Annotated in this window: 51 protein-coding genes and 1 tRNA gene (1 of these 52 running past the window's edge); 31 read left to right on the top strand and 21 right to left on the bottom strand. The window is 71.6% G+C overall.

Annotation, left to right across the window (positions count from 1 at the left end; all coding sequences use genetic code 11):
- Positions 1–348 precede the first annotated feature (348 nt).
- The 8 genes from ABGB05_RS09545 (at position 349) to ABGB05_RS09510 (ending at position 13,702) form a co-directional block, all read left to right on the top strand.
- Positions 349–705 (top strand): STAS domain-containing protein, encoded by a 357-nt coding sequence (locus tag ABGB05_RS09545; protein ID WP_347652842.1) that lies wholly within the window; start codon positions 349–351, stop codon positions 703–705.
- Positions 706–721: 16 nt separating this feature from the next.
- Positions 722–1,159: an ATP-binding protein gene (locus ABGB05_RS09540; protein WP_347652841.1), complete on the top strand. Its 438-nt coding sequence runs from the start codon at positions 722–724 to the stop codon at positions 1,157–1,159.
- 467 nt (positions 1,160–1,626) lie between these two features.
- Positions 1,627–4,011, top strand: a complete 2,385-nt coding sequence (locus ABGB05_RS09535) for a sodium-translocating pyrophosphatase (protein WP_347652840.1) — start codon at positions 1,627–1,629, stop codon at positions 4,009–4,011.
- Positions 4,012–4,254: 243 nt separating this feature from the next.
- Positions 4,255–4,797, top strand: a complete 543-nt coding sequence (locus tag ABGB05_RS09530; protein ID WP_347652839.1) for a hypothetical protein — start codon at positions 4,255–4,257, stop codon at positions 4,795–4,797.
- 113 nt (positions 4,798–4,910) lie between these two features.
- The gene (locus ABGB05_RS09525) at positions 4,911–5,477 is read left to right on the top strand and encodes a hypothetical protein (protein ID WP_347652871.1); all 567 of its coding nucleotides are present in this window, start codon (positions 4,911–4,913) and stop codon (positions 5,475–5,477) included.
- 470 nt (positions 5,478–5,947) lie between these two features.
- Positions 5,948–8,809: a type I DNA topoisomerase gene (topA, locus tag ABGB05_RS09520; protein WP_347652838.1), complete on the top strand. Its 2,862-nt coding sequence runs from the start codon at positions 5,948–5,950 to the stop codon at positions 8,807–8,809.
- A gap of 509 nt (positions 8,810–9,318) precedes the next feature.
- Positions 9,319–10,227 (top strand): NlpC/P60 family protein, encoded by a 909-nt coding sequence (locus ABGB05_RS09515; RefSeq protein WP_347652837.1) that lies wholly within the window; start codon positions 9,319–9,321, stop codon positions 10,225–10,227.
- The gene (locus ABGB05_RS09510) at positions 10,202–13,702 is read left to right on the top strand and encodes a BTAD domain-containing putative transcriptional regulator (RefSeq protein ID WP_347652836.1); all 3,501 of its coding nucleotides are present in this window, start codon (positions 10,202–10,204) and stop codon (positions 13,700–13,702) included. Before ABGB05_RS09515 ends, ABGB05_RS09510 begins: the two co-directional genes overlap by 26 nt.
- 35 nt (positions 13,703–13,737) lie before the next feature.
- Here ABGB05_RS09510 and ABGB05_RS09505 read toward each other — a convergent pair whose 3' ends face one another.
- Together ABGB05_RS09505 and ABGB05_RS09500 are read right to left on the bottom strand one after the other, a co-directional pair.
- The gene (locus ABGB05_RS09505) at positions 13,738–14,373 is read right to left on the bottom strand and encodes a GNAT family N-acetyltransferase (RefSeq protein ID WP_347652835.1); all 636 of its coding nucleotides are present in this window, start codon (positions 14,371–14,373) and stop codon (positions 13,738–13,740) included.
- Between the two features lie 122 nt (positions 14,374–14,495).
- A complete protein-coding gene (locus ABGB05_RS09500; RefSeq protein WP_347652834.1) occupies positions 14,496–15,821 on the bottom strand; it encodes a D-arabinono-1,4-lactone oxidase in 1,326 nt (441 codons plus the stop codon).
- 197 nt (positions 15,822–16,018) lie between these two features.
- Between ABGB05_RS09500 and ABGB05_RS09495 the strand changes: the two genes are divergently transcribed.
- Positions 16,019–16,663 (top strand): TetR family transcriptional regulator, encoded by a 645-nt coding sequence (locus ABGB05_RS09495; RefSeq protein ID WP_347652833.1) that lies wholly within the window; start codon positions 16,019–16,021, stop codon positions 16,661–16,663.
- Between the two features lie 38 nt (positions 16,664–16,701).
- Here ABGB05_RS09495 and ABGB05_RS09490 read toward each other — a convergent pair whose 3' ends face one another.
- A complete protein-coding gene (locus tag ABGB05_RS09490) occupies positions 16,702–17,922 on the bottom strand; it encodes an amino acid deaminase/aldolase (RefSeq protein ID WP_347652832.1) in 1,221 nt (406 codons plus the stop codon).
- Positions 17,923–18,288: 366 nt separating this feature from the next.
- Between ABGB05_RS09490 and tmk the strand changes: the two genes are divergently transcribed.
- The 6 genes from tmk (at position 18,289) to ricT (ending at position 24,572) form a co-directional block, all read left to right on the top strand.
- Positions 18,289–20,616 (top strand): dTMP kinase, encoded by a 2,328-nt coding sequence (tmk, locus tag ABGB05_RS09485; RefSeq protein WP_347652870.1) that lies wholly within the window; start codon positions 18,289–18,291, stop codon positions 20,614–20,616.
- On the top strand, positions 20,616–21,875 hold the full coding sequence (locus ABGB05_RS09480; protein WP_347652831.1) for a DNA polymerase III subunit delta': 1,260 nt from the start codon (positions 20,616–20,618) through the stop codon (positions 21,873–21,875). The genes tmk and ABGB05_RS09480 overlap by 1 nt, the downstream gene beginning before the upstream one ends.
- A 333-nt stretch (positions 21,876–22,208) precedes the next feature.
- A complete protein-coding gene (locus ABGB05_RS09475; protein ID WP_347652830.1) occupies positions 22,209–22,535 on the top strand; it encodes a YbaB/EbfC family DNA-binding protein in 327 nt (108 codons plus the stop codon).
- Positions 22,536–22,973, top strand: a complete 438-nt coding sequence (locus ABGB05_RS09470) for a hypothetical protein (RefSeq protein WP_347652829.1) — start codon at positions 22,536–22,538, stop codon at positions 22,971–22,973.
- Positions 22,973–23,662: a hypothetical protein gene (locus ABGB05_RS09465; protein WP_347652828.1), complete on the top strand. Its 690-nt coding sequence runs from the start codon at positions 22,973–22,975 to the stop codon at positions 23,660–23,662. The genes ABGB05_RS09470 and ABGB05_RS09465 overlap by 1 nt, the downstream gene beginning before the upstream one ends.
- A gap of 76 nt (positions 23,663–23,738) precedes the next feature.
- The gene (gene ricT, locus ABGB05_RS09460) at positions 23,739–24,572 is read left to right on the top strand and encodes a regulatory iron-sulfur-containing complex subunit RicT (RefSeq protein ID WP_347652827.1); all 834 of its coding nucleotides are present in this window, start codon (positions 23,739–23,741) and stop codon (positions 24,570–24,572) included.
- Between the two features lie 4 nt (positions 24,573–24,576).
- On the opposite strand, the gene ABGB05_RS09455 is transcribed toward ricT, so the two are convergent.
- Both ABGB05_RS09455 and ABGB05_RS09450 read right to left on the bottom strand, forming a co-directional pair.
- Complete coding sequence (locus ABGB05_RS09455; protein WP_347652826.1) at positions 24,577–24,963, bottom strand: hypothetical protein; 387 nt, start codon at positions 24,961–24,963, stop codon at positions 24,577–24,579.
- Positions 24,963–25,250: a hypothetical protein gene (locus tag ABGB05_RS09450; RefSeq protein WP_347652825.1), complete on the bottom strand. Its 288-nt coding sequence runs from the start codon at positions 25,248–25,250 to the stop codon at positions 24,963–24,965. Before ABGB05_RS09450 ends, ABGB05_RS09455 begins: the two co-directional genes overlap by 1 nt.
- A 152-nt stretch (positions 25,251–25,402) precedes the next feature.
- Here ABGB05_RS09450 and ABGB05_RS09445 point away from each other — a divergent pair, with 152 nt between their 5' ends.
- The 3 genes from ABGB05_RS09445 (at position 25,403) to ABGB05_RS09435 (ending at position 26,666) form a co-directional block, all read left to right on the top strand.
- Positions 25,403–26,143, top strand: a complete 741-nt coding sequence (locus ABGB05_RS09445; RefSeq protein WP_347652824.1) for a helix-turn-helix transcriptional regulator — start codon at positions 25,403–25,405, stop codon at positions 26,141–26,143.
- Positions 26,140–26,328, top strand: coding sequence for a DUF397 domain-containing protein (locus tag ABGB05_RS09440; RefSeq protein WP_347652823.1), 189 nt, complete (start codon positions 26,140–26,142; stop codon positions 26,326–26,328). Before ABGB05_RS09445 ends, ABGB05_RS09440 begins: the two co-directional genes overlap by 4 nt.
- A 146-nt stretch (positions 26,329–26,474) precedes the next feature.
- Positions 26,475–26,666: a DUF397 domain-containing protein gene (locus tag ABGB05_RS09435; RefSeq protein ID WP_347652822.1), complete on the top strand. Its 192-nt coding sequence runs from the start codon at positions 26,475–26,477 to the stop codon at positions 26,664–26,666.
- A gap of 78 nt (positions 26,667–26,744) precedes the next feature.
- Here ABGB05_RS09435 and ABGB05_RS09430 read toward each other — a convergent pair whose 3' ends face one another.
- Together ABGB05_RS09430 and ABGB05_RS09425 are read right to left on the bottom strand one after the other, a co-directional pair.
- Complete coding sequence (locus ABGB05_RS09430) at positions 26,745–27,566, bottom strand: hypothetical protein (protein ID WP_347652821.1); 822 nt, start codon at positions 27,564–27,566, stop codon at positions 26,745–26,747.
- 79 nt (positions 27,567–27,645) lie between these two features.
- Positions 27,646–29,379: a metallophosphoesterase gene (locus ABGB05_RS09425; RefSeq protein ID WP_347652820.1), complete on the bottom strand. Its 1,734-nt coding sequence runs from the start codon at positions 29,377–29,379 to the stop codon at positions 27,646–27,648.
- Between the two features lie 139 nt (positions 29,380–29,518).
- Between ABGB05_RS09425 and ABGB05_RS09420 the strand changes: the two genes are divergently transcribed.
- The 4 genes from ABGB05_RS09420 to ABGB05_RS09405 all read left to right on the top strand — a co-directional run bounded on the left by ABGB05_RS09420 (position 29,519) and on the right by ABGB05_RS09405 (position 33,955).
- Positions 29,519–29,592: transfer RNA gene (locus ABGB05_RS09420), tRNA-Thr, on the top strand.
- A 579-nt stretch (positions 29,593–30,171) separates the two neighbouring features.
- Positions 30,172–30,636, top strand: coding sequence for a hypothetical protein (locus ABGB05_RS09415; RefSeq protein ID WP_347652819.1), 465 nt, complete (start codon positions 30,172–30,174; stop codon positions 30,634–30,636).
- 388 nt (positions 30,637–31,024) lie between these two features.
- A complete protein-coding gene (locus ABGB05_RS09410; RefSeq protein WP_347652818.1) occupies positions 31,025–31,150 on the top strand; it encodes a hypothetical protein in 126 nt (41 codons plus the stop codon).
- Positions 31,151–31,732: 582 nt separating this feature from the next.
- Entirely contained in the window at positions 31,733–33,955 is a 2,223-nt protein-coding gene (locus tag ABGB05_RS09405) for a BTAD domain-containing putative transcriptional regulator (protein WP_347652817.1), read from the top strand.
- On the opposite strand, the gene ABGB05_RS09400 is transcribed toward ABGB05_RS09405, so the two are convergent.
- From ABGB05_RS09400 to ABGB05_RS09365, 8 genes are all read right to left on the bottom strand, one after another.
- A complete protein-coding gene (locus tag ABGB05_RS09400; protein ID WP_347652816.1) occupies positions 33,877–34,914 on the bottom strand; it encodes a glycosyltransferase in 1,038 nt (345 codons plus the stop codon). The genes ABGB05_RS09405 and ABGB05_RS09400 overlap by 79 nt on opposite strands.
- Positions 34,911–36,173, bottom strand: coding sequence for an FAD-binding protein (locus tag ABGB05_RS09395; RefSeq protein ID WP_347652815.1), 1,263 nt, complete (start codon positions 36,171–36,173; stop codon positions 34,911–34,913). Before ABGB05_RS09395 ends, ABGB05_RS09400 begins: the two co-directional genes overlap by 4 nt.
- Positions 36,170–37,009, bottom strand: a complete 840-nt coding sequence (locus ABGB05_RS09390; protein WP_347652814.1) for a hypothetical protein — start codon at positions 37,007–37,009, stop codon at positions 36,170–36,172. The genes ABGB05_RS09395 and ABGB05_RS09390 overlap by 4 nt, the downstream gene beginning before the upstream one ends.
- Positions 37,002–39,089, bottom strand: a complete 2,088-nt coding sequence (locus ABGB05_RS09385) for an ATP-binding cassette domain-containing protein (RefSeq protein WP_347652813.1) — start codon at positions 39,087–39,089, stop codon at positions 37,002–37,004. Before ABGB05_RS09385 ends, ABGB05_RS09390 begins: the two co-directional genes overlap by 8 nt.
- The gene (locus tag ABGB05_RS09380; protein WP_347652812.1) at positions 39,086–40,153 is read right to left on the bottom strand and encodes a hypothetical protein; all 1,068 of its coding nucleotides are present in this window, start codon (positions 40,151–40,153) and stop codon (positions 39,086–39,088) included. Before ABGB05_RS09380 ends, ABGB05_RS09385 begins: the two co-directional genes overlap by 4 nt.
- A complete protein-coding gene (locus ABGB05_RS09375) occupies positions 40,146–42,875 on the bottom strand; it encodes a thiopeptide-type bacteriocin biosynthesis protein (protein ID WP_347652811.1) in 2,730 nt (909 codons plus the stop codon). The genes ABGB05_RS09380 and ABGB05_RS09375 overlap by 8 nt, the downstream gene beginning before the upstream one ends.
- Positions 42,872–43,714 carry a hypothetical protein gene (locus ABGB05_RS09370; RefSeq protein ID WP_347652810.1) on the bottom strand — a complete coding sequence of 281 codons (843 nt, stop codon included), beginning with the start codon at positions 43,712–43,714 and terminating at the stop codon, positions 42,872–42,874. Before ABGB05_RS09370 ends, ABGB05_RS09375 begins: the two co-directional genes overlap by 4 nt.
- A 174-nt stretch (positions 43,715–43,888) precedes the next feature.
- Entirely contained in the window at positions 43,889–44,107 is a 219-nt protein-coding gene (locus tag ABGB05_RS09365; RefSeq protein WP_347652809.1) for a hypothetical protein, read from the bottom strand.
- Positions 44,108–44,452: 345 nt separating this feature from the next.
- On the opposite strand from ABGB05_RS09365, the gene ABGB05_RS09360 reads away from it, so the two are divergent.
- Positions 44,453–44,890: a hypothetical protein gene (locus ABGB05_RS09360; RefSeq protein WP_347652808.1), complete on the top strand. Its 438-nt coding sequence runs from the start codon at positions 44,453–44,455 to the stop codon at positions 44,888–44,890.
- 637 nt (positions 44,891–45,527) lie between these two features.
- Here the strand turns inward: ABGB05_RS09360 and ABGB05_RS09355 are convergent.
- Together ABGB05_RS09355 and ABGB05_RS09350 are read right to left on the bottom strand one after the other, a co-directional pair.
- Complete coding sequence (locus ABGB05_RS09355) at positions 45,528–46,136, bottom strand: hypothetical protein (protein WP_347652807.1); 609 nt, start codon at positions 46,134–46,136, stop codon at positions 45,528–45,530.
- A 1-nt stretch (position 46,137) separates the two neighbouring features.
- Positions 46,138–46,629 (bottom strand): SMI1/KNR4 family protein, encoded by a 492-nt coding sequence (locus ABGB05_RS09350; RefSeq protein ID WP_347652806.1) that lies wholly within the window; start codon positions 46,627–46,629, stop codon positions 46,138–46,140.
- Between the two features lie 184 nt (positions 46,630–46,813).
- Here ABGB05_RS09350 and ABGB05_RS09345 point away from each other — a divergent pair, with 184 nt between their 5' ends.
- The 4 genes from ABGB05_RS09345 (at position 46,814) to ABGB05_RS09330 (ending at position 50,234) form a co-directional block, all read left to right on the top strand.
- Positions 46,814–47,359, top strand: coding sequence for a GNAT family N-acetyltransferase (locus tag ABGB05_RS09345; protein WP_347652805.1), 546 nt, complete (start codon positions 46,814–46,816; stop codon positions 47,357–47,359).
- Between the two features lie 104 nt (positions 47,360–47,463).
- Complete coding sequence (locus ABGB05_RS09340; protein WP_347652804.1) at positions 47,464–48,531, top strand: suppressor of fused domain protein; 1,068 nt, start codon at positions 47,464–47,466, stop codon at positions 48,529–48,531.
- Between the two features lie 69 nt (positions 48,532–48,600).
- Positions 48,601–49,104, top strand: coding sequence for a sigma-70 family RNA polymerase sigma factor (locus ABGB05_RS09335; protein ID WP_347652803.1), 504 nt, complete (start codon positions 48,601–48,603; stop codon positions 49,102–49,104).
- On the top strand, positions 49,104–50,234 hold the full coding sequence (locus ABGB05_RS09330; protein ID WP_347652802.1) for a sialidase family protein: 1,131 nt from the start codon (positions 49,104–49,106) through the stop codon (positions 50,232–50,234). The genes ABGB05_RS09335 and ABGB05_RS09330 overlap by 1 nt, the downstream gene beginning before the upstream one ends.
- Before the next feature lie 25 nt (positions 50,235–50,259).
- Here ABGB05_RS09330 and ABGB05_RS09325 read toward each other — a convergent pair whose 3' ends face one another.
- The gene (locus ABGB05_RS09325; RefSeq protein WP_347652801.1) at positions 50,260–50,616 is read right to left on the bottom strand and encodes a hypothetical protein; all 357 of its coding nucleotides are present in this window, start codon (positions 50,614–50,616) and stop codon (positions 50,260–50,262) included.
- 183 nt (positions 50,617–50,799) lie between these two features.
- Here ABGB05_RS09325 and ABGB05_RS09320 point away from each other — a divergent pair, with 183 nt between their 5' ends.
- The 3 genes from ABGB05_RS09320 to ABGB05_RS09310 are packed head-to-tail and all read left to right on the top strand — an operon-like array spanning position 50,800 to position 53,108.
- Positions 50,800–51,306, top strand: coding sequence for a DUF2231 domain-containing protein (locus ABGB05_RS09320; protein WP_347652869.1), 507 nt, complete (start codon positions 50,800–50,802; stop codon positions 51,304–51,306).
- A gap of 58 nt (positions 51,307–51,364) precedes the next feature.
- Positions 51,365–51,949 carry an Hsp20/alpha crystallin family protein gene (locus ABGB05_RS09315; protein ID WP_347652800.1) on the top strand — a complete coding sequence of 195 codons (585 nt, stop codon included), beginning with the start codon at positions 51,365–51,367 and terminating at the stop codon, positions 51,947–51,949.
- Positions 51,950–51,971: 22 nt separating this feature from the next.
- Positions 51,972–53,108 carry a glycosyltransferase family 9 protein gene (locus ABGB05_RS09310; RefSeq protein WP_347652799.1) on the top strand — a complete coding sequence of 379 codons (1,137 nt, stop codon included), beginning with the start codon at positions 51,972–51,974 and terminating at the stop codon, positions 53,106–53,108.
- Here ABGB05_RS09310 and eccD read toward each other — a convergent pair.
- From eccD to ABGB05_RS09295, 3 genes are read right to left on the bottom strand one after another with little or no spacing between them, the layout of a single operon-like run.
- Entirely contained in the window at positions 53,078–54,481 is a 1,404-nt protein-coding gene (eccD, locus tag ABGB05_RS09305; RefSeq protein WP_347652798.1) for a type VII secretion integral membrane protein EccD, read from the bottom strand. The genes ABGB05_RS09310 and eccD overlap by 31 nt on opposite strands.
- Positions 54,478–54,822: a YbaB/EbfC family nucleoid-associated protein gene (locus ABGB05_RS09300; protein WP_347652797.1), complete on the bottom strand. Its 345-nt coding sequence runs from the start codon at positions 54,820–54,822 to the stop codon at positions 54,478–54,480. The genes eccD and ABGB05_RS09300 overlap by 4 nt, the downstream gene beginning before the upstream one ends.
- 16 nt (positions 54,823–54,838) lie before the next feature.
- On the bottom strand, positions 54,839–55,432 hold the full coding sequence (locus ABGB05_RS09295; protein WP_347652796.1) for a hypothetical protein: 594 nt from the start codon (positions 55,430–55,432) through the stop codon (positions 54,839–54,841).
- A 103-nt stretch (positions 55,433–55,535) separates the two neighbouring features.
- On the opposite strand from ABGB05_RS09295, the gene eccCa reads away from it, so the two are divergent.
- Positions 55,536–56,536: the 5' end (the start) of a type VII secretion protein EccCa gene (eccCa, locus tag ABGB05_RS09290; RefSeq protein WP_347652795.1), read on the top strand. Its footprint extends 3,007 nt past the window's final position; the window shows 1,001 of its 4,008 coding nt (coding positions 1–1,001); it begins with the start codon at positions 55,536–55,538; its stop codon lies off the right edge, out of view.

The following is a 56,536-nucleotide window of genomic DNA, read 5'->3' as shown; positions in this document are numbered from 1 at the left end:
CGCTGCCGGCCGGGCGGGGGCGGTCGCCACCCGGGCCTGCCGATACGCTTGCGGGGATCGTCACGTCCTGCACTCTCGCACTGTCGGCGGGGAACCGGAAAGCCGGGTGACGCGCGGCACGGCGGATCGACGAGTTCCGGTGACCTGGGGCACGGCTGGGGTGCGTACCCGGTTCAGCTGTCGGCGGAGGTGGCCGGCGGCGGTCGACGGTGTGGCGGTGCCGACCACGGTGTCGGGTCTGGGACAGCCCGGGGCTGGGTACCGGACGGTCGGGTCCGCCGCCGGTGCGCGACCCGCCCGTCGATGGTTAGATGCCCAGGAGCGTTCCTGGTGGTCAGAGGAGGACTGATGGAACTGTCGCTGACGACCCGCACCATGGGTGAGCACACGGTGCTGGATGTCGGCGGCGAGGTGGACGTCTACACCGCCCCCCGCCTGAGGGAACGGCTCGTCGAGCTGATCGACGGCGGGGCCCGCCGGGTCGTGGTGGACCTGGGGCGGGTGGACTTCCTCGACTCGACCGGCCTCGGCGTGCTGGTCGGCGCGCTCAAGCGACTGCGTACCGTCAGCGGCAGCTTCGGTCTGGTCTGCGACAAGGAGCCGCTACTCAAGATCTTCCGGATCACCGCGCTCGACCAGGTGTTCCCGATCCACCCCACGGTCGACGCCGCGATCGCCGCGGACGCCCCGGGCGCCGGTGCGTGATGGTGACGGTCGCCGCGTGATGTCGAAGGTCAAACTGTCGTTCACCCCGGCGCCGGTGCACGTGCGTACCGCCCGGCTGGTGGGGGTCGCGGTAGCCCGGCGGGCCGGGGTCGCGGAGGAACTTCTCGACGAGGTACGACTGGCCATCGGTGAGGCGTGCGCCCGGGCGGTCGCCCTGCACCGCCAGTACGGGCTGGACGACCTGGTGAAGGTCGAGATGTCGGACGGTCCGGCGTACACGGTCCGGGTGATCGACCGTGCGCCGATCGAGGCCGGCCTGGGCCTCGCGGCGCTGCCGCCGGACGAACTGGCCGACGAGTCGCTCACCGACGAGGCGTTGACCGTCGGGGTGGGCTTCGCCCTGCTCGCCGGCTTTGTCGAGGACCTGCAGGTGCGCCCGGTGGACGAGGGGATCGGCACCGAGGTCCGGATGGCCTGGCCCGTCGGCCGCTGACCCGGCCTGACCTGCGTCGACCTGGCCCGTCGGCCGCTGCCGTGACTCGCCCTGATGAGCCGCTGACCTGGTCACGGCCCGGCTGGTCGGCGGCTGTGTGGCCGGCCGGCCGACAGTTGTGGCCGTGTTGTTTCCCGGCCGATTCGTCGCCGGTCGGCGGCCGGACTCTGTTGCGGTACAACAGATCGAGGGTGCCCTGTGCCCCTCTAGCAGATTTCGTCCGCTAACACAGCGATGAAGATCATCATAACCGGGTGGGTCCTCTGTGTGACCTCCAACACGGCGGGCGACTAAAGTACCCGGGGTTATCAGCATGTGCGCTGGTCCCGCCCGTGCGGGGAGGTGGCCACCACCCGGCTCCGACCGTCCAGGGCCGACGGCGTACCTGCGAAGTCGCTCCACGCGTGGAGACGTCGGGCCGGTTCGTCCCCCGGCCCGGCGCGAGTGTTCGGTACAGGAGGACATAGATGTCCGTACTCTGGGCCGCCGACAACGGCGGGCTGTCCCTCGAAGGCGAGAACCTGTCGTACGTCGTCGTCGCCGCGGTCATCGCGTTGGTGGCGCTCGGCTTCGCCGGCGCCCTGACCAAGGCCGTGCTGTCGACCGGCAGGGGCACCACCAAAATGCAGCAGATCGCCGGTGCCGTCCAGGAGGGCGCCTCGGCCTATCTGCTCCGCCAGTTCAGAACCCTCGGCATATTTGTCGTACTCGCCGTGGTGCTGCTCTTCCTGCTGCCGGTGCACGACACCGACGGCAACGAGACGCTGGTGAAGATCGGCCGTTCCGCCTTCTTCGTGGTCGGTGCCGCGTTCAGCGCGTTCATCGGCGGCGCCGGCATGGCGCTGGCCACCCGGGCGAACCTGCGGGTCGCGGCGGCGGCCCGCGAGCATCAGGGAGGCCGGGAGGCGGCGATGCAGATCGCCTTCCGCACCGGTGGCGTCGTCGGCTTCCTCACCGTGGGCCTGGGCCTGGTCGGTGCGGCGGCGGTCGTGCTCATCTACCGGGGCGACGCGCCGACCGTGCTGGAGGGCTTCGGTTTCGGTGCCGCGCTGCTCGCCATGTTCATGCGGGTCGGCGGTGGCATCTTCACCAAGGCCGCGGACGTCGGAGCGGACCTGGTCGGCAAGGTCGAGCAGGGTATCCCCGAGGACGACCCGCGCAACGCGGCGACCATCGCCGACAACGTGGGCGACAACGTCGGTGACTGCGCCGGCATGGCGGCCGACCTCTTCGAGTCGTACGCCGTGACCCTGGTCGCCGCGCTGATCCTCGGCCGGGCCGCCTTCGGCGAACAGGGCCTGGTCTTCCCGCTGATCGTCTCGACGATCGGCGTGCTGATCGCCATCCTCGGGGTCTTCATCACCCGGCTGCGGGCCAACGACCGGTCCGGGATGAGCGCGATCAACCGGGCGTTCTACGCCTCGGCGGTGGTCTCGGCGATCCTGGTCGCGGTGATGTCCTACCTCTACCTGCCGGCGTCCTGGGCCGACCTGCTCGGCGCCGACTGGCGGGAGCGGCTCGGCCTGGCGGCCGGCGCGGCCGAGCCACTCGGCCCGCAGGTCGTCGCGATCGGCGCGGTCGTGATCGGCATCGTGCTGGCCGCCGCCATCCAGGCGCTGACCGGCTACTTCACCGAGACCAACCGGCGGCCGGTGCAGGACATCGGCAAGTCGTCGCTGACCGGCCCGGCCACCGTGGTCCTCGCCGGGATCAGCGTCGGCCTGGAGTCGGCGGTCTACTCCGCACTGCTGATCGGGGCCGGGGTCTTCGGCGCGTTCCTGCTCGGCGGCAGCTCGATCACCCTGTCGCTGTTCGCGGTCGCGCTCGCCGGCACGGGTCTGCTCACCACGGTCGGCGTGATCGTCGCGATGGACACCTTCGGGCCGATCTCCGACAACGCGCAGGGCATCGCCGAGATGTCCGGCGACATCGACGAGCAGGGCGCGCGGACCCTCACCGAACTGGACGCGGTCGGTAACACCACCAAGGCGATCACCAAGGGCATCGCGATCGCCACGGCGGTGCTCGCCGCGACCGCGCTCTTCGGGTCGTACACCGACACGCTCGGCACGGCGCTGGCCGACGCGGGTTCCACCCTCTCCATCGACGGGCTGCTCAACGTCGCCAACCCGCGTAACCTGGTCGGCCTGATCGTCGGCGCGGCGGTGGTGTTCCTCTTCTCCGGTCTGGCCATCAACGCGGTCTCCCGCTCGGCCGGTGCCGTGGTGATGGAGGTACGCCGGCAGTTCCGTGAGCTGCCCGGGATCATGGACGGCAGCCAGCGGCCGGAGTACGGCAAGGTCGTCGACATCTGCACCCGGGACGCGCAGCGGGAGCTGATGACCCCTGGTCTGCTCGCCATCATGGCGCCGATCGCGGTCGGGTTCGGACTCGGCCCGGGCGCGCTGGCCGCGTACCTGGCCGGGGCGATCGGTGCCGGCACCCTGATGGCGGTCTTCCTGGCCAACTCCGGTGGTGCCTGGGACAACGCCAAGAAGCTCGTCGAGGACGGCGCGTTCGGCGGCAAGGGCTCGGACGCGCACGCGGCCACGGTGATCGGTGACACCGTCGGTGACCCGTTCAAGGACACCGCCGGTCCGGCGATCAACCCGCTGATCAAGGTGATGAACCTGGTCTCGCTGCTCATCGCGCCGGCCGTCGTCGCGTGGAGCGTGGGCGACAGCCAGAACGACCCGCTGCGGATCGCGGTCGCCGTGGTGGCGGCCCTGGTCATCGTCGTGGCGGTGCTGTTCAGCAAGCGCAAGCCGGTGGCCATGTCGGAGTCCGGATCGGACCCGGACGGGACCGCCGGTGGCAGCGCCACCAAGGAGCCGCAGACGGTCGAGGCCTGAGCGGCAACCCTGCCCGGTAACCACGGACCTGGTCCGGCACCTGTGGAGGTGCCGGACCAGGTCCGTTTCCGGTGCGTCCCGGGTGTGGGGCGTGGAGGAGCCCGGCGGGGGGTCGGTTCCATGCTGGTTTGGCCGGCTCTGTGGTTGATCGGGAGCACGGTCGGCGGACCAGAAGTACGGCGGCCGGACGGCCCGGCGAGCTGCCTCCGCACGAAGGCCGGCGGAAGCCGTACGCTGCAACGCATGCGTACGCCCCGCGCGGCAGCCGCCGGACGCTTCACGGTGGTCCTGTGCACGATCGCCCTACTCGTCGGGGCCTGCGCCGGGGGACCGACCCCACAGGTCTGGGCGGCGGCGGTCTGCAAGGCGTTGGCCCCGTGGCGTGCCGAGATCGACAGCCTGACCCGGAGCACCCAGCAGCAGATGACCGCACAGACCAGCCCGGCGCAGGCGAAGGAGAACCTGGTCCGACTGTTGCGTGGTGCGGAGAAGGCGAGCGAGACCGCCCGGAAGAGGGTGGAGGATGCCGGCGTACCGGACACCGACAAGGGTGCGGCGGTCTCCCAGGGTTTCCTCGCGTCGCTGACCGCGGTCCGCGACGCCTACGGCAAGGCGAGCATCTCGATCGAGAAGCTCGACACCGCGCGGGCCAGCGAGTTCTACCAGGGCGTCCGGGCCGCCGTCGACACCCTCAACAAGGAGTACGACGCCAGCTCGCTGGACACCACCGAACTGGACTCGGTGGAGCTGCAGCAGGCCTTCGACGAGGTTCCGGAGTGTCGCTGACCCCGCCGCACGAGCCGGACCGGCGGGTGGCGGATGGACAGTCCGCCGCCGAGCCGCCGGACCAGGGGACAGCCGGCGGTCAGCCGGACCAGTGGCCCGCCCGACAGCTTTCCCTGTTCGGCGTCGAGGCCACCGAGCCGTCGCCCGGCGATCTCGCCGGTCTGCTCGCCGGTCCGGGTGAGGTGGTCCGGATGGGCGGTACCGCTCGGGTGTCGATCGTGGTGGACGCGGCCTGGCGGGTGCACGTACTGGTCGCGGAGCTGGCCCGGCGTGGCCTGAAGGCCAGCTGGATCGGACGGGTGGAGGAGCAGCACGGGGTGCGGACCTCGTACACCAACCGGCTCGCCCCGCTGGCCACGAGCTGGTTGCGGGGCACGCTGAAACGTCCACCGCCGGGTTTTTTCCTGACCGGCCCTCGGCTACGGCTCTGGGCGGCGGCGGCCGGCCAGCCGGAGCAGGTCGGGTTCCTGCTCCGACTCGGTGCCGCCGACGAGGGTTGCTGGGAGCCGGTCGGGGCGGCCCTGGCGGCGATCGGGCTGCCGGCGGTACTGCTCGACCCGGGGGCGGGCGGTCCGGCGTACCGGATCACCGGACGGCGCCGGCTGGCCCGGCTGGCCGAACTGGTCGGCGACCGCCCGCCGGCCGCCCCACCCGACCGGTGGCCGGGCGCGCCGGGTTGACCTCACCGGCCCGGCGGCCGACCGGCGGGCCCGGCCGCAGGGGTGGCCGGTCGACGGCGTCGGCGGGACCGTTCGGCGGGCGAGGCGGTGCCGGCGGTCGATACCCGGTCGACCGGTTGGCGGAGCCGACGTACGCTGGGATCGACGGCTGTCGTATCCCGGACAACGGATGTCAGATTTGTTCGCTTCCGCCTGTTGTGAGCGTGCTGTCGCAGGCGGGATCCATCCGGTTGGCCACGCGGGAATCAACCGTGGGTGTACGGTGTCGCCGTCCGGCATGACCGTGCGCCCGGCGTTGTCGCGTCCGAGGTCACCGCAGCGTAGCGGGGCGATTCGGCGCCCGCGCAACCCTGGGGTCGGGGAGCGCGTTACGTTGGACGTCCGGCCACCGACGGGTGGATCCGGCGCCGGGGCGAGTGCGGACAGGGCGGTCTGTGGCGCGGAGATCGTGAGTGAGGGCAGGGGACGAAGTGCCGAGTAACGCCAGGAGTACCCGTCTGGTCATCGTCGAGTCACCGGCGAAGGCCAAGACGATCTCGGGCTATCTCGGCCCGGGATACGTCGTGGAGGCGAGCCTGGGTCACGTCCGTGACCTGCCGCGCAACGCCGACGACGTGCCGGCGAAGTACAAGGGCGAGTCGTGGGCGCGGCTGGGTGTCGACGTCGACAACGGCTTCGCCGCCCTCTACGTCGTCTCACCCGACCGCAGGCAGCAGATCAGCAAGCTGACCAAGCTGGCCAAGGAGGTCGACGAGGTCTTCCTCGCCACCGACGAGGACCGGGAGGGCGAGGCGATCGCCTGGCACCTGGTCGAGACGCTGAAGCCCCGGGTTCCGGTCAAGCGGATGGTCTTCCACGAGATCACCCGGCAGGCGATCCAGGCGGCGGTGGCGAATCCCCGGGAGATCGACCGCGACCTGGTCGACGCCCAGGAGGCCCGGCGGATCCTGGACCGGCTCTACGGCTACGAGGTCTCCCCGGTGCTGTGGCGCAAGGTCCGGTCCGGCCTCTCCGCCGGCCGGGTCCAGTCGGTGGCGACCCGGATCGTCGTCGAGCGTGAGCGGCAGCGGATGGCGTTCCGCACCGCCGAGTACTGGGACATCCTGGCCACCCTGTCGGTGCGTAACGGCGGCGACGGACCGCGTACCTTCGGCGCCACCCTGATCGCGCTGAACGGCGACCGGATCGCCACCGGTCGCGACTTCGAGCCCACCACCGGCCGGGTGCGGCCCGAAGCCGGGGTCATGCACCTCGACGCGGACGGCGCGCGAGGACTGGCCGCCCGGCTCGACGGGCGGCCCTTCACCGTCACCCGGGTCGACGAGAAGCCGTACCGGCGTCGGCCGTACGCGCCGTTCATCACCTCGACGCTGCAGCAGGAGGCGGCCCGCAAGCTCCGCTTCTCGTCCCAGCAGACGATGCGTACCGCGCAGCGGCTGTACGAGAACGGCTACATCACCTATATGCGTACCGACTCGGTGAACCTCTCCGAGACGGCGATCGCCGCCGCCCGCCGCCAGATCGCCGAACTGTACGGCGAGCGCAACGTGCCGCCGGAGCCCCGCCGCTACACCGGCAAGGTCAAGAACGCCCAGGAGGCGCACGAGGCGATCCGACCGGCCGGCGACAACTTCCGCACCCCGGGCGAGGTGGCGAACGAGCTCTCCGCCGAGGAGTTCAAGCTCTACGAACTGATCTGGCGCCGGACCATCGCCTCCCAGATGACCGACGCGGTCGGCTCCAGCGTTTCGGTCCGGATCCGGGCGGTCTCCAGCGCCGGCGAGGAGGCCGACTTCGGCGCCACCGGCAAGACCATCACCGAGCCGGGCTTCCTGCGGGCGTACGTCGAGTCCTCCGACGACGAGAACGCCGAGGCCGAGGACGCCGAGCGGCGACTGCCGAACCTGGTCAAGGACCAGCCGCTGACCGCCGACGACCTCGCCGCCCAGGAGCACCACACCCAGCCGCCGTCCCGCTACACGGAGGCGTCACTGGTCAAGGCGCTGGAGGAACTCGGCATCGGCCGGCCGTCGACGTACGCGTCGATCATGCAGACCATCCAGGAACGGGGGTACGTCTCCAAGCGCGGCCAGGCGCTGGTCCCGTCCTTCCTCGCCTTCGCCGTGGTCGGGCTGCTGGAGCGGCACTACCCGAGGCTGGTCGACTACAACTTCACCGCGGCGATGGAGAACGAGCTGGACGAGATCGCCGGTGGTGACCACGCCGCGGTCGACTTCCTCACCGCGTTCTACTTCGGCAGCGGGGACGGCGGCGACCAGTCGATCGCCCGGGCCGGCGGCCTGAAGAAGATGGTCACCGAGAACCTCAGCGAGATCGACGCGCGCAGCGTCAACTCGATCCCGCTCTTCGTCGACGACGAGGGGCGCGCGGTCGTGGCCCGGGTCGGCCGGTACGGGCCGTACCTGGAGCGGCACCTGCCCGGTGCCGAGCCGACCCCGCACGCCGAGGGTGAGGACGGCGGCGGGCACGGGGACCGGGCCACCATCCCGGACGGGGTCGCCCCGGACGAGCTGACCCCGGAGAAGGTGCACGAACTCTTCCTCGGCGGTGGTGGCGAGCGCAAGCTCGGCGAACATCCGGAGACCGGCGAGCCGATCGTGCTCAAGTCCGGCCGCTTCGGCCCGTACGTCTCCAGTGGCGAGCGGACCTCGTCGCTGCTGCGTACGCAGTCGCCGGAGACGCTGACCATGGCGGACGCGTTGAAGCTGCTCTCCCTGCCCCGGGTGGTCGGTACCGATCCGGAGGGTGCCGAGATCGTCGCCAACAACGGCCGCTACGGCCCGTACGTGAAGCGGGGTGACGACTTTCGCTCCCTGGAGTCCGAGGACCAGCTTTTCACCGTCACCCTCGACCAGGCGCTCGCCCTGCTGGCGGCCCCGAAGACTCGGCAGCGCCGGGCCGCCGCGCCGCCGCTGCGCGAGATGGGGCCGGACCCGCTGACCGAGAAGCCGCTGGTGATCAAAGATGGCCGGTTCGGGCCGTATGTCACCGACGGTGAGGTCAACGCGTCGCTGCGGCGCGGCCAGACTCCCGAGGCGCTGACCCTGGAGGAGGCCTCGGAGATGCTGGCCGAGAAGCGCGCCAAGGGGCCGTCGCCGCGGAAGAAGGCAACCAAGAAGGCGGCCGCGAAGAAGGCTGCCGCGGGGGCCGAGGCGGGTACGACCGCGGCGAAGAAGACGACGGCGAAAAAGGCCACGACGGCGAAAAAGGCCACGGCGGCGAAGAAGACCGCTGCGAAGAAGGCTCCGCCGAAGAAGGCGGCGCCGAGGAAGGCGGCCGCGGGGACGGGGGCGGCGGAGGATTCCGCCTGACGCCTGCGGTTGGTGGTGGCCGTGGCGGCGAAGCCGTCGCAGGTTCTGACCAGGACTTCACGCATCATCCCGGCGTGTGCCGAGGGTGCCTCGAAGGTCAACGTGGCGGCGGGGTCCGGTGTCTGGCCGTCCACCGCGACGCGGCCCCGGGACCCGCCCCGGCCGGCTGACCGCGTAGCGGTGGCGGTTTCCGAGTCGCGCCTGGTCCGCCTGATCGACGAGTAGCGGCCGGGCCCCCGGAACTGGGCCCAGGTGGCGCACCGGGCGCAGGCCCGTGCTGACGTCAGCTCCCACCAGCGTCCGTACTCGGTCCGCGTCCAGCCCGGGGCGGCGGGCGGTACGGGTGACGTACGGGCAGCGCCGCGCCAGTGTCGATTCCTACCGTTCCCACCAAGCCGCCGTGGACGTGCGGCAACGCCTGACTCCGATTCCCCGACGGCTTGTCGAAAACGACAGGACGCCGGGGTTGCGAATCTCGCCGATCCCACCGTGGAAGGGAGATCTCACGTATGCAGAGGAAAGCCGGGAAACCCCGCCTCACGACGTTGGTCGCGACTCTCACCGTCGCGGTCTCCGGTGCCGTCTTCGTGGCCGCGCCCTCGGCGTCGGCCGACGGTCTGACCAACCCGAGCGGCACGCTCACCGTCTCCTGCCCGGGCGCCGAGGCCTTCATCCAGGTCGACTGGAAAGCCGGGGACAGGGTGACCGTTCGCTGGCGTGTCGACGACACCGGTACGGCGACCAACATCTCTCCGGTGCTGCGGATCCAGGCCCACTCCGCCGACCACAGCGCGGCGCCCTTCATCTTCCCCAGCGGCGACGCCTACTTCGTCCTCAGGGGCGGCAACGGCCACCACGAGGTCGGCCTCAGGTCCGACTGGAACCCTGACAGCATTCCCAACATCAATCACCTGAAGGTGCGGGTCCAGAACGGGACGACCGAGCAGGGAACCTCCTGCTACCAGGAGAGGAACATCTTCAACTGGAGCATGATCGGCCACAAGAACGCCATGGCCAAGCGCGGTGTGGCCTATCGAACCGGAGGAGTGGGAACTCCGGAGCACCCGGGCTACGACTGCTCGGGCCTGGTCTACGCCTCCTACAATCCGATCGGCAACTTTCCCGGCTGGCCGGTCCGCCGCGCCGTCGACATGTGGAACTGGGCCAAGGACAACCAGTCTCCGGGGAAGTTCTACGCCAAGTCGGTCGACTACTCGGACCTGAAGGTCGGTGACCTGATCTTCTACAAGACGACCAGCGAAGCCGTCGGCCACGTCGCCTTCTGGGAGGGCGACGGCCAGATCCTCGACGCGCTCGAACCGGGCACCACCGTCAGCGTCCATTCCGAAGGCAGCCTCCGCAACGTCCGCGTCGCGGCGTTCCGCATCCTCGGTGTCTCGACCGTCGCCAACGGATGACCGTCGCCCCTGGGTGTCCTGGCCGCGCCCGGGACGCCCAGGAGCCGCCGCCGCACGACGGCTGACCGGCCCAGCGCCGGCTCTGTGGAACCTCGGCCCCGGCGTGCTCCAGCCAGCACTCCGGGGCCGCTGGCGTCTTCCTGGCCTAGGATCATCTGGTGCTCCGAAGACCGCGGATCATCAGTCTGGTCACTCGGCGCGGGTACGAGTGACGGCGACGAGCTTCGGCGGGCTGCTTCGCGCCCATCGCCGCCGTACCGGAATGACACAACAGGAACTCGCCGCGCGGGCGGGCGTGAGCACGGGCGCGATCCGCGATCTGGAACAGGGCAGGACGAGAAGTCCGAAATGGGGCTCGGTCCAGGCCATCGCCACCGCACTCGGGCTGAGCGCGCGTGACGTCGGACAACTTCACGCCACCGCCGAGGCCCAACGCGTACACCGCGCCGAAGCTGGTCCGGTCCGTGCGGGCCCGCTGCGCATCCGGGTGCTCGGTCCGGTCGAAGTCTGGCACGGCGATGTCCAGGCATCCCTCGGCTCCGACCGGCAACGCACGCTGCTCGCGCGGCTCGCACTCGGCGCCGGCGCGGCGGCCGGCCAGGACGAACTCGTCGCACTTCTGTGGCAGCACGGCGAAGCCCAGAACGCGGTGAGCCTGCTCCACACGCACGTCGCCAGGTTGCGCCGGCTGCTGGACTCCGACGGACGGACCGGCAGCGTGCTTGTCGGCGGTCAGGCCGGGTACCGGCTCGTGGTCAGCGCCGATCATCTGGACCTACTGACGTTCCGCGAACTCGTCGCGCGAGCGGCGTACGACGCGCCGGAGGCGGCGTTGACCCGGCTTGCCGAGGCCGTCGCGCTGTGGCGCGGTGAGATCGACGCGGAGCGGGTGGTGTTGAGCCCGCTCTACACCGCGGTAGCCGCCGAGTACACCAACGCGGTCCGGACGTTCGCCACGCTGGCGCGCGATCTCGGCAGGCCGGAACGGGCACTGACACCGTTGCGGGAACTCGCGGATCGGCACGAGCTGGACGAGCCGCTGCACGTCGAGCTGATCCTGACCCTGGCCGCGAGCGGCCGGCAGGCAGAAGCACTCGCGGCGTACGACCGGATCCGGTCCACACTCGCCGACCAACTCGGCATCGATCCTGGAGAGCGGCTGCGGTCCGCCCAGCTCGCGGTGCTTCGGCAGCAGGAACGACAGGCCCGCCGGACCACGGGGCGGATCGCAATCCACCAGGCACCCGCCCCGCCGCCGGACTTTGTCGGCAGGGCGGACGAGATGGACAGCATCGAGACAGCGCTGGTCAGAAGCGGTCAGCAGTCCGGACCGGCCTCGTCCCGAATCGTCCTGATCAACGGAATCGCCGGGGTTGGTAAGACCGCTCTCGCGCTTGCCGCCGCCGACCGGTTGCGCGCGAGGTATCCGGACGGTCAGCTCTACGCCGACCTGCACGGTGCCGCCGCGACCGCGTCGAAGCCGATGCAGGTGCTCGGCCGGTTTCTGCGCGCGCTCGGCGTGCCGGGCCGGCGGATCGGGACCGACGACGTCGAGGCGGCCGCACTGTTCCGCAGCGAGCTCGCCGACCGGCGGATGCTGGTGTTACTGGACAACGCTCATGACGCCGACCAGATCCGGCCGCTGCTGCCGGGTGCGGGCCACAGTGACGTGATCGTGACCAGCCGACGGCGGATGCCCGGCCTCGCCGGGGCGAAGGTTGTTGACCTCGAACCGCTCGACGCGGAGGAGGCGATCACCCTGATCGCCGCGACCGCAGGGGCGCACCGGACCGACGCCGATCCCGCTGCGGCGCGTGCCCTCGCCGAGGCGTGCGCACGGCTGCCGCTCGCGCTGCGTATCGCGAGCGCGCGGCTCGCCACCCGGCAGGCGTGGGCCATCGGCGACCTCACCCGCCGACTGCACGACGACAACCGCAGACTCAGCGAGCTGTCCACCGGTGACTCGAGCGTGCTCAGCAGCTTCCAGCTCAGCTATGCCGACCTGAGTGCCGCGGCCCAGCGCGCGTTCCGGCTGTGCAGCCTGCATCCCGGTGACGATTTCGGCGCCGACGGCACCGCCGTCCTGCTGGGGATGCCGCCGGACGAGGCCGATCGCGTGCTGGAGGACCTGCTTGAGGCGAACATGCTGATGCAGTACGCGACGGACCGCTACCGGTACCACGACCTGCTCGGCCTGTACGCCCGACAGCTACTCGCCCAGGACACCGAGCGCGAAACCGCGCGCTCGCGGCTGTACAGCTGGTACGCCGAGGCGGTGACCGCCGCGATGGAGTGGGTGTACCCGCAGCTCGTGCGACTCGAGACGCATGCCGGGCGGGACGGGTTCTTCGCGTCCGGGAGCGATGCGCTCGCCTGGCTGGACGTCGAGCTGCCCGCGTTGGTCGCCGTCGTCAGGCAGACGGCCAAGTCCGCCGACCCGGCGCTGTCCTGGCGGATCACCGACCAGCTCCGCGGCTACTTCCTGGTCCGCCGGCATGTTGATGGCTGGCTACCCCTGGCGCAGGTGGGTCTGGACGCGGCCGTCAGGGCGGGCGACGACGTCGCGCGGACCGCGATGTTGATCAGCCGTGGCCAGGCGCTGTGGTCGGTCGGCCGGGACGAGGAGGCGCTGTCCGACTGCCTCGCCGGCGAGCGGTCCGCGGTCACCATCGGCTGGACGACGGCCGCCGCGTACCTGTCTCACCACATCGGGTGGCACCATCTGGAGCAGGGCAAGCTCGCCGACGCGGACCAGTGGCTGCGCCGCGCGCTCGACCTGACCGAGGACGACCAGCTCGGCCACGTGCGGGCGGTCGCGCTCAACGGACTCGGGGTGATGCGGTTGTGCCAGGGCGAGCTGCGGGACGCCGCCGAGCTGCTCAACGCGGCGCTGGAGATAAACGAGGCAACCAGCCGGGAGACCTCGGCACTGGCCAATCAGGGCAATCTGGCGAGTGCGCTACGTCAGCTTGGCGCGGAGGCGCGCGCCTCCGAACTGCTCACCAAGGCACTCGCGGGTTACCGGAAGGGGGCGAACCTGCGCGGAGAGCTGTCTACCCTGGATGAGCTGAGCCAGCTGCACAGACAGCGTGGAGACGCCACCGGGGCGCTGGAGGTGGCGAGGCGAGCGCACGACATCGCCGTCGCGGTCCACGACCGGAAGGCCACCGCCCAGACCGCGGCCACCGCGGCACAGGCGTATCTCGCGCTCGGCGACGCGACGACCGCAACCCGGTGGTTCGAGGACTCTGTGCGGATCGCGCACAACACCTACCCGTTTGTCGAGGCACGGGCCTTGGTCGGCCTCGCCGCCGCCCGGCTCTCCGCCGGTGACCCTGCATCGGCGAGCCGCACCGCTGAACAGGCCGTGGCGATCGCCGGGTCCTGTGGCTTCCGGCTGCTCGAAGAGCGGGCGTTGGCCGCGCTGCGCGCATCGACGGGACAGGGAGGCCCACCACCACGACCGCACCGGTAGCGGTGGTGGCGGTCGGGGCACGGCCGGGTGGTCCGTCAGGCGTCGGCCGTCGGCCTGGGGCGGCGGAAGCCGTACGTCTGGTAGCGCGGCTGGAAGCCGAGTGAGGTGTAGAGCCGGTGCGCCGGCAGGTTGTCCGCGTTGTAGTGGACGCTGACCGTACGCATGCCGGCCGCCCGCATCCCGTGCATCGCTACCAGCATCGCGGCCCGGGCCAGTCCGCGTCGGTGGACGTCGGGGTGGGTGCCGACCGGCTCGAAGTGGCCGAGCCGGTTGTGGTCGTCCAGCCAGTGGACGGTGAAGGCGGCGATCCGACCGTCCGGGGCCTCGACCACGATCTCCCGCTCCGGGTCATACCCGGGTTTGGTCATCACCGCCGACCGGTACAGCTCACCGGTCCAGTCGGTGTCGAAGCAGCGGTTGCGGGCCTCGGCGAGCTGGTCGGCGTCGGTGGGCCGGGCTGGGCGGACCACGAAGCCGTCGGGCACGGTCGGCTCGGGTAGCGGGGCGCCGAGGTCGCGCTCGGTGACGTTGTCCCAGGTACGGAACTGGGTGAAGCCGAGTTCGGTGAGCAGGCGGATCCGGGTGACGTCCCGGTCGTACACGTCGGTGAGGACGTACTCCTCGGTGTCGGCGAGGTGCCGGGCGGTCGTCTCGTACGCGACCCGGAGCATCTCGTGTTCGGTGGGGCCGCCCCGTAGGTCGGGGGCGGTGAAGACGTCGAACGCCGCACCGAACCGCAGGTTGATGGCGAGGCCGACGACCGTGCCGGTCAGCTCCCAGACCTGGACCGGGGTCAGTGGCCGAGGACCTGCTCGGTGTAGGAGTTGGCGAAGACCCGGTCCGGGTCGAGCCGGTCGCGGACCGCCAGGAAGTCGGCGAACCGGGGGTACGCCGGAGCGAGCGACGTCGCGTCCCGGTAGTGCAGCTTGCCCCAGTGCGGTCGACCGCTGAGCGCCGCCGCGACCTGCTCGAAGGCCCGGAAGTACGGCTCGGCGGGCATGCCGGCGTACTGGTGGATCGCGAGGTACGCCGACTCGCGTCCGTAGCCGTGGGAGAGCCAGATGTCGTCCGGGGCGGTGAACCGGACCTCGACCGGGAAGAGGACCTTGAACGGGAGGTCGTCGACGATCCGGCGCAGTCCGGCGAGCGCCTCGGGGAGGGCGGCCCGGGGCAGGGCGTACTCCATCTCCTCGAAGCGGACCCGGCGCGGGGTGCAGAAGACCCGGTCGGAGCGGGCGGTGTAGGTGCGGGCGGTGAGCGCCCGGGCGGAGACCGCGTGGATGGTCGGGACCAGGGCGGGGGCGGCCCGGCCGAGCCGGCAGGCGCCGGCGAAGACCGAGTTGGCGAGGAACTCGTCGTCGAGCCAGCCCCGGAACCGGGGCAGTGGCCGGTCGTCGGTCGGCACCCGATTGTTGATCTTTACCTGGACCCGGTCGGTGTACGGGAACCAGTAGAACTCGAAGTGGTCGTTGTCGCCGATCAGGGTGGGCAGTTCGGCGAGGGTGGCGGCGAGTGGGGCGGGGCGTTCCTCGGCCCGGAGCACAAAGGCGTCGACGCAGCGGAGGGTGACCTCGACGATGACCCCGAGGGCGCCGAGGCCGACCCGGGCGGCGGCGAAGATCTCCGGTTCCACCTCTTCGGAGCAGGTCAGCAGCTCACCGGTGCCGGTGACCAGGGTGAGCCCGGCGACGAAGGTACTCAGGCAGCCGTAGTCGGCCCCGGTCCCGTGGGTGCCGGTGGAGATCGCCCCCGCGATCGTCTGTACGTCGATGTCGCCGAGGTTGGCCAACGCGAGTCCGTGTTCGGCGAGCAGGGTGTTGAGGGTGTGCAGCGGCATGCCGGCGGGCACGGTGACGAGGCGCCGCTCGGTGTCGACGTGGACCGGGCCGGTCAGGGTGGCGAGGTCGAGCCACTGGTCGTCGGCGCGGGCGACGGCGGTGAACGAGTGTCCGCTGCCGACCGGCTTGACCCGGCGTCCGGCGGAGCGGGCGGTTCGGACGGTCTCGACGACCTCGTCCACCGTCGACGGTCGGCGCGCCTCGCCGGTACTGCGCTGGTTGCCGGCCCAGTTGGACCAGACGGCCGGGGTGGTGCCGGAGGGGGTGGTACGGCCGCGCATCTGACCTCCCCGGACATGGCAACCGGTGCCATGGACGAATGTGAATTACTCTCGTGTCATGTGGTGGGTGGGAGTGAGTAAATCAGGATCGTCACGGCGAGTAAATACCACATTTCGCCTGGCTCGTTAGTCCCGGTAGCGTTTCGAAAACCGCGACGCCTAGCAACCTTCATCCCGTCGAAAGGGAGTGGCGACGAGTGTCCACGTCAACCGCCACATCCGGTCCACTGCGCCGCGTACCGGTGCAGGGCCGTAGCGTCGCCCGGGTACAGCGCATGCTCGACGCCTGCGCCGAGATAGTCGACGAGGTCGGCTATGAGGGGCTGACCACCACGCTGCTCGCCGAGCGGGCCGGAGTGGCCATCGGGTCGGTCTACCAGTTCTTCCCGGACAAGCGAGCAATCGTGCAGGCGTTGACCCTGCGTAACATGGAGGCGTACCTGGAGCGGCTGGCCGACCGGTTCTCCCGGGGAGACCTGACCCACTGGTGGGACGGTGTCGACGCCGCGATCGACGAGTACATCACCATGCACCGGGAGGTTCCCGGGTTCCGTACCCTGCACTTCGGTGACGTGGTCGACGTCCACCTGCTGGACGAGGACCGCGACAACAACGGAGTCATCGCCGAGCAGTTGGCCCGGGTGCTGGTCGAGCAGTTCGGCACCACGGACGCGCCCCGGCTGCGTTTCGCGCTGGAGATCGCGGTGGAGGCCGCCGACGCGCTGATCAAGCTGGCGTTCCGCCGCGCCCCCGACGGCGACGAGCTGGTGCTGGCCGAGGCGACCGCGCTGATCCGGGAGTACCTGCACCGGCACGTCGACGCGGCACCGTCCGCCGGCTGAGGCCGTCCGGCGGCCGGTCGGGGGCGTCCGGTGGTCGGTCAGAGGAAGGTGCGGCGCTCGCCGCGGTACGTCGGCACGCTGCCGACCACCCGGTCTCCCTCGACCAGGTGGAGTTCGGCGACCCGTTCGGCCAACTCGCCGGCCTTGGCGTGCCGGAACCAGACCCGGTCACCGACCCGCAACGCGTCCGCGCTGGTCCCGGTCACCGGGGTCTGCACCTCGCCGGCGCCCTCGGTGCCGGTCAACCGCAATCCGGCCGGCAGCCACGGCACCGGCAGCCGGTTGCGGTCGGCGATTCCGGAGGCGATCCAGCCGCCGCCGAGCAGGGTCGCGACGTCGCGGCCGGGCCGGCGGACCACGGAGAGCGCGAAGAAGGCGGCGGGGGTGGGTCGCCAGGCGCGGTAGGCGTCGAAGAGTGTCGGACCGTACAGGCCCGATCCGGCGGTGAGTTCGGTCACCGTCGGATCGGCCGTGGTCAGGGCGATACTGCCGGTGCCGCCGCCGTTGACGAACTCGAGTTCGGCGTGCTCGCGCACGGCGGTCACCGCCGCCGCGCGCCGGTGCAGCAGTTCCCGGTACGACCGGCGCTGCAGCAACCGGATCGTCGCCCCGCGCATCGCCTGCCCGGGCGGGGCGTCACCGAGCCCGGCGATGTGGCCCTCGTACGACATCACGCCGACCAGGCGGAAGCCCGGCCGGCCGGCGATGGCGGCGGCGAGGGCGCCGGCGTCGGCGGCCGAGTGCACCGGTGACCGGCGGGTCCCGACGTGCACCCGGGCGCCGAGGCGACCGGGCAGCGGGCGCCAGGACGCGTCCAGTTCGAGGCAGATCCGCAGGTCGGCCCGCTGACCGGGCGCGGCGACCGCGTCGATCAGGTCGAGTTGGTCGGTGCTGTCCACCATGAGGCAGATCGCGGCGGCGAGGTCCGGGTCGGCGGCGAGTTGGGCCAGCGCCGCCCGGTCGGCGGTCGGATATCCCACCAGGGCGTCGCCGGTGACCCCGCTGTGGACCAGCCAGATCGCCTCGCCGAGGGTGTACGCCATCACCCCCTGCCAGCCGGGCCGGCGCAGCGCCCGGTCGAGCAGCGGGCGGCAGCGCAGCGACTTGCTGGCGATCCGGATCGGTTTGCCGCCGGCCCGGCCGGTCAGCGCGCTGGCGTTGGCGTCGAACGCGGTGAGGTCGACCACGGCGAGGGGTGGTTCGAGGTGCGCCGTCGCCCGGTCCAGGCGTTGACGCAGCGTGTCGCGTTCGGTGGCCATTCGAGCACGGTAGCCCTCCTGACCGTAATGCGAAACCATCTCGCATATTCCTGGACCGGTGCACCCCGAGGTCGGCCCGGGGCGACGGCTCCGGGGAATGTCGGGGTCAGCGCCGCTGCGTACCGGGATTAGAGTGTGCTGCGGGGGAGCCCAGCGATGGGCCGGCACGCGAGGGGGACGGCCATCGACGCGAATCACAGTGGCGCCGGGCAGGGGGCGGCCGAGTCGTCGGCCGGTACGCCTGCCCCGCCCACCACGGCCACCCCGTCAGGCGCGTCCGGCGGCGGCAGCGGTCCGGTCGACCGGACCGGCTACCAGGCGCTCCGCTCCGTCCTGCGGATCCGCCCGTTCCGCCGGCTCTGGCTGGTGCTCGGCGCGGCGTCCTTCGGCGATTGGCTCGGGTTGCTGGCCACCTCGCTCTTCGCCGCCTCCCAGGTCACCGGCGACACCGCCAAGGGCCTCGCGTTCGGCGGCGTGATCGCGGTCCGGTTGCTGCCGGCCCTGGTGCTCGGCCCGATCGCCGGCGTACTGGCCGACCGGTTCGACCGGCGCTACACGATGGTCATCTGCGACCTGCTGCGCTTCGTGCTCTTCGCCTCGATCCCGCTGGCCGCGCTGCTGAACGTCGGCGGCGGTGTGGTGGTCGGCTGGGCGGCGGTCGCCACCTTCCTGATCGAGGCGATCACCCTGATCTGGATCCCGGCCAAGGAGGCCGCGGTCCCGAACCTGATCCCGCGCAGCAAACTGGAGGCCGCGAACCAGTTGACGCTGATCACCACGTACGGGATCACCCCGATCCTCGCCGCGGTGATCGCCGCCGGGCTGGACCGGACCATCCGGGCCGCTGCCGGCGGTCCGCCGCCGGGCTGGGCCGAGCCGGCACAGCTCGCCCTCTACGTCAACTCGCTCACCCGGCTCGCCACCGCGCTGGTGGTGCTCTTCGGCATCCGCGAGATCAGCGGCCGGGGCGGGATCCGGGACCGGGCCGGGCAGGCCGAGGAACAGAGCGCGCTGCGGCAGTTCGTGGACGGCTGGAAGTTCATCGGAAAGACCCCGCTGGTCCGTGGCCTGGTGCTCGGCATCTTCGGCGCGTTCGCCGGCGGTGGCGTGGTGATCGGCACCGCGAACTTCTTCACCAAGTCGCTGGCCGCCGGTGAGGCGGCGTTCTCGCTGCTCTTCGGCTCGATCTTCCTCGGCCTGTCGCTCGGTATCGGGCTCGGTCCGATGGTCGTCCGGGAGATGTCCCGCCGCCGCTGGTTCGGGTTGAGTATCGTCCTGGCCAGCGGCTCGGTGCTGGTGCTGGCCGGCTCCATCCACCTGTCGATGGCGATCCTCGGCGCACTGCTGGTCGGCGCCGGCGCCGGAATGGCCTTCCTGGCCGGCACCACCCTGCTCGGCGGCGAGATCGCCGACGAGGTACGCGGCCGGGTCTTCGCGGTGGTGCAGACCGGCACCCGGCTGGTGCTGATCCTGGCCATCTCGGTCAGCAGCCTGCTGGTCGGTCTCGGCGGATCCTGGCAGCTGCGCATCGCCGACCTGGGCATCTCGGTCTCGTCGACCCGGGTGCTGCTGCTGGTCGCCGGACTCGCCGGCATCTTCACCGGGATCAAGGCGTTCCGCCAGATGGACGACAAGCCGGGCGTGCCGGTCCTGGCCGACCTCTGGGGCTCGATCCGGGGCCGGCCGCTCTTTCCGGCCGAGCCGTTCGCCGCCACCGGGATGTTCGTGGTCTTCGAGGGCGGCGAGGGGGCCGGCAAGTCGACCCAGGTCAGCCGGCTCGCCGAGGCGCTGCGGCAGCAGCACCGCGAGGTCGTGGTGACCCGGGAGCCCGGGGCGACCGCCGCCGGCGAGCGGATCCGCCGACTGGTGCTGGAACGGACCGAGGGCCAGGAGCCGCTGGCGCCCCGGGCGGAGGCGTTGCTCTACGCCGCCGACCGCGCACACCACGTGGCCACCGTGGTCCGGCCGGCGCTCGCCCGGGGCGCGGTCGTGATCAGCGACCGGTACGTCGACTCCTCCCTCGCCTACCAGGGGGCTGGTCGTACCCTGCCGGTCGAGGAGATCTCCTGGCTCTCCTCCTGGGCCACCGGTGGCCTCAAGCCCGACCTGGTTGTCCTGCTCGACGTCGAGCCCCGGACCGGCCTGGCCCGGGTGGCGTCCCGGGGCGGCGAGGCGGATCTGCTGGAGAGCGAGTCCCGCGAGTTCCACGACCGGGTCCGGTACGCCTTCCTCGACCTGGCCTCCGACGACCCGAAGCGCTACCTGGTGCTGGACGCCTCCCGACCGGCGGACGAACTCGCCACGCAGGTCGCCGACCGGGTGGTCGGCATGCTCGGCGATCCGGAGGGTACGGCGGCCGACACCCGGTCGACGGAGTCGGCGAACCGGCCGGAGTTATCCGACCCGAGCTCCTTCGACTCCGACCCGGACTCCTTCGACTCCGACCCGAGCTCCTTCGACTCCGACCCGGGTTCCTCTGACGCTGGCCGGGCGACGGACAGCCGCCCCGATGGGGTCGGTTCCGTCCCGGCGACGGGCGCGGACGCCGAGGTCGTCGCGGCCGACAGCCATCCCGGTGCGGCCCCGGTGGACGGGCACGGGCGCCAGGGCGGCGGGTCCGGGGACGCCGGGGCGCCGGCGGAGAGTCGTTCCGCCACCGTCACGGGTGAATTCGAGCTCGAACGGCGGTCCTGATGCCGGACGTCTTCGCCGAGCTGGTCGGCCAGCCGGAGGCGGTCGACACGCTGCGCCGGGCCGCCCTCGCCGCGGCGGAGACGGTCCGGATCGCCGCGGAGACGCTCCGGGACGGTGTGCAGTCGCCCGGAGGTGATCCGGCGCCGGGCGGCGACACATCGGCCACCGGGGCCGGGAGCGCGATGACCCATGCGTGGATCTTCACCGGCCCGCCCGGATCGGGGCGGTCGGTCGCGGCCCGGGCGTTCGCGGCGGCGTTGCAGTGCCTCCGGGGCACCGGCTGCGGCGAGTGCGCCGGCTGCCACACCACGCTCGCCGGCACCCATGCCGACGTACGGTTCGTGGTCCCCGAGGGGCTCTCGATCGGGGTCGCCGAGATGCGGGCCCTGGTGCTGCGGGCGGCGAGTACGCCGAGCGGCGGCCGCTGGCAGGTACTCGTGATCGAGGATGCCGACCGGCTCACCGAGGCGGCCGGTAACGCGCTGTTGAAGGCGATCGAGGAGCCGCCGCCGCGTACCGTCTTCCTGCTCTGCACCCCGTCCACCCACCCGGACGACATCTCGGTCACCATCCGCTCCCGGTGCCGACTCGTGGCGTTGGTGCAGCCGCCGGCGGAGGCGGTGGCTGCCGTACTCCGGGACCGGGACGGCATCGCGCCGGACGTGGCGGCCTGGGCCGCGGCGGCGGCGCAGGGGCATGTCGGCCGGGCCCGCCGGTTGGCCCGCGACCCGGACGCGCGCAAGCGGCGGGAGTCGGTGCTCGCCGTACCGCGTCGGCTGACCAGCGTCGGCGCCTGCTTCGACGCGGCCTCCACCCTGATCGAGGCGGCCGAGGCGGAAGCGGCGGCGGCGGTCGCGGAGGCCGACGCGGCCGAGCGGGCCGCGCTGGAGACCGCACTGGGCGCCGGCGGCACCGGGCGGGGGGCGGCCGGGGCGATCCGGGGAGCCGCCGGGCAGCTCAAGGACCTCGAACGACGGCAGAAGTCCCGGGCCACCCGGGCTCAGCGGGACGCCCTCGACCGGGCGCTGGTGGACCTGGCCGGGTTCTACCGCGACGTGTTGACCGTCGCGATGCGCGCCCCGGTCGCCCCGGTGCACACCGATGTGGCGACGACGGCCGAGTCCGCCGCCGGGAAGTGGACGCCCGAGAGCACGTTGCGCCGGCTGGAGGCGGTGCTCCGCTGCCGTACGGCGATCGAGACCAACGTCAAGCCCCGGATCGCGGTCGAGGCGATGATGCTCGCCCTGTGGCGCGGCTGACCCCGAGCCTCCCCTCGCCCGACCCTCACGCCGCGTGGGGATCCCGTTGATGATCTGAGCGTTACCGCCCCTACCGGGCCGGAATAAGGTCCAGGATGCTCAGATCATCAGCATCTGGGGGGTGGCACGTGGCTGGCGGACCGAAATGCCCGACCGTTGGCTCCGGGCGCTTCTGCGTAGGACGTTTTGGAAGCGGGTCTTCCGTTCGGGTGGACCGAGCGGTACGGTCCAGTGCCGTAACGTATCGAAGGTGACATATTCGAGCGTCAACCTCCGTCGGCGGCCGGAAGGCGATGGCCAACGGACATCCGGGCGACGGGAGAGGACCGGCCGATGGCGCGGGAGATCGACGAGGCCTGGGTCGAGGAGGCGATCGAGCGCTACCGCCGCATCGAGGCACTGCAGGCCGAGTTCGACCAGGCCGTGCGGCGGGCCGAGGTCAGCGTCCAGTCCCCGGACGGCCTGGTCGAGCTGATCGTCACCGCCGACGGGACGATCAGCGACGTACGTTTCCTGGGACCGTTGCACGCCCGCAGCGGTGTGGAGGTGGCCCGGTCCGTCCGGTCCGCGATCGCCGCCGCGCAGGACGCCGCCCGGTGGGCCCGGGAGAAACTGCATACCGAGACGTACGGCGAGTACCGCCGGCTCACGGAGGCCTGAGTGGACAGTCTCCGCGACCTGGCCGGCCGGATCGACGACGCGACCGAGACGCTGGCCGAACTCGCCCGCCGGCTGCCGTACGTCGGTGCGGCGGGGGACGCGCTGCACGCCGACGGCCCCGGACGGCCGGGCGAGATCGGCCGGGCGCTGCGGCGTCAGTGGGAGACGATCCTCGACGACCGGGTCCGGGAGCTGACCGGCGCCGCCGACCGGCTGACCGACACCGCCGCCGCGCTGCGCACCGCCGCCGAGTGGTACGCCGACAGTGACGACGCCGCCGAGCAGCGGTTCCTGGGCGGCGCGACCGGTCGGTACGCCGAGAGTGGCGGTCGGTACGCCGAGGGTGGCGGTCGGTACGCCGAGGGTGGCGGTCGGTACGCCGAGGGTGGCGGTCGGTACGCCGAGGGTGGCGGGCGTGGGACGGGAGGGGAGGGCTGATGGACGCGCTCGACCATCTCGCCGGCCCGGGCGCCGACCTGCTCCGCCGGGTCGACACGCTGCTCGGCGACGCCGGTGCTCCCGCCGGACACCCGGTCTGGCCGTTGCTCCGCCGGCTCCGGGTGTTGCCCGGGGACGCGCTGGACGCGGTGCTCGCCTGCCGTCCGGCCCCGCTGGTCGCCGCCGGCGCCGCGACCCGTACCGCAGGGCGGGCGTACGACGAGGTGCGGGTCGTGCTGACCGGGCCGGGGAACTGGCGGGGGTCGGCCGCCGAGGCGTACGCGGTGCGGCGGCGGGCACTGGTGACCTACCTTGGGGACGGGCCGGGGAGCCTGGCCGGGCGGATGACCACCACGGCCGGGTACGCCGACGCGGTCGCCGACTGGATCGGACGTACCCGGGGCGCGTTGGCCCGTACCCTCGCCGAGGTGCTCGGCTCGGCGGAGGCGGTGACGGTGGTGACGGCACCCGCCGACGGTCCGGTGACCGGTCCGGTGACCGGTTCGGTGGCCGCCGCCGAGATCGGCGCCCGGGTGCTGGCCACGGTCGCCGAGGCGTACGACGAGGTGGAAGCGTTGTCGGGACGGTGGGCGGCGGAGCTGGCCGGGGTGGGTCAGCCGCCGGCCGGGCCGCCCGTACCCGGTCCGGACGGGGACGGTCCGGTCGACGCCGGACCGGTCGTGGTCTGAGCTGGCGTCACCCGGCCGGGGCGGCTGGCGACGGTGACCGTTCGGTCCATGGTCGGATCCGTCGTAGGGTGTCGGTATGGGCATGCTGTGCGCGGTCAGTTTCAACCGTTACGGCCGCCTCTACTACCTCGACCCGGGTGAGCTGCGTCCGGAAGTCGGCGACCGGGTGCTGGTGCCGACCGACGAGGGTACCGAGGTGGCCGAGTGCGTCTGGGCGGCGCAGTGGGTCTCCGACGACACCAGCGGTTTTCCCCGGCTGGCCGGCATGGCGACCGAGGCGGACCTGCGTCGGGACGAGACGCAGCGGCGGCGTAAGGCCGAGGCGAAGGTGGCGGCGAAACGGCTGATCCGCGAGCACGGGCTGCCGATGAAGGTGGTCGCGGTCGACCACGTACTCGACGCGGGCTCGGTCGGCGCGAACAGCGCCCGGACCACGATCTACTTCACCGCACCGCACCGGGTCGACTTCCGGTCGCTGGTCCGCGACCTGGGCGCCACCCTGCACTGCCGGGTCGAGCTGCGTCAGCTCTCGGCCCGGGACTCGGCGCGGGTCCAGGGCGGCATCGGCTCCTGCGGGCGGGACCTCTGCTGCGCGACGTTCCTGACCGACTTCGAGCCGGTGACCATCCGGATGGCGAAGGACCAGGACCTGCCGCTCAACCCGCTGCGGATCTCCGGGGCGTGCGGGCGGCTGATGTGCTGCCTGAAGTACGAGCACCCGCTCTATGCCAACAGCGCCAGCTATCCGACGCCCGGCCAGCGGGTCGAGACACCGGAGGGGCCGGGGCGGGTCGTCTCCCGGCACCCGCCGAGTGAGACGGTCACCGTCCGGCAGTCGTCGGACGGCAGCACCAGCCGGTGCGCCCTGTCCGACGTCTGCGGTTCACGCCGGGCGTACGAGCAGCGCTGAGCGGCTACGGACTGCTGTTGCCGCCCCGCTGATCCGGTGACCGGGACGGTGGGAACGTGCGGACCGGGTCGGCGTACCCGCGGAGCAGCAGCGCGCGGCGGATCATCCGGTCGACCGGCACCCAGCCGATGAACCGGGCGTGCAGTTCGACCGGGTCCGGTCCCGGATTCGGGTTGAGCTTGTACAGATCCTCGGTAGCCTCGTGCAGGCACAGGCCGAGATAAACGAAAAGGGCCAACGGATCGTGTCGGTATTCGACGCGTAACGTCGCCCTGGCGCTGTCGCACGGCCAGTCGGTTTCGCAGATCCGGCAGGCCCAGGTGGGCCGCCGGGGAATGTGCTCGCCGGGATTGGTGAATGCCGCCGCGTTCCGCAGCACCGGGGTGCCCATCAGTTCGGGCGGTCACTGGTACGGGACCGCTGGGCCGGGGTGAGCCGGCCGGCCCGGCCGACCCGGTGCCCGTACCCGGTGGGGCCGGGCCACGACGGTCGCTGGTTGGGCCGGTCGGACCCGGCGGGGCCGTGCCACGCCGGGCTCTGGTTCAGGGTACGGGGTCGGGCGCCCGGGTCCGGGTCGAACGGCATTGGTACGACCGGTACCGCGTCCGGGCAGGCCCAGCGGAATCCGCACCAGCAGTAGCGCCAGAGTCGTCGCCAGTTTCTCCGGTGGGCTCGCATGTGCTGGCACCTCTTCGCCGATCCGATTCCATCAACGTCGTCGATTTCCACCCTGGACTGACAGCACTCAGTTACGGGAGATGTGTGATGAGTAGTGGTCGGCGAGTGTGGACCCGCCGGCCGCAGTACGACACACCTGGGGAGTAATCGGCATGAACGAGCTTCGGGAACTGCTTCGTCGGGAGCGCACCAGGCGCGGACTGACACAGGACCAGACCGGGGCGGCGGTCAACGTTTCCGCCTCCTCCGTCGGTGCGTTCGAGTCCGGGCGCATGGTGCCGATGCCGGACACCGCGCGGGCCTACGACACGCTTTTCGAGACCGGGGACGAGGTCCAGCGGCTCTCCGCGGAGGCGAGGTCGGAGGCACAGGCACCGTGGTTGCGTCCGTGGACCGACAACGAGCGGCGGGCCACCCTGCTGCGGTGGTTCGAGCACTCGCTGATCCCCGGTCTGCTGCAGACCGAGGCGTACGCCCGGGCGATCCTCGCGGTTGGGCCGCACCGGCCGGACCGGGTCGAGGAGTTGACGGCCGCCCGGCTGGAACGGCAGACCGCCGCGCTCGACCGGAACGACCCGCCAACGATGGTGGCGATCATCGGCGAGGCGGCGCTGCGCTACGGCAGCGGGCCGATGATGAAGGAGCAGCTGGAGCACCTGGTCGACATGGGCGACCGGCCGAACGTGCACATCCGGATTAGCGGGCGCGTTCATCATCGCCAACCTGCCCGGGGCCGGTGGGCCCCGGCTCAGCTACCTGGACGACCAGCTCCGGGGGCGGACCGTGGCCGACGTGGAGGACATGGCCGATCTCGACCGGACGTGGGAGAGTTTGAGTGCTCTCGCACTGCCGTGCGACCAGTCCCGCGACCTGATCCTGAGGATTCTCCATGAGCACAGCTGAACCGAGCTGGCGGAAGTCCAGCCGCAGCAGTTCGAACGGCGGCGCCTGCGTCGAGGTGGCCGACAACCTGCCCGACCGGGTGCTGGTCCGGGACAGCAAGGACCAGGCCGGTCCGGTGCTGACCTTCGGGCCGACGGCGTGGCGGAGCTTCGTCGGCCTGGCCAAGCGCGGCTGATCCGAGCGTTCGGGGAGTCCGTGACCACATTGTCGGGCCTCCCCGCCCTCGGGCAGCCCTTGGCCACATGTCAAGCGGCCGTCCTCCGCACACCTTGTCTGCGGCTGTAGCTGTCCGGTTACTGCGAACACGGAGGTGGCGAAAGCATGGCGCTGACCGAGAGACCCCATTGGCGTACCAGCACTCGCAGCGGTTCGAACGGCGGCGCCTGTGTCGAGGTGGCCGACAACCTGCCCGGCCGGGTGCTGGTCCGGGACAGCAAGGACCGGTCCGGCCCGGTGCTGGCCTTCGGGCCGACGGCATGGCGCGACTTCGTCGGCTTGGCCAAGCGCGGCTGAGCGGGCCGTCTCTGACGTCGTGAATCTTGGTATTCCAGCGCTGCTGTGGCGACGCGGGAATACCAAGATTCGCACTGATCACCTGGGCAGTCGGGGCTTCGCGGCCTTGAAGATGGCGATGGCGAAGTCCTTGTAGTCGATGTCCAGCGCCCTGGCCTCGACCCGGACCGTGAAGACGCCGTCCGGCAGCTTCACGTCAAGGATCCCGAAGTCGCTGTGCTCGAACCACCACGCGGTGACACCGAGGCCGGACACCGGCGGCGGGAACTGGAACTCCGGCTCGCCGCCCGGCTTCCAGGTCGTGACCACCCGGGTCGCGTCGTTGTCCACGGTGTACGTGCAGCGGTTCTCGTTTCCGGCCACCCTCTGCACCGGCTTGTACACGCGGGCCAGGTCGCTCACGATCTCGGTCAGCTCGTCACCCTTGACGAACCGGCAGCCCGCCGGCTTCGACGGGGCGGCGGAGGTGGCCGGCGCCGACGGCAGGGCCACCACAGAGGGTGTCGGGCTGGCGGTCGGCCTGCTGGCCAGGATCGCCGGCAGCTTCGACAACTCGAAGCTGGCCGAGCAGGAGTACGGAGCACGGTTGTCGGCGACCTGCACGCCGTCCACAGTGATTACGCAGGTCAGCCGGTACGACAGGTCCGAGCTGATCGCCTGCCCGCTGACGGACAGGAAGGTGAGCCCGGGCTTCGTGGTGACCTCGGTGGCCCAGACCGGCACGGATCCCGGCGACGTCGCCTCGACGTTGCCGCCGTCTGAGCCGGTGTACGTGATGGTCAGGTTCTCGTTGGCGGTGCCCGAGGCACTGATCGAGTACGAGACCTTGTGTGACGGTTCCTCCTGCGGTTCGGGTACGTCACCGGGCCCGCACCCGTTCACCAGCACCAGCAGTCCCACCAGTAGCACTGTCCCCGTTGATCTCACGCGGGCACTCTAACGAAACACTCCGTGTCCCTCGATCGCACGCAGGACGGGGTCAGCGGAGGGTGAACGGGGGCTCGGCGAGGCGTACCCGGAGGGGTTGTTCGGGGTCGAGCCAGGCGGCGTTCGGGGCGGCGTCGGGATCCGGTCGCCACCGGCGGCAGATCCGGTCCACGGCAATCGGATAGCCGGTCAGGGTGCCGTCGGCGGCCAGGTGCAGCCGCAGGAAGATCTTCGCGTCCTCGATGCCCTGGGCGGCGTACAACTCGTTGAGGTTGACCCCGAACGCGCCGGCGACCAGCAGGTAGAGCGCGGTCAGCTGGCTGGCGACCAGGCCGGCGACCGGCCCGTAGACCACCACGGCGGCGACCGCCGGCAGCGGCCACGGCGCGTCCCAGAACGGCAGCTGCAGCCAGGCCCAGGCGCCGATCGCGGCGAGCCCGATGTGTGCGAAGCCGTGGCCGAGCCCGAGCAGCCAGTGCCGGACGTGCCGTTTGCCGCTGGCGCTCGGCGGTTTGGCGAAAAACGCGGCGCCGAGCAGCGTCACCGCCAACATGATCACCAGTGGGATGCTGAACAGCCGCTGGGCGTTCGCCTCCGCCCTCGGCAGCGCCACTCCGGCCATGGTGAGCATCAGGCTCGTCTGCAGGACGCCGAGCAGGGTGGCGAAACCCGGGTTGCGCAGCGGCAGCCGGGCGAAGATGCCCCAGGCGTAACGCCGGGACACCGCCGGTTCCGGATAACGGCCGACCAGGTCGTACGACTCGCTGTGGCTGGTCCGCCGCATCAGGGTGTCCCGGGGCGGCACCTCGATCCGCTCCGGCAGCTTGTGCGTGGGATAGAGGTAGGCGCCACCGCCGCCACAGGTGATCAACTGCCGGTCCGGGCCGGCGTAGCGGGCGTAGTGGTGCAGGTCGCCGGAGAGCAGCAGCCGGACCTGCGCGCCGCGCGGCGCGACCACGGTACGGATGAAGTACTCGATCGTGTCGTACGCCCCGGGCAGGTCCACGGCCTTGACCCAGGACGGCTCTGGTACCGAGATGATCACCTTCGACTCCGGGGTGAGCCGGGTGGCCGCCTCCTCGAAGTAGCGCAACTGCGGATCGTCGAGGTACGCCCCGGACTGGCCGTCGAGCCCGTAGAGCCACCAGCCGCCGGGCAGTTCGACCGCGAAGTAGGAGCGGGCCTGCGGGGTCCGCCAGCCGCCGATGTCACCGCCCCGGGAGGCGGCGAAGACCCGCAGGAAGGCGGTCAGGCCGTCGTACCAGTCGTGGTTGCCGGGTACGGCGTAGAGCGTCGGCCGGGGCCGGTCGGCCGGCGGCTGCGGCAACGCCGCCTCGTACGGTCCCTTCGACCGGTTCTCGTACGCCTCGCCGCTGGCGGTCGGATAGACCTGGTCGCCGCCCATCAGCAGCATCTGCCCCCGGGGCAGCCGCTCCCCGTCGACCTCCAGTTCGGTTCGGGACAGCAGCCAGGCGACCGAGTAGGTGGCGTGGAAGCCGTCACCGAGGTCGGCGACGAAGTCGAGCCAGAGGTCCCCGTCCGGACCGACCTCCCGGTGAACCGGGCTCGGCAGCGAGTTCTGCAACTCCCGTTTGTCCAGGTACGCCCCGAAAAGCAGGGCCAGCAGCGTACGCAGTCCGGTGCTGATCAGGAGCAGCGGCGCGAGCCAGGGCACCGGCCGCTGCGGGGTGAAGCCGAGTTCCTTCGGGTCGAGGCTGCGCGGCCGGGCCGGGCCGGCCGGCGGGGACTCCGGCAGCACGGTCGGCCGGGACGGGTGGTCGGTCATCGATGAAAGCCTAGTCGGATCGGACACCGAGGCACTGTCCGGACGCTGACGCTCTGCCATGATCCCCTCGTGTCCGGCCGGGCCGTCGGCGAAACCCCTGCGGCGGGTCGCCGGGCGGTGTCGTACACTTGCCGACGTTGCCGCCTTAGCTCAGTCGGCTAGAGCGACGCACTCGTAATGCGTAGGTCGACGGTTCGATTCCGTCAGGCGGCTCGGCACGGAAGCCCAGGTCACCGACCTGGGCTTCGCTGTTTCCCGAGGTCGACAGTCTCGCTGCCAGCACTGCCACTCCTTCTCCCCGCGGCGTTTCCGGATCGAGCGACGCGACGGGCTGATTCCGGGCGGGGTTACTTCGTGTCATGCGGCGCACGCAGAGCGCTGTTCGCGGCCGAGGACGAGCCATCAGCGCGCCCCTGCGGCGGTTGACAGCAACGGCAGCGAGCGGATGCGGACCGGCCAGGGCGGAGACGGACGCCATCTCGAGCCGACAGCCGCTCATGGGACGGCGGTGGGCGTCGTGCACGGAGCCTGTGGGCGAGGGTGAGCCCGCTGGCGGCCTGTCTGTGGCGGGTTGCCGACCGGGCCTCGTGTCTTTTCAGGTGGAACGCGATCGGGAATATCGCTCCGCTGGACCCGGGAAGTCGTCTTCGGCGAGGGCCGCCCCGGGTCGGGCATAGCACAACAACGATCGTCTGCCCACCAACTGCGGAACGCGTTTGACAGGCTTGCTTTTCCGGTCCCGGGTTCCCGACAGTAGGCCACATGTCATGGTGGCGACGTTACCGATACTCCGTGCCCGGCGTTCCCCCGAGCGGTTCGGGGGGAGGCTGGGACGGCTACCGCCCATCGACCCTCACCGGCCGGCCCGTCGTGGCCGCCGCGCTGGCCCGGGCGCCGCAGCGGTTCGCCGACCTCGTCTTTGAGCCCGGGAGCCCGGAGCCGGCGCTGACGCAGGAGCAGTTGCTGGACAACATGGGGATCTCGACCGGCGACGGGTTGACCTGGGAGGTGGGAATCGACGACGAAATCAAGCCGGTCATCGACACCGGACCGGACGTGGTCGACGAGGATCTGATGGTCACCGCACTCGAAGCCCGACCCGGCGTCGTCTGGGCGCAGCATCCGGATCGGGAGTTCTACGAGATCCGGCTGGCCGAACCGATCCGGGCGGACGAGGCGCTGGCCCTGTTCATCGACGCGATCGCGCACGCCCACCGCGAGCTCGCCCAACGACTGCGGATCGACCTCGGGGAGTGACGGCACCGTCCAGGGCGCCGGCAGCGAGTCCGGGTCCTTCTTGTACGGGCCACTTGATATCACCAACGCTGCCTCCGAAGGCACCAAACTGCGTCATCAAGACCCATCCCCGCAGGGCCCCGGCAAAGTCGTGGGGCTGTCCGGCTTGATGTGGTTGGTGTAGACGCGCCCTTGCTGGTGGTAGCAGGGCGGGCATGACCGGTTCAGATAATCATCGAGCGAGACCGTCTACGCCATCACCGACCTCCGCGTCCACCAAGCCAAACCCGCCCAGCTCTCTGGCTGGATCCGCGGCCACTGGTCCATCGAGAACAAGGTTCACTGGGTCCGCGACGTCACCTACGACGAAGACCGCAGTCAAATCCGTACCGGCACCGGACCACAAGTCGTGGCCGCCCTACGCAACGCCGCCATCGGCGCCCTACGCCTCGCCGGGATCACCAACATCGCCGCCGCCAACCGACATCACGCCCGCGACAGCACCCGCCCGCTGGCACTACTCGGCATCACCTGACGACTTTGCCGGGGCCCTGGCACAACAACGCCGGGCTGTGCGCCATCTGTTACCTTGAAAGGCTCGTTTGCTGCCTTGGCGCCGTGATCCTCGACCTGACAACTCGCCGGAGGCTTTCGGGCCTCGGCCATAACCGCGGCGACGGTTACCTGTCAGCCCTGATCAACGCCTGTTTCGAGTGAGTGTGCCGATGTCCGCCGTACACCGCCGCGACAGTACGGGCGGTTATCGCATGTACTCGGCGTGTGCACTGAATGTGCGCAGGCTCCGTACCATCGATTAAACGACGCCGGGTGGTGGAGAATCCCCCGAGACTGGCCTTCGGATACGGTTCCGGATCAATGCGACACCGAGTTGGTGTGATGGGCGACGTGTATCGATGATGATAAGTGCTGCTGCCGTGTATCGCGGGCTGCGCGCCGTGTTGCTTGTACTTTGCATACGGCAATCATATTGGCAATCAGGACACTTTCTGCTCTCCGGACCCCGTTGGGACGGGTACGACGTGATTGTGGGAATCCAGCGCAAGGACTGCAGTTCCTGGGTGATCCGGAGATCCGACAAATTCGCCCGGGTAACGACATGACTCTGCGGTTCACCGTGCTTGGTACGGTCGCCGCGACCACGGACGGTGAGCCGGTCGGTGTGGCCCGGCCCCGCCGCCGGGCGGTGCTCGCCTACCTCCTGCTGAACGCCAACCGTGTGGTGTCGGTCGACCAGCTGACCACGGCGATCTGGGAAGGCACGCCGCCGGCAACGGCGCGGGCGCAGGTTCAGTCCGAGATCTCGGCACTGCGCTGGACGTTCCAGCGAACCGGCGACGCGACCCTCCCGCTGCTCACCAAGCCCGGCGGCTACGTGTTGGACCTCGCTTCGAACGAACTCGATCTGGCGACGTACACCGGGCTTGCCGAGTCGGCGCGAGCCGAGCGCGACCGCGGCCGACTTCCGGGTGCCCGCAAACTCATGCGCGACGCGCTGGCGCTCTGGGGCGGCCCGGCACTGGCCGGTGCCGTCGCCGGGTTCGTCGCCCCGGCCCGGCAACGGCTGGAGGAGACCCGGCTCGCCGACCTGGAATGCCTGATCGATATCGAGCTTCAGCTCGGCCTGCATCACGGCCTCATCTCGACGTTGACCCAGTACGTAGCCGAATATCCGTTCCGGGAACGACTACGCGGCCAGCTCGTGGTGGCGCTCTATCGGAGTAACCGGCAACCGGAGGCGCTCGAGGTGGCCCGGCGCGGCCGCCAGTTGCTGGTGGACGAGCACGGGCTCGACCCGGGCCCGTTCCTGCGCGAGTTGGAGTACGCCGTACTCCGGCAGGATCCGAGCCTCGACCTCGTCGCCGCACCCGATCCCGACCAACCCACCGTCGGCGAGCCGCCGGCCTCCCGCGTCGCCGCCCAGCCACGGCCAGCCCAACTACCGCCCGCGCCGCCACTTCTCGCGGGGCGCCAGACCGAGCTGGCGAATCTGGTCAGGCGGCTGGGCAGCGACCCGGACCGATCCGGGGACGCCGGGCCGCAGGTCGTGCTACTGCACGGCATGCCCGGGGTCGGCAAGTCCGCCCTGGCGCTCCAGGTCGCCCATGCCGTCACCGTCGCCTATCCCGACGGCCAGCTCTACGCCGACCTCGCCGGCAGTGGACAGCCGCGAGACCCGGACCAGGTTCTCGACGGATTCCTCCGCGCCTTGGGCGTCGCCGACGCGGTAATCCCGGTCGAGCAGGCCGAACGGGCCGCGCTCCTGCGCAGCCTCCTCGCGGAGCGGCGCTGCCTGCTGCTGCTCGACGATGCCGGCGAGGCCGACCAGGTCCTGCCGCTACTGCCGGCCGGGGCGGGCTGCGCAGTGCTGGTCACCACCCGCTGGCAACTCGACCTCCCGGGGGCCCACCGACACCTGGTGGCGCCGGTGTCGCAGGCGCAGGGACTCGAGATCCTCGCCGGCCATCTCGGCCCCGATCGGCTCGCGGTGGAACCAGCCGCCGTCCGGGCGCTCTGCATCCTCTGCGAGGGCCTGCCGCTGGCCCTGTGGTTCGCCGCCCGTCGGATGTACCGGGGCCGGTGGGCCGCCGACCTGGTGGCACTGCTGCGCGACCCGCAGCACCGGCTCGACGAACTGGGCGGCGACGACGGCTCGATGCGCGACGTCCTCGAACCGTCGTTCCGCAGGCTCGGAGCGGCGGCGAGCCTCGCACTGCGCCGGGTCGCGGTACTCCCGACCGTCACCATCCCGGACTGGGCGCCCGCGGTCTGCACCGGCCTGGCACCCCGCGAGGCGATGCAGGCCCTGGACGAGCTGGTCGGTGCCCACCTGCTGACGCCGGTGCCGCGCCAGAGCTTCGGCCCGCACCGCTACGTGCTCTCCGAGCTGGTCCGGGCCTATGCGCTCACCACCGCCGCGGACGAGCCGTCGTACGGTGTCGGATCCGCCGACCAGGCACTGGCGCGCTCGGTCGACGGCTGGAGCGTCCTGGCGCGGGAGGCCGCGTACCGGCTGGCGCCATCCCGTGCGCGGCGGATGGTCACCCGGCAGGTGTCGCCGGGAGGCTGTTCCCGGCCGCTGTTCACCCCGGCGGAGCTGGACCGGCTGCTCGCCGTGCCGGGTGACTGGTTCCACGAGGAGCAGGCGAACCTGGCGACGGTGGTGGCGGTAGCGAACGAGCGGGGCTGGACCAGGCCGGCGGCGCTGATCGTCGGTGCCATGCGCCGGGCTGCCCGACGCATTCACCCCGGCGACGAGCCGAGCACCGCCCGGTACGCCCGGACACTGTCCGAGGTGGCCCGGGACAGCAGCTCCGGTTGACGCCGGTGGGTGCCGCGCAGCGCGGTGACCACGGCCGTCAGCCACGTCCTGACCTCGGCCGTGGTCATTCGGACCTGGTAACCGGCGCCGTACTCCGGCGGTTCGAGGCACACCCCTCCGGTACGGACCGCCTGCGGTAGCCCGCCGACCCGGGTGGCCACCACCGGCACGCCGTGGATCACGGCTTCGCGGGCGACCATCCCGAAACTCTCCTGCCACAGGCTCGGTACGAGCAGCAGATCGGTCTCGGCGTAGAGCGCGCAGATGTCGGAGCGGTATCGCACGATCTCCACCCCGGGCAGGCTCGCCGGGTCGATGCCGAGCCGGGCGAGGTGGGTCGCGGTCCACCGCCCCTCGACGAACCGGAACCGGAACGGCAGCTTCGCCCCGTTCGCGGCCGCCACGAGGTGCATCACGATGCCAAGGCCCTTGGCCGGCTCCGGGTTGATGAACGTCAGTCGGTACGGCCCGGTACGCGCCGGGTCGCGGGGCCGCTCCGCGGGGCAGTCGCAGCCACGCAGGCACGGTTCGACAGCCCGAGCCGGGCGGCCGGTCTGCGACACGAACAGCCGCCGGGCGAACTCGGACGGGACCACCACCTCGTCGACCAGCCGCAGTGTCTGCGGCACGGGCCGCAGGTCGGCGGCCGGATGCTCCAGCACGGTCGGCACGCCAGCTGTCGCCAGCCGCCGCGCCAGCTCGGTCTCCTCGCCCAGATGCCCCCACAGCAGGGCGGCATCGGGCCGGTCCCGGGCCAGCAGGCTGCCCAGTCGCTCGGCGAGCGACCGCAGCCCGACCTCGTGGCCGGTGTCGGCGCTACCCGGCTCCATCGGACCATCGAGTACGGTCACCCGCTCGCCGGCGGCCCGCAGCGCCTCGGTGAGCTGGCGCAGGTGGACCGCCTCCCCGGAGCGGCCGGCGTGGATCCGGTGGACGCTGGTGACCAGGACATGGCTCATCGGTTGCCCCGTACCGCGCCGGACCGGTAGGCCGGGACGGCGAACTCGTCGCGGAGCCGGGTAACGGCGGCCACCCGACGCCGCAGCAGCGCGACGCTGTCCGGGTCGTCCTTGCGGTAGACGAGCGGTGCGAGCCAGACCAGCGCCCGGGCGTCGAGTGGGCGCAGGGTCCACGGGACGTCCGCCAGCACCGGGTCCGCCCGGACGGCGCGGGCGAAGGCAGCGACAACCGACGGGGCGAACGGTAGCGCCGCGGTGTGCCACTCCAGCCCTTGTGACAGTTGGCCGACCGCCTCCGGAAGGTCCCGGTTGCCGCCGATGATGCCCAGGTCGTCGTAGTTGCCGCCGAGTCGGGCGGCCAGCCGCTGCCCGTGCTGGCGGGCCAGCCGCTGCACGTCGGCGGTCTTGGCCCGCAGCATCGCGGGTGAACCGGCGGTGACATACAGGTCGAGGACGAGTCCGTCGTGGCTGCCGGTGACGCCCTGAGCGCGGCGGCGGGCCGGCGAGGCGAGGACGGTGGACGTCACCAGTTCCTCCAGGAGCATGTCCCGCCAACAACGCAGCAGCTCCTCGGTCAGCTCGGCGCCGGCGAGCAGCACCGGGGCGGCCGTCAGCACGGTCGCCACCGGCAGCACGTGCGTCAGCTCCACCACCACCGGTCCGTACCCGGCGGCCTGGAACAGTGACCCCTGTAGGTGCGGACCCGGTGGGTAGGGCAGCGCCCGCCGAACCCGGTCGTCGACCGCGTCCTCCCAGCCCAGACGCGTGAGTTCGCCGTCGCGGCTCAGCACGAGGAAGTCCCGACAGTGGCGTTCCCGCTCACCCAGGCCGGCGAGCAGGCCACGCTCCAGGGCGTTACCCAGCACCGAGGTGTGCGGGCCGGAGCCCGGCTCGGGCAGCTGGAAACGGGCCTCGGACCGCCGTAACGCCTCGTTGAGCTGCGCGAAGGTCACCCCGGGTTGCACCGTGGCGAGGCCGAGCTCGACGTCGAGGTCCAACCGGTCCAGTCGAGCCAGGCGGACGATCAGCCCGGGGGCGGAGACGCGGGTGTCGTCGTACCCCCAGTTGCGGCCTCGGGCGTCCACCCGCCAGGGCACGCCGCTGCGGTGCAGCATCCTGACCAGCGCGGTGAGCTGCGCCAACGACTCCGGCTCCAGCACCCAGTCCGGAACGTGTCCACCGGGTACGGTCGATCCGGCGGCGCGGGCCACCGCGGCACCGGTGTTCGCCAGCCGATCGAGCAGCTCGGTCGAGATCATATCCGCTCCAGGAGTGTGCGCACCCGGTCCGGGGCGACCCCGTACTCGTCCCGGAGTGTGTGCGTGACTGCCACGTACGCGGCGAGCAGGTGTTCCGCCGGCGCTCCTCGTTTGAGGTTCCACAGATGGCCGAAGTGTGGTGGATCGGTGAGCCAGCGCAGCGTCCGAGCGCACCACAGCGCGTCGAACAGGTTCACCACCGGCTGCCCCGCGACCGTGGTCAGATGAGTGGCGAGCACCTGCTCGGCAACTGTCATGTGCAGGTGGACGTCCCGGCCAGGGGTGGTCGGATTGTCGGCCAGGAAGCTGAGCCCGGCGTGGCTGATCCGGCGGGCCAGGTCCGGGCTGGCCGCCCGGAACAGCGACGTGTTACCGATCGTCGGCGGCGTGTCCGGCAGCTCCACCCCGGCGGGATTGTGCAGCTCGCGCAACCGGGAGTAGAAGCCGCCGCCACCGCGCTCCAGATGCGCGAAGATCGACCCGGCGGCGGGCAGACGTAGCCGGCTACGCAGGTAGGCGTCGGTGTCCACCAGGACCGCGTCCGGGTACCGGTCCAGCGCGAGCAGCTTCGGCAACGCGAAGCAGGCGACCCGGTCGTAGTGCTGGTCGAGATCCCGGTCGTCCAGCGTCTCGGCATGGTCGTAGCAGTCGAGCCAACCGAGCCGGTCGAGCCACTCCAGCGTGGGCGGGTCGGCGTAGAGCGTGATCGGGCCGGCGTACCGCCGCCACGAGAGGACACTCAGCAGCCAGGTCACCCGGGACAACTGCTGGTACGCCCGAGGCGGCCGGCTGGGCAGCTGCCAGTAGGCGTGCACACCACGTACTCCCTCAGCCACCGACGACCGCCGCGCCCGCCGCCGACTCGAGCCGGGACACGCCGGTGTCGTCCCGCACGATCCGCACCTGCCGACTGTCGAGGTGCTCACCGACCGGGCGATGACTGATCACGATCAGCGTCTCCACCCGCCGCTTCGCCACGACGAGCAGTCGTAGCTCCAGTTCCCGGTCCAGCGAGTTGGTCGCCTCGTCGAGGATCAGCAGCGACGGTCGGCGCAGCAGCGCCCGGGCCAACGCGAACCGCTGCACCTCTCCAGCGCTGAAGGTCGAGGCGTTGATCCGCAGCTTGGTCCGCAACCCGAGCCGCAACGGGCGCATCACCTCGGTCAGTTCCAGCTGGGCGAGCAGGTCGTGGATCTCCTGGTCGGTCACGTCGGCCGCCCCGCTGGACAGGCTGTCCCGGATCGTCGTGTGCAGGAAGTCGGACCGGGGCGGGACGTAACACACCAGCGGGCGGAGCCGATCCGGGTCCCAGTCCACGGTCGGCACCCCATAGACGGTCACCTGCCCGGCCGGCGCCGGGTCCAGGCCGCTGACGATCTGGGCCATGGTGGACTTGCCGACCCCGCTCACCCCGCTGACGGTCACCGTCTCACCCCGCTCCACCCGCAGGTCCAGCCGCAGGTCGAAGTGCTCCCTCGGGCGGTGCACCCGGACTCCCTCCAGCACCACCGCCGGCGCTCCGGGCACCGGCTCGGTACGGGCGCCCCGCTCCATCACCGGCAACGCGAAGAGACTCGTCACGTAACGCAGTTGCCGCTCCAGCGAGGCGGCGTTGGTGAGGCTCTGCGCGATCGCGGTGATCGAGAACAGCACGGTGCCCCCCAGGGTGAGGAACCCGAACAGCTCTCCGGTGCTGACCAGCCCTGCCGACAGCAGCACCGAGCCGACCACGAGGATCACGTACAGGCCGGCGAACCGCAGGGCGCTGCTCGGCCCGTACACCCAGGCCAACCGGTACTCGAGCCCGCGGACCGACCGATGCAGCAGGTCCAGCCGCCGGGAGTGCTCGGCCTCCAGGTGAGAGACCGCCCCGAGCCCCCGATAGGTGGTCAACCCCTCGGAGATGCCGATCAGGAGATCCTGGAGCTCGCCGTCGAGCCGCAGTTGCTCCTCGAAACGGCGGTTGATCGGCATCCGCCCGAGGATCGTGAGGATGATGTGGAGTACGGCGATACCGGTCACCACGCCGGTCAGCGGCAGCGACATCGTCGCCATGAACGTCAGCAGAATCACCACGGCGACCGCGTCGGTGAACAGCGACAACGCCAGGCCGGTGCCGGCCTCCCGGACGGCCCGGGCGCTCTGCACCCGGTTCAGCACATCGCCCGAGGTCATCTCGGTCCGCGCCGACGTACGGGTCAACCGGTCGACCAGCTCGCGCAGCATGGCCCGGTCGAACGACAGCCCGAGAGAGGTCAGCTGTCGATGTCGAACCCAGAACAGCACGCTGACCGCGACGCTGAACGCCACCAACGCGGTGACCAGGGTGGGGGTCGCGACCGTGCCGCCGACAGTGACCTCGTTCAGGTACGGCAGCAGGATCATGTTGAGCAGGGTCAGGCCGGTGTAGAGCAGCAGGCTCATCGCGAGAATCGGCACAACCTGCCGGAATCTGATTTTCCCGGAGCGCAGCATCGGCCACAGCCATTCGGCCCGAGCCGCCGCCCGCGGACGCCGAGGCGCGCCGACAGCCGGCTCCGGCGTGGCCGGCGACAATACCCAGCCGCTGGCCTTCTCCTGGTAGTCGGGTTCGGTCAGCCACCCGTACCCGACCGAGGGGTCGAAAATCCGTACCCGCCGCCCGCGCCGTCGCTCGACGGTGATGAAGTGGTCGGCGCGCAGGTGAACGATCGTGCCCGGGGTGAGTTCGGCGAACGGGAAGTCCCGCCGGCCCCGGTAACGCACGCCCACCACCGCGGCGCAGGTGTCCCGCAGGTCCTGTAGCGACAATGCGCCCCGGGTCGCCAGCGCATCCCGTAACGCCGACTCGGAGAACTGATGTCCCTGCAAACGCAGGCTGGCGATCAGTGCCCACACGCCGCAGTCGTTGTCCTCGGTCTGCAATGTCACCGTCATTGGCTGCTCCCCATCGTTGCGGCAACGGACCCGTCACCGAGGCTCACGCAGACTCCCCACCACGGCCGTGACGTGGTCTCGGTTTCCGCCAGCGCCAGCGCCACCCCGAGCGTCCCCTCGATCAGCGACAACTTGAGCGGCGTGTCAAGGACGGCGGTGACCGTTCGGTCGTCGGTCTGGTCCAGGTGACGGGCGAGCCGGGTCGCCAGCCGGGACCGCCGGCCCGGGCCGACCAGGTCCCACCAGCCCGGCGCGAGCCTGGTGGCCAGGCTCAGCCCGGCCAGGCCGTGGCAGACCGTGACGTCGGCGTCGGGGTCGGCCAGCAGTTCGTCGAGCCGTTGGACGGCCGGGCCGGTGATCGCGGCACTGACGATCCCCGCCAGCACCCCCGGGTCCACCTCCGGCCCCAGCGCGGTCAGCATCCCGGGCTGGCCATAGCACATGGTGACGCCGCCGACACCCAGCCAGCCGCGGTCGAGGACGTCGGGGGTCAACCGCTCCAGATGCCGGACCAGCGCGTCGACCGCCGTGGTCATCGGTCGGTCCTGGCCGTAGCGGCGGCCCAGCATCCGCAGCAGCAGGATTCCGCCGCTGCGGCCGTGGTAGAGACCGTACGACTCCTGCTCCATCACGGACATCGCGATCTGGGCCAGGGACCGTGCCATCCTGGCCCGGGTTGCCTCGTCGGCGAGGTCCCACCGGGTCATCGCGACCCCTCCGGCACCGTTGATCAGGTCGAGGTCACCGTTCTCGAGGTAGTGCCGGTAGAAGGCGTCGACCACGTCCACCGCCTCCGCCCGGGTCCGGGCCAACCTCTCGGCATGGCCGGGGCCAGGCGAAAGGCACTCACCCACCAGCCGATGACGCAGCCAGCCGACCCGGAAGTCGGGCACCTGCCCGCCCCGTACGGCCAGCTCGGTCAGGGACGCCGCCAGGGTTCGCTGACCCAGCCGGGACGCGAGCAGGGCGAGAGCGGCCATCGCCTCCGGACTCGCGTGCCCGCGCTGCCGTAGTTCGGCGACAAGCCGACGTAGCAGCCGCCGGGCCGCGTCGGACTCAGCCATCGACCGCTCTGCCGTGGGCTGCCCGCGCCTGCCGGCCCTTCAACAACCGCGCTGCCGCCAGCACGAGTTCCGGCTCGCGGCTCACCGCGCGGGCCAGCGGCAGTCCACGGTTGACGCTCATGTGGATGAGGGCGCTCAACGCCGTGGCGTAGGCGTCCCGGTCCAGGCGGTCCAGGTAGTCCAGGGCAGGCTCCGGCTCGGCGAGTGCGGCGTCGAGGGCCTGCTCCAGGTCCGGCCGAGCAGCCCGGAAGGTCGCCATCCACTCCCGCTGGGACCGCGAGCTGGGCAGCCGGGGGTCCAGGCCGCGCAGGTCGCAGAGCATCGCCAGGGCCCGCTCCTCGCCCGCGAGCTGCTGGCACCAGGCGGCGATCCGGGAAACCGCCAGGTTGTACCGGCCCGCCTGGTCCGGGCCGGCCGCGAGCCGCTGCGCCCACCAGGCCGAGTCGGCGCAGAACAGCCGCACGGCGTCGGGCCGGGTCGCTCTGCCGCCGTACCGGTAGTCCTCCGGTGTCCAGGTCCGGAGGTCGACCTCGCAGGGCTGCTGCGGCACCATCGCGGCCAGGTGGGTGCGCAGATCGGCCAGGTGCGACTCGGCATCGACGTCGCGATGCACCCGGACCCGCAGGTGCGGCCGCTCGTCGTGGTAGCGGATGTAGAACAGGTGGGCCCGGCGCATCAACGTCACGATCTCGGGGCGGGCCAGCCAGAGCTCCACCACCCGCTCCGGTGCGTAGACGTACCAGCTCGTCCACTCCGGGTCGGCGACCGGCTGCCGGTCCACCAGCCGGGTTCGCGCCATCGGTCGGACCGGTTCCGGATCAGGGCCCCGCCAGGGCACCCACACGTCGTGGAGGTGCCCGCCCAGCTCCGAGTCGACAAGCGTCGCCACCGGCAGGGCCTCGTGCAGCATCAGCCGGCTCTCGCGACGGAGGCGTCGGACGAACCACCACCGCTGGGTGGCGTCGGTGAGATCCAGCCGCATGGTCACATCCGGTCCCTCGCTCGCGTCCAGTTGCGGCCCGAGCCCCACCTCCGTGAGCACGTCGCACAACCGCACCGGGTCCTCGGCCAGCGCCAGAAGGTCGGCGCGGTGCTGGGCGTCCAGGACCACGCTGCGCCGGGCCACCAGGCAACGGCCGGCGGTGATCCGCGGAGCCATCCCACCCGGCGGCGCCCACAGGCTCGGGTCGGCGGTCAGCGCCGGGCCGTTGGCCTCGTCCAGCAGCAACCCGAGGAGCTGCACCAGCCATGGATTGGCCCGGTTGGCCAACGTGAGCGGGCTGTCCCACCGCAGTTGCACGTAGCGCCCGTCGGACCGGTGGACCAACTGGAGCCGCCCGGCCAGCACGGTCACGGCCAGATCCGCCAGTCGCAGGTCACCGGCACGGGGCGGCAGGTTGAGGTTGAGCCGGGGCAACCCGCTCTCCGGCCGCCGGACCAACGGCGCCCGCCGGTCCGGCGAGACCCATCCGATCTCCACCGGAAGCCAGCCGGCGTCCACCGCACCGAGGTCGAGCTTCGGGATCCCCAGCTGGTCAGCGAGCCGCGCGCCGGGCCCAGCCCAGAAACCCGGCAGGACCAGTTTGATCCAGGCATCCGTTCCGGCCACCGGTTCGGCCAGCAGCGCGCCGTTGACCATGCCGAACTGCGGCTGGGCGAACCCCACGCCATCCCCGGCGCGCGACGGCTCCCGGGCCCGCCACTGGTCCAGCGTGACCGCTTCCTGCCACCACCGCACCGCGCCGCTGTCGCGACGGGCCCGCGGCACGAACAGTCGCCGCGCCGGGTCCGGGCGGTCGCTCTCGGCCTCGGCCTCCTGCCGCCGCCAGCTGCCCAGCGGATGGTCCACCGGAGCGGTCAGCAGCCACACCAGAGGCACCGCCCCGCCGCTGTAGCCGCCGGCCACATGGTCCCGCACCCGGTCGAGCCGCTGGGGTCGCCACTGCACCCGCAGGAGCTGCGCGGCCCCGTCGAGCAGCGCGGTCGTGCCCGCCCTGGGTAGTCGGGCCCGGACCTCGCTGAACGCGTCCACGAACTGGTCGTCGCGGAACGGCCGCTCGGTGGCCAGCGCCGCCTTGACCGCCTCGGTGGGCGTGGCCGGCTCGGCCAGGTCGACCAGCATCGGTGGCGTGTGCTCCGGCAGCAGCAACCGTCGGCCCACACACAGGTCGAACTGGGCCTCGCCGCCGAGCAGAGCCGCCCATTCCTCCGCTGACCGGGGTGCGGCGGCGAGCTGTGCGGCGAGTCCCTCCGCGAGCTGGCGTACACCCGGGGCGTCCGATATCGAGGTGACCCCGCCCCTGCCCGGGTGCAGGTACGACCACCGGCCGTGCTCGGCGGCGAGGGAGGGATTGACGAACCACCCGCCGGTCTGCCGCGGCAGGTCGAGGCGGCGCAGCCGCACGTCGGTCCCGAGTTCGAGCCGGGTGGCCGGTGCGCCACCACCCTTGTCGTCGACCTCGGCGAGCAGGCTGAAGCTGAACACACCGAACGGGGTCGGGCGGTAGGTGGCCCGGCTGCCGTAGATCGCCAGCCGAGTCGCCGGATCCTGCCAGTCCCGGTCCTCCTCCGCCGCCCGCTGGAACACGGTCGCGTAGTCGACGGCCAACTCCAGCAGCTGCCGCGCCAAACCCTCGGGCGCGGCGGTGGCTGGCACCGCCGGCAGCACCGGGATCCGGAGCAGGCACCAACCCGGCGTCGACAGTGGCGGCGGTGAGGTCATCGGGGCGTTCCTTCCAGGGCCGGTGAGCCCGGCTTCGCGTTGACCAACCTGGACGGCCGCATCGCCGCGTGTGGCCGCATGGTCGTGATGTCGATGCACGCCTGCTCCAGCTGCCGCCGGACCTCCGGATCCGTCGAGTCGCAGCCCTCCGCCAGCGCGAGCGCGGCATCCAGACCGATGTGGTAAGCGGCGCTCAACATCAGCAGGAACTCCTGCCGCAACGCCGGCGAGAACAGTCCGAGCCGCCCTGCTCGGGCCAACGTGTCGAAGCTGTGCAGCATCCCGGTCAGGCCGCGCCGGGCGAGGGTGTTCCGGGCGGCCGCGTCGGCGTAGGTGGCCTGCCACGCTCCGGGCGTCGGGCCTGGGCCGAGCAGCGCCAGCAGCCGTTCGGCGAGCCCGATCGCCACCCCGGGCATGTTCGCCAGGAACAGGTCCGGATCAGCGTAGATCCCGATCGGTCGATCGGCCGGGACGTCGGTCATGTCGACCACGTCCGCCGGCGACACGCGGACGCCGCTGGCCCGCAGGGTGTGGCTGGCGGTCGCGAGCAACCCCGGCCCCTCCCACGGGTGCACCACCTCCAGCCGGCCCCGCTCCACGAGGACGGTCGTGCGGCGTCCCGCCACGGGCTCGCACCCCATCGCCATGACGGCAGCCCGATGAGACCCGGAGCCGAATCGCCAGGACCCGTCAAGCACCAGCCCGCCATCCGCGCCGGTACGGAGCCGGCCGACCGGGGCGACCACGCCGTACAGCTCGTTGTCGCCGACGTACCACCTCGACAGCAGTTCCGTCGACGCGTAGGTGGACAGATAGTGCGCGGTGCCGTTGGCAATCATGCACAGCCATGCGTGGCTGGCATCCTTGTGGGCGGCGGTCCGAACGAGGTCCAGGCCCGCTACCAGGCTCTGGACCTCCTCCGGACCGTCTCGCAGCCACAGCAACGGAGGGCTGAGCTGTTTCACCGGTCGTAAACCAACCTCACCGAACGTCGTGTACCAAGCTCACGGAACTCAGTACGTGCCACCGGGCGGCGGCCCGCTGCAGTCGATCGAGCCGCAGACAGCCCGGGTGGCAATGATGATGGTGCGAGTGACGCACGCGATGGTGGTGCCGCCCGCGGTCTTGTCCCAGGTGTCGACGTCGACACCGGCCAGGTCGAGGTCGTCGAGGTCGACGAAGTACTCGGCCTGGTCAGCCACGGTGAAACCCGCGGCGCTGTTGTCGGCCATACCAGTCCCTTCTCGGATCCGTTAGGGCTCGGTGCCACGCGGAGGTTCCGCGCACGCCCTGATTGGTGGCCAGTGTGATCAAGGGACTTATGCGTCGACTACGCGTTCGCTGTCCGGCTCGGCCGCCTCGCGCGCATCCACGCCGCGCTGGCTGGTCAGCAGGCCGACCGGGGCTGCCGCGAAGCCCACCTGGTACTGCTCGCGCGGCCGGGTCCGCCGGCCTCGACGTGGTCGACGAGAACGCTCACCGGGGTGGAGAGGCCGGCCGGTGTTCGATGACTGCCGACGAGGAGATCCGTACGCGACATCCTGGCCAGGTGAAGTAGCAGGCCGTAGCGTCATCACATGGCGGATGTCCCGTATGTTTTCGCTTCGGGAAAGCGGATTGCGGCCCTCAGGGACACGACCGTGTATCTGCTCACCGTCGAGCTGTGGAGCCGCAACCAGGTAACGGTTCGGCTGGTCGGCGAGCTGAACGAGCGGATGCGGTCGGCGATCGCCGTCTACAACGCGGCCCTGGAGGGCTGGACGCCCGACCGGGGCAGGGACGCGGTCCCCAGGTCGCCCGGGGAGAAGATGTTCGACGCACTCGAGGTCGTCCTGAGCGACGAGGTGGGCACGGTCTACACCTGGGAGTCGGGCAGCAGTGGCGGGACGGGGCATGAGTTGCTGTGCGAGTGGCATTTTCGGGCGTCGCCCGACCTGCGGGGAGGCCGCATCACGCTGACCGTCACAAGCGGCGAGGGCTCGGGCGGCTCGGAGGAGATCATCGTTCCGTGCTGAGAGCGCGGCGGCACCCGTCGTGTCATCCCGGGCTGACGGCCCGCGCTCGGATCATCCGGTTACTGTGACCATGGCGACGGCGGCCGAGGTGCGTTGTCGTACGCGCTTGCTACGGTGCGCCGCAGTTGGCCGGTCAGAGCAACCCCAGGTGGGACAGCGCGGCTACGGGAGGCGGGCACTGGTAGGTCTCTGGAGTGCTCCCGGGACTGAATATGGGACACCGCGACCCGCCTCCCGCCACGCACGCCACGAGCCCGAGGTGGGCGGTTCCCGTCCAAGCCGCAAGAGGTCGACGGCTTGCCTCCCCGGCGTGGTCAGAGGAACCATGGCCCACATGTCGATCATGGTTCGTTTCCTGGCGTCCGACGACTGGCCCGGACTGTGGCCGATGCTGAAGGACATGGGGGTGAAAGGTGATCACCCCGATGCCCAACACCGGCGGTTCCTCGACCTGCTCGCGGACCCGCGATGGGGTTTCCTGGGCGCCCACGCGAACGACGAGTTGGCGGGATATGCGGCCGTCCAGGACTACGGTCCGCACCTTCGATCAGGCGACGAGCACGGATCGCCCGGCTGCACGATCTCTACGTCCGCCCCGACCTTCGCCTCGGCGGGGTGGGGCGCTGGACGGCTGGCTTCACCGCGTATAGGAGTGCGGGCCTTCGAACCACCGGCTGAGGTACTCGGATTGGATCTCGCCGGTCAGCAGGCCGACCAGGGCTGCCGAGAAACCCACCTCGTACTGCTCCCAGTACGGCCCTTCCTCCTTGAACACCACCGGCCAGTCGTCGGGTGCTACACCGGGCTTGACATGCCAGAAGAGGAAGTCGCCGTTGCCGGTGCGTCCCCACGAGAGGAGGTCGTCACCCGGCTCGAACCAGACCGGCACGTCCGCGCGGCCGGGTTCCCACCGTGAGGCGTCACCCAGGTGCCAGCCGTCGAGATCGTCGCCCAGTGCTCCGAAGTCCAGGCGGACGCACTCCTGAGCCCAGGTGTTGTGCCCTACCAGGTCCACGCCGTCAGGTGGTCCGCCGGGGGCGCACACGGTCAGGTGGTCGTCAACGCGGCCGGCACCGTGAGCGCTGACAAAACGCTTGTAGTCGTCCGGAAGCGTCGTAGCCAGCGCGGTCTCGACAGGCAGCCAGTCGGGTCCATCCCCGGCCGCGTCGGGCGCAGGCAGCCCCAGAATTTGGGCCAGGCGTTCCGTCAGGTCCGACCTGTGCCGTTCGCCGTTGGAATCACGCACCTTACCGGCCTTCGTCTTCGTCGTCGTAAACCTCGCTCGGGACCAGGGCGGCCATGAATTCCTCGAAGGACTCCGCGACCTGTCGGGGAATCCTATCCTCATCGACGTACACCACCGCCGGCTCGCCGCCCGGTCCGGTCCGGGAGTAGTCGAGCATGACCGTGTCGGGACCGGCCGCCGGCGTCACACCGAGCACCACCCCGACCTGCGGGTAGCCCCACTCGGAGATCAGGTCGGCGGACACGGTGTCGATCCCCTCCGCGTATCCGAGGCCCATCAGGACATCCACCTGGAAGTGGCCGGCGGCCCACGACGTCCGGAAGTCGGTGGGACAGCAGTTGTTCGTCAGGATCCCGCCGTTCTGGCGATACATCAGCGCCAGGTAACTCCGGGGCAGGCGTACCCCGAGCGTTTCCTCGGCGCGTCGCACGATGTCCGCGGTCAGCGGCGGTCCTACCCACGGCGACGTTCCTGGTTCGAATGGAACCGTCATCTCAGTGCCCGCCTGGTGTGGAGCACGGCGGCGGAGCTCCGTGGTGATCCCGCCTCCGGCTCTGCTGTTCCGCAGAACACCTTCAGGCCCACGATCGGGGACTGTACCGCCATCGGGTACGGCCGTCGCCGCCGTACCGGATAAACCTTTGCCGGGGTGTCCAGGTCGGGGCTAGGTTCGCCGGATGGTGGAGATCAACACGGCGCGGTTGGTGCTGCGGAACTGGCGGGACGCCGACCTGGCGCCGTGGGCGGCGATGAACGCCGACCCGGAGGTCCGGGAGCATCTCGGGCCGCTGCTCAGCCCTGAGCAGGCAGCCGCCTCGATGCGCCGCTTCCAGGCCGATCTTGACCGCGACAGCTTCGGCTTCTGGGCGCTGGAGGTCCGCGAGACCGCTGAGTTCGTCGGGTTCGCCGGCCTCGACGTGGTCGACGAGGGCATGCCGTTCACCGGGGTGGAGGCCGGCTGGCGTCTGGCCCGGTCGGCCTGGGGACACGGGTACGCCACCGAGGCGGCGCTCGCTGTGCTGCGGTACGGCTTCGACAAGGTCGGGTTGACCGAGATCCTGGCCGTCACCACCCGGACGAACCTGCGTTCGCAGGCGGTGATGCGCCGGATCGGGATGACCACCGACCCGGCGGACGACTTCGACGACCCGGGGGCGGCCGACGGTCCACTACGCCGGTGCGTGCTCTACCGCACGCGTTCCGAACCGGGAGGACAGGGCTGACCGCCGGTCGTTCCCGCCGGGGCGGGGCGGGGCGGGGCGGCGGCGCGGGCGGACGGCGGCACGGGCGGACGGCGCGTCGTAGCCCTGCCCTACAGTCACCGGTCATGATTGATGACGACGAGCACACGTCGCCGGGCTGGGACGCCATCGACGCCGCCCTGGACCGGCTCTACCCCGGCGTCGAACCGCAGCACTACGGCACGCTCATCAAGTGGATGATGGGCGGCCCGGACCCGCTCGACGGCATCAGCTTCTATCCGCGTCCCGACCACTGGCACCTGGTCAGCTACGGCATGTCCGAGCTGTACTCCAAGGACTCCGACAATCCTGACGAGTCGGGCTGGGGCTTCGAGTTCACCTTCCGGGTCGCCCGGACCGCCGACGAGACCGAACCGCCGCTCTGGGCGGCGAACCTGCTGCAGAACCTCGCCCGGTACGTCTTCAACTCCGGCAACCCGTTCGGGCCCGGTCATCACCTCGACCTGAACGGTCCCATCTCCCTCGCCCGGCCGGAGACCCTGATCCGCGCGGCGGCCTTCGCCACCGACCCGGAACTCGGGGTCGTCGACACCCCGCACGGCCAGCTGCGGTTCCTGCAACTGGTCGGGCTGACCCTCGACGAGTACGCGGCGATCGAACGCTGGAACGCGGACCGGCTGCTCGAGGTGATGACACCGGAACTGCCGCTGCTCGTCACCGACCTGGACCGGGGCAGCCTCACCGACCGGCCCGGCGTCCGTGCGGCGATCGAGGAGGGGGTACGCCGGGACGGCTCCTCCACCGACGCGCTCCTCGTCGAGGAGGCCGGTTGGCGGATCGGGCCGGGCGGGCAGCCGGGGGAACCGGCGACGACGACGGTGACGGTCGGGGCGAACGCGGCGGAGCGGATCAGCCGGGTGCTGGCCGCCCGACTGCCGTTCGGACATGGACTGTTCCTCCAGGCGCGGGAGAGCGCGATCAGTTTCCGCCCCAGCGACCGGTTCGCGGTCACCGACAACGGGAACGGGCTCGTCTCGATCGACGTACCTCCGGCGGTGCGCGCCGAGCTGACCGACGTGCTGCGGCCGGTCGCCGGGACGTACCGGCTGGCCGGCGCCCCGGAACTGGTCGTGGAGATCGTCGTGTCCCGGATCCGTGACCAGGAGGGCAACGTCGTCGCCGAGATCGGCTGACCCCGCGCGGGACTCCGGAACCTTCGACGCCCCTCGATAGTGGAAGAGGGTGAGGAGAGGGGCCGTTTGGTGGGGCAGCTGAACACGATTGCCGAGGTCTACGCCGCGAGCTTCCGGCGGCTGATCGTCCATCTGTACGCCGTCACCGGAGACCTGAACGAGGCGCAGGAGGTGGTGCAGGAGGCGTTCGTCCGGGCGTTGACCGCGCCCGGGCGTTTCGACCAGTTGGAGAACCCGGAGTCGTGGCTGCGCCGGGTCGCCCTCAACCTCGCGCACACCCGCTACCGACGGCGACGGACATTGGACCGCCTGTTACGTCGGGTCGGTCCACCCCCGGTGATCCCGGACCTCTCCTCCGAACATCTCGCGCTGATGGCCGCCCTCCGGCAGCTGCCCGCCGGACAACGGCACGCCATCGCCCTGCACTACCTGGTGGACCTGCCGGTCGAGGAGGTCGCCCGGACCCTCGACGTGTCGGTCGGCACCGTCAAGTCGCGGCTGTCCCGGGGGCGTACCGCGCTCGCCGCCCTCCTCGCCGAACCAGCCGAACTCGTCGGCTCCGGGAGCACATGATGCCGAGGTATCCGTTCGACCCGGCCACGGTGGCCGAGGCGGTCACCCAGCCACCCCTGACCGACCTGGCCGAACGGGCCGGTCGTCGGGTACGACGCCGCCGGGCCGCCGTCTCCGCCGGCGCGATCGGCATCGCGATGGTCCTGACCCTGACCGCCGTGCCGCTGGCCCGGACCTGGTGGAACCTGCCGTCGACCGCGCCCGCCGCCGCGGGTGTCCTCGTCGAGAGTGCGGTACTCGGCCGGAAGGTCGTGGTCACCGTGCGGTACAACCAGTGCGCGGTCGAGTTCAGCGTCACCCGGAACTCGGGTGACACCTGGTCGTCGTGGCGGGGACCGGTCCGGTGGCGCACCTGCGGCGCCCCGACGACAACCTCGTACGAGCTGCTCGGCCCCGACCTCTACGTGGCGGTTGTGCAAGGCGTCCGGTACCTGAGCCGGGACGCCGGCGAGAGCTGGGAGCAGCAGGCCGAGAAGGTCACCGACGTGGCCGAGTTGCCGCCGCACCTCATACCGCGGGGCGACGAGGCGGGCCAGTTCGTCAACCCGGTCACCGGGGCGATCTACCGGATCGGCCCACCGCTGCCGCTGCTCGGCTTCTGGTCGATCCGCCGTACTCCGGACGGCACCCTGTGGGGGTGGGGGCCGCACGGCGCCCCGGAGGCGGTCCACCCGACGGCCCAGGCGAAGGTGGTCCGCAGCGACGACGCCGGCCGCACCTGGCTGCCGACCGCCGCACTACCGGTGCTCGACAACAACCCGATCCTGGTCCCGGCGAGCGGACGGGAGGCGTACCTGCTGGGCCGCCGCGACGGACGGTCGGTGCTCCACCGGACGGAGGACGGCGGTCGGAGCTGGACCGCCAACGCCGTGCCCTGGGCGGACGTGGCGGTCGGCACCGTGACCTACGGCGGTTACCTGCTGCTCTGCGAGTGGCGGGCCGGCGACCGGGACTTCGTGCTGTGGCGCAGCAGCGACGGCGGCCGGACGTTCCAGCAGGGCGACGTCGTCACCGTCTCCGGGACACCGGACTTCGGCGAGGTCGACGGCCTGCTCTGGGCGGGCGGGGACGGACGTACCGCCACGAGCGTCGACGGCCGGTGGACGGTGGCGGTGCCCCGCCGCGTCTGACGCGATCTTCGACTGGGGGTGGAGGCTACCTGCGCCGGCGTGCGGCCCGCACGACCCGCCGGGCGGTGCGCGCGCCGGCCGTGGCGCCGGAGCGTCGGCCGGCCGCGCCGGAGCGCCGACCACGGAGGTTGAGCCAGACGCCGGTGCCGAGAACCAGCAGCCCGAGCGGCAGGCCGAGCAGCGTGATCAGCGCCGCCTCGTACAGCTCGGTGCTCCATTCGGCCCGTATCTGGTCGGTGGCGGCGGGCACCGGCATCGCCGCGCCGGCGAGTCGGCCGTACGTCAGCACCAGCAGGACGGCACCGGACAGGATCAGGAGCCAGCCCAGCTCACGTCGCCAACCGCTCCACCCGAGCCGCGCCCACCACCGCCGTGCCGCCACCCGGCAATGATCGGTACGCCGCCGACCCCCCGTCAAGCACGTGGTCGAGGTTTACCGACGGACAAATCGGGTACGGCCTCCCACAGTGTCGAAGCGCGGACTGTCGGAGCGCGGACTGTCGGGCCGGACGACCGGACGAGAGGTCGGGCGGTCGACATCCGCCGAACCTGGGAGACGACCATGATGGAGAGCCGAGCCAAGGTGCTGGGACATCCGGTGCATCCGATGCTGGTGATGTTCCCGATCGCGCTCTTCGTGGCCGCGGTGATCTTCGACGTGATCGACGTGGCCGGTGGGCCGGGTTTCCTCGGTGAGCTGGCGTACTGGAACATCCTGGTCGGTCTGATCGGCGGCGTACTGGCGGCGGCGGCCGGCGCGGTGGACCTGCTGGCCGTGCCCTCCGGCACCCGGGCCAAGCGGGTCGGCGTCGCGCACGCCTCCATCAACCTGGCGGTGCTGCTGCTGTTCGCGGCGATCTGGGCGGTCCGGATGGCCGCCGACAACCGGGCCGCCGGCGGCGCCCTGGTCGCCATCGAGGTGGTCGCGATCGCCGGTGCCGCGCTCGGCGCCTGGTTCGGCGGGGAACTGGTCGACCGGCTCGGCGTCGGAGTCGACCCGGACGCCGACCTGAACGCCCCCAGTTCGCTGCGACCCCACCCGGCCGACGGCCAGTTCGGCGACCTCCGCTGACCCTGGCGGGGGCGCGTCGGAGATCGAGCACGACCCGGACGAGGAGGTAACACGGCGGATGGCTGAGTCAGGACGTGAATCGGGACGGGGTGGAACGGACCGGGGCTGGGATCCGAAGGACCGGCTGCAGACGCTCCGGGCGGAGCTCGGCCGCCTGATCGACTCCGCACTGGCGGGCCGGGGCGGCAGCCCCGACATCGAACTGCGCCCCGCCGACGACGGCTGGACGGTGATCGCCCGGCTGCCCGGCGTCGCCCCGGAAGAGGTGACGCTCGAACTCGACGACCGGGAACTCTGCGTCCGGGCCCGCTCCGAGGCCGAGGTCAACGCCGACCTGGGGCTCAGCGGCGAGGCGTCGGGTGAGCGTTCCTTCGAGCACCGGGTGCGGCTGCCGGAGCCGGTCGACGCCGACCAGATCGACGCGGTGATGGACCACGGCCTGCTCACCGTGACGCTGCCCCGGGCGCCCCGGCCGGGGCGCCGGACCATCACCATCGGCAGCCGGAGCCACGACCCGGGCCGGCGTGGCCGGGGTACGACCGGGCCCGGCACCCCGCCCACCGTGGTCGACCCGGCCGCCGACCGGGAACTGCACCGCCCGAACACCGCCGCCGGCACGCCGGCGCCCCGGTTCACGGGTTGACCCGCCGACGGGTGCCCGCCCGATGATCGGCACGGTGCGTGACATCGTCGGCGACGTCGAGCGGATCGCCGTACTCCGGGCCAACGCGCTCGGCGACTTCATCTTCGCCCTGCCGGCCCTGGACGCGTTGCGGGCCTGCTATCCGGACGCCGAACTGGTGCTGCTCGGCGCGCCCTGGCACGAACGGCTGCTCCGGGACCGGCCCGGCCCGGTCGACCGGGTACTGGTGGTACCGCCGGCACCCGGTATCCGGACCGCCGGCCCCGACGAGGAGCCGGACTCGATGGACCGGTTCCTCGCCGACGCCCGGCGGGAGCGCTTCGACCTCGCCATCCAGCTGCACGGCGGCGGGGCGAACTCGAATCCGCTGGTCGCCGCGCTCGGCGCCCGGGTCACCGCCGGCCTGCGCGCCGAGGACGCCCCACCGCTGGACCGGTGGATCCGGTACGTCTACTACCAGCCCGAGATCGTCCGCTACCTGGAGGTGGTCGGCCTGGTCGGGGCCAGCCCGGCCGGGCTGGTGCCCCGGCTGGCGGTCACCGACGCGGACCTGGCCGAGGCCCGGGCGGTGCTCGGCGAACCGGACCGGCGGCGGGTCGCCCTGCACCCGGGCGCCAGCGACCCGCGCCGGCGCTGGCCGCCGGAACGCTTCGCCGAGGTCGCCGACCAGCTCACCGACCAGGGGTACGAGGTGCTGGTCACCGGCGTTCCGGCCGAGCGGGACGTGGTCGGTCGGGTGGTGGCGGCGGCCCGGCTGCCGGTGCGGCCACTGGTCGGCGAGCTGTCACTGGGCGGGCTGATCGGCTGCTACCACGACTGCCAGGTGGTGGTCTCCAACGACACCGGCCCGGTGCACGTCGCCGCCGCGATCGGCACCCCGACCGTCGGCATCTTCTGGGTCGGCAACCTGATCAACTGTGCGGTGCCGCTGCGTGGCCGGCACCGCCCGATCGCCTCGTGGACCATCCACTGCCCGGAGTGCGGCGTCGACTGCTCCCGGGACATCTATCCGGCCCGCTCCGGCGGCGGGATCTGCCCGCACCGCAGTTCGTTCGTCACCGACGTACCGGTGGTGGAGGTGCTGGCGGCGGTGGCCGACCTGACCCGGGACAACACCGGGCGGACCGGTCAGCCGGCCGCGTCCCGTACCGCCGGATAGACCCCGACCACGGCGGCGGCGACCGGCAGCAGGGAGATCAGTACGGCGTACTCCAGGATGTCCAGCCAGCGGGCGCGGAACGGGGAGTGCCGATTGCGGACCACCCGGTCGGCGTAGACCAGGCAGAGCGCTCCGGCCGCGCCGAGCACCGCCGCCGTGGCGAACAGCCAACTCGGGCCCAGGATCGACGGTAGCCGCCAGCCCAGCCCGGCCAGGATCAGCAGCCCGACGGCGACCGTGCAGACCCGTTGTGCCGCCCCGGCGTACGACCGGGAGCGCACCAGCCAGGCCACCCCGGCCAGACCCACCAGCAGCGGTGACCAGGCGGAGCCGTCCCGCAGCAGCACCACGGCGCAGCCGGCCACCGCCACCCCGAGCGCGCTGACCAGGGCGGTCAGCAGGTTCGCCGCCGTCGACGTCGCGTCGAGCACCGACGAGCCGAGCGCCGGCCGCTCGTCGGCCCGGAACGACTCCATGTCCTCTGGCACGGTCGGCATCGGCAGCCCGGCCAGCCGCAGCGAGACGATCGGCGCGACCGTGGTGAGCGTGGTCAGCACCACGACCGCGACCGCCGCCGCGTGCTCCGGCCGTACGTCGAGCAGCAGCACGGTGGCGGTGACCAGCGTGCCCGTCCCGGCGGCGACGACCGTGCCGACGAAAAACGGGTGCCGGTGCACGATCGCCACCGTCAGCATGGCGTGGAAGGTCAGGGTGGCCAGGCCGAGGGCGAGGGGGCCGGCCCCGACCGGCCAGCCGGGGTGCGGCGGCAGCGCGGTCACCCCGGCTGCCAGCGCGGCGACCAGGCCGGCGGCGGAACAGACGGCCGCCGACTCGACGTCGGCGTACGCCCGGGCCAGTGCGCCGGCGGCGAGCAGCAGCGTCACCGCGACCACCCCGGCGGCGATCGCCGACTGCGGCCGCCCGGCCAGCCCGGCGAGCAGCAGCAGGGTGGCCCCGGTCAACAGCAACGCGGCCGTGACCAGGCCGAGCCGGCGGCCCACCCGGGGTCGCCAGGCACCCCGCCGGCTCTGGGCGGCGCTGGCGATCGCGTCGACCACGTCGTCGAAGAGCAGTGGGGCCTGATAGCTCGGGCGGGACGTCAGCTGCAGGATCTCGCCGTCGGCGATGGTGCTGGCGGCGACGGTCAGCCCCGGTGACAGTGCCGGCCCGCCGACGCGGGACAGCACCCAGCCGGTGCCGTCCGTCCCGGACTGCGGTGCCGCGCGGGCCAGCCGGACCAGTTGCGGGATCAGTTCGGCCAGGGTGCAGTGCACCGGCAGTCCGACGTCCATCCGGGCCCGGGGGGCGACGACGGTGACCCGGCGTAGTCCGGATACCGGTGCGGTCGCCGGGCCGGGCGGCGGCGGGTTCACGTCGATCGGGTCAGCCGGTCGGCGGCGGCGATCAGCGGCGCGAACCGTTCCTCGGTCGTCCTGGCCAGTCGCTCCTGGGCGTTGTTGACCGCCTCGGTGACCAGCGCCCCCACCTCCTGCGGACCGTGGCGGCGGAGCACCGCGGGATCGAAGGAGACGTCGGTGACCCGGCCGGTGCCGCGTACGGTCACCACCACCTCGTTGCCCCGGGAGGCGCCCCTGATGAGCAGTTGGCTGACCGCCTGCCGGATCCGGTCCGCCTCGTGCCGCTGCTGCTCCAGCCGGGCCAGGGTGGTCGCGATCTCGTCCGGCAGTCCGGTGTCGCCGGGTGTCCCGTTCATCGACGTGCCTCCGAACTCATCCGACGGGCAGCGGTGTGGCGGCCGCGCTGGTGGTGAACAGCGTGGCCAGGGTGTTGCTGAGCTGGTTACGCGTCGCGTCGGACGCGGACTGGGCCTGCTGTTTGGCCGAGAGGGCCGCCTGGACCGCCTTCAGGATCGCCAGGACCACCATGATCTTGTTCCACGGCGACGGCATCGCCCGGGCCCGGGCGATCTCCTGGGCCATCGTCTGGATGATGGAGTTGGCCTGCTGGGCGAAGCTCTGCCGCTGCTGCTGGACTTGGTTGGTGGCCTGGGTCAGCGCCGCCGCCGCGCCGTTCAGCCGTCGGCTCTCCTGCTCCAGCGCCACCCGCAACACATTGACCAGCAGGTTGTTGAGGTTGGTGGTGTCCTGGTCGGTGCGGGCGTACGCCTGCCCGAACCAGTTCTGGCCCAGTTGGGTCACGGTCCGCCGGGCGTCGTCGGCGGCGGTGGTGATCTGGGTGGCGCACCGGTCGCACTCGGTCGCCCGGTTCCGCAACGCCGCCGGATTCCCCGTGACATCTTTCGTTGCCTCGGCCAGCAAGAGGAAGCCGGCCTGGATTATCGCCGTCACCTGACCTGTGTCCATCGCCCCGCCTCCGTTTCCCGGCGAGCGTAGTGCCGCTCCCGGGATGCGGCCGACGGCAAAATTACCCACCACGACCCGGCGGGGTCCGCCGCAGACTGCGGGGATGGGTTACCCGTCCCTGCCGGCCGGCCGCCGGGTGGTCGCCCCGGAACCGCCGAGCGGCGAGATCGTCCTGGAGTCGCCGCCCGGCCTGGTCAAGGGCAGTGCGCAGGCGATGATGCACCTGCTGTTCATGGTGCCGATGATGCTCGGCATGGGCGCCATGTCGTTCGTCTACATCGGACGGGCCGGCGGGCCGATGACGTACCTGTTCGGCGGGCTGTTCGCACTGGTCATGATCGGCATGATCGTGATGGCGCTGGCCGGCGGCCGGCAGGCCACCAAAACGAAGATCAACGAGGAGCGCCGGGACTACCAGCGCTACCTCACCGGGCTGCGCCGCAAGGTGCGGGACGTGGCGGAACGGCAGCGCGCCGCCCTCGGCTTCGACCACCTCGACCCCACCGACCTCTGGACCCTCGTCGACGGTCCCCGACTCTGGGAACGGCGCCGCTCCGACCCGGAGTTCGGCCAGGTACGGATCGGGGTCGGGCCGCAACGACTGGCCACCCCGCTGCGTTCGCCGCAGACCGTGCCACTGGAGGACCTCGACCCGGTCTCCTCCGCCGCACTGCGACACTTCATCCGGGCGTACTCGACGGTGTCCGACCTGCCGGTGGCGATCTCGCTGCGCGGCTTCGCCCGGATCGGCGTCAGCGGCACCCGGACCCGGACTCGCGACCTGGTCCGCGCGCTGCTCGCCCAGGCGGCGACCCTGCACTCCCCGGCCGACCTGCGGATCGGGTTCTGCCTCGCGGCCGACCGGGTCGCCGACTGGGACTGGGCCAAGTGGCTGCCGCACGCCCAACACGGCACCGACCGCGACGCCGTCGGGCCGGTCCGGCTGGTCGCCGGCGACCTCGACGAACTCGCCGAACGGTTCGGTGCCGACCTCGGCACCCGCCCGGCGTTCACCCGGCAGACCGGGACGGGCTCCGACCAGCCGCACCTGCTGGTCGTGGTCGACGCCGGGCGGACCGCCGGCACCACCCGGCTCGCCCCGGA

It is taken from the genome of Plantactinospora sp. B5E13 (assembly GCF_039871775.1).
In the GTDB taxonomy this organism is placed as follows: Bacteria; Actinomycetota; Actinomycetes; order Mycobacteriales; family Micromonosporaceae; genus Plantactinospora.
This window is presented reverse-complemented; position numbering and strand designations above follow the sequence as displayed.

Excerpts from the sequence above, each read along its gene's own strand:
- ABGB05_RS09500 (WP_347652834.1), bottom strand. The coding sequence starts at position 15,821 with ATGCGCGGCCGTACCACCCCCTCCGGCACCACCCCGGCCGTCTGGTCC.
- ABGB05_RS09370 (WP_347652810.1), bottom strand. The coding sequence starts at position 43,714 with ATGATTGCCAACGGCACCGCGCACTATCTGTCCACCTACGCGTCGACG.
- ABGB05_RS09320 (WP_347652869.1), top strand. The coding sequence starts at position 50,800 with ATGGAGAGCCGAGCCAAGGTGCTGGGACATCCGGTGCATCCGATGCTG.
- ABGB05_RS09465 (WP_347652828.1), top strand. The coding sequence starts at position 22,973 with ATGGACGCGCTCGACCATCTCGCCGGCCCGGGCGCCGACCTGCTCCGC.
- ABGB05_RS09375 (WP_347652811.1), bottom strand. The coding sequence starts at position 42,875 with ATGACCTCACCGCCGCCACTGTCGACGCCGGGTTGGTGCCTGCTCCGG.
- ABGB05_RS09340 (WP_347652804.1), top strand. The coding sequence starts at position 47,464 with ATGATTGATGACGACGAGCACACGTCGCCGGGCTGGGACGCCATCGAC.
- ABGB05_RS09310 (WP_347652799.1), top strand. The coding sequence starts at position 51,972 with ATGATCGGCACGGTGCGTGACATCGTCGGCGACGTCGAGCGGATCGCC.
- ABGB05_RS09300 (WP_347652797.1), bottom strand. The coding sequence starts at position 54,822 with ATGAACGGGACACCCGGCGACACCGGACTGCCGGACGAGATCGCGACC.
- ABGB05_RS09455 (WP_347652826.1), bottom strand. The coding sequence starts at position 24,963 with ATGGGCACCCCGGTGCTGCGGAACGCGGCGGCATTCACCAATCCCGGC.
- ABGB05_RS09315 (WP_347652800.1), top strand. The coding sequence starts at position 51,365 with ATGGCTGAGTCAGGACGTGAATCGGGACGGGGTGGAACGGACCGGGGC.
- ABGB05_RS09345 (WP_347652805.1), top strand. The coding sequence starts at position 46,814 with ATGGTGGAGATCAACACGGCGCGGTTGGTGCTGCGGAACTGGCGGGAC.
- ABGB05_RS09365 (WP_347652809.1), bottom strand. The coding sequence starts at position 44,107 with ATGGCCGACAACAGCGCCGCGGGTTTCACCGTGGCTGACCAGGCCGAG.
- ABGB05_RS09350 (WP_347652806.1), bottom strand. The coding sequence starts at position 46,629 with ATGACGGTTCCATTCGAACCAGGAACGTCGCCGTGGGTAGGACCGCCG.
- ABGB05_RS09435 (WP_347652822.1), top strand. The coding sequence starts at position 26,475 with ATGGCGCTGACCGAGAGACCCCATTGGCGTACCAGCACTCGCAGCGGT.
- ABGB05_RS09530 (WP_347652839.1), top strand. The coding sequence starts at position 4,255 with ATGCGTACGCCCCGCGCGGCAGCCGCCGGACGCTTCACGGTGGTCCTG.
- ABGB05_RS09490 (WP_347652832.1), bottom strand. The coding sequence starts at position 17,922 with ATGGCCACCGAACGCGACACGCTGCGTCAACGCCTGGACCGGGCGACG.
- ABGB05_RS09360 (WP_347652808.1), top strand. The coding sequence starts at position 44,453 with ATGGCGGATGTCCCGTATGTTTTCGCTTCGGGAAAGCGGATTGCGGCC.
- ABGB05_RS09535 (WP_347652840.1), top strand. The coding sequence starts at position 1,627 with ATGTCCGTACTCTGGGCCGCCGACAACGGCGGGCTGTCCCTCGAAGGC.
- ricT (WP_347652827.1), top strand. The coding sequence starts at position 23,739 with ATGGGCATGCTGTGCGCGGTCAGTTTCAACCGTTACGGCCGCCTCTAC.
- ABGB05_RS09395 (WP_347652815.1), bottom strand. The coding sequence starts at position 36,173 with ATGATCTCGACCGAGCTGCTCGATCGGCTGGCGAACACCGGTGCCGCG.
- ABGB05_RS09475 (WP_347652830.1), top strand. The coding sequence starts at position 22,209 with ATGGCGCGGGAGATCGACGAGGCCTGGGTCGAGGAGGCGATCGAGCGC.
- ABGB05_RS09425 (WP_347652820.1), bottom strand. The coding sequence starts at position 29,379 with ATGACCGACCACCCGTCCCGGCCGACCGTGCTGCCGGAGTCCCCGCCG.
- ABGB05_RS09385 (WP_347652813.1), bottom strand. The coding sequence starts at position 39,089 with ATGACGGTGACATTGCAGACCGAGGACAACGACTGCGGCGTGTGGGCA.
- ABGB05_RS09440 (WP_347652823.1), top strand. The coding sequence starts at position 26,140 with ATGAGCACAGCTGAACCGAGCTGGCGGAAGTCCAGCCGCAGCAGTTCG.
- ABGB05_RS09445 (WP_347652824.1), top strand. The coding sequence starts at position 25,403 with ATGAACGAGCTTCGGGAACTGCTTCGTCGGGAGCGCACCAGGCGCGGA.
- ABGB05_RS09545 (WP_347652842.1), top strand. The coding sequence starts at position 349 with ATGGAACTGTCGCTGACGACCCGCACCATGGGTGAGCACACGGTGCTG.
- ABGB05_RS09380 (WP_347652812.1), bottom strand. The coding sequence starts at position 40,153 with ATGGCTGAGTCCGACGCGGCCCGGCGGCTGCTACGTCGGCTTGTCGCC.
- ABGB05_RS09330 (WP_347652802.1), top strand. The coding sequence starts at position 49,104 with ATGCCGAGGTATCCGTTCGACCCGGCCACGGTGGCCGAGGCGGTCACC.
- ABGB05_RS09405 (WP_347652817.1), top strand. The coding sequence starts at position 31,733 with ATGACTCTGCGGTTCACCGTGCTTGGTACGGTCGCCGCGACCACGGAC.
- ABGB05_RS09515 (WP_347652837.1), top strand. The coding sequence starts at position 9,319 with ATGCAGAGGAAAGCCGGGAAACCCCGCCTCACGACGTTGGTCGCGACT.
- ABGB05_RS09505 (WP_347652835.1), bottom strand. The coding sequence starts at position 14,373 with ATGCTCCGGGTCGCGTACGAGACGACCGCCCGGCACCTCGCCGACACC.
- ABGB05_RS09480 (WP_347652831.1), top strand. The coding sequence starts at position 20,616 with ATGCCGGACGTCTTCGCCGAGCTGGTCGGCCAGCCGGAGGCGGTCGAC.
- ABGB05_RS09400 (WP_347652816.1), bottom strand. The coding sequence starts at position 34,914 with ATGAGCCATGTCCTGGTCACCAGCGTCCACCGGATCCACGCCGGCCGC.
- ABGB05_RS09295 (WP_347652796.1), bottom strand. The coding sequence starts at position 55,432 with ATGGACACAGGTCAGGTGACGGCGATAATCCAGGCCGGCTTCCTCTTG.
- ABGB05_RS09450 (WP_347652825.1), bottom strand. The coding sequence starts at position 25,250 with ATGCGAGCCCACCGGAGAAACTGGCGACGACTCTGGCGCTACTGCTGG.